The sequence below is a fragment of the Fictibacillus nanhaiensis genome (assembly GCF_042686385.1).
Lineage (GTDB): Bacteria > Bacillota > Bacilli > Bacillales > Fictibacillaceae > Fictibacillus > Fictibacillus nanhaiensis.
Map to the genome: position 1 here is coordinate 1 of NZ_JBHUPF010000016.1, position 57,399 is coordinate 57,399.

At 41.3% G+C, this 57,399-nt stretch carries 58 protein-coding genes, 1 tRNA gene and 1 rRNA gene; 1 reads left to right on the forward strand and 59 read right to left on the reverse strand.

Features of this window, described 5'->3' with window-relative positions:
• Window positions 1-514: 514 nt before the first annotated feature.
• From lysS to metG, 47 genes are all read right to left on the reverse strand, one after another.
• Complete coding sequence (gene lysS / locus ACFS5O_RS20035; RefSeq protein WP_205724270.1) at window positions 515-2,008, reverse strand: lysine--tRNA ligase; 1,494 nt, start codon at window positions 2,006-2,008, stop codon at window positions 515-517.
• Window positions 2,009-2,025: 17 nt separating this feature from the next.
• On the reverse strand, window positions 2,026-2,439 hold the full coding sequence (locus ACFS5O_RS20040; RefSeq protein WP_205724269.1) for a GreA/GreB family elongation factor: 414 nt from the start codon (window positions 2,437-2,439) through the stop codon (window positions 2,026-2,028).
• A 108-nt stretch (window positions 2,440-2,547) separates the two neighbouring features.
• Window positions 2,548-3,534: a tRNA dihydrouridine synthase DusB gene (gene dusB / locus ACFS5O_RS20045; RefSeq protein ID WP_269148772.1), complete on the reverse strand. Its 987-nt coding sequence runs from the start codon at window positions 3,532-3,534 to the stop codon at window positions 2,548-2,550.
• A 47-nt stretch (window positions 3,535-3,581) separates the two neighbouring features.
• The gene (locus tag ACFS5O_RS20050) at window positions 3,582-3,779 is read right to left on the reverse strand and encodes a helix-turn-helix domain-containing protein (RefSeq protein WP_153236672.1); all 198 of its coding nucleotides are present in this window, start codon (window positions 3,777-3,779) and stop codon (window positions 3,582-3,584) included.
• Window positions 3,731-4,264: a 2-amino-4-hydroxy-6-hydroxymethyldihydropteridine diphosphokinase gene (gene folK, locus ACFS5O_RS20055; RefSeq protein WP_205724268.1), complete on the reverse strand. Its 534-nt coding sequence runs from the start codon at window positions 4,262-4,264 to the stop codon at window positions 3,731-3,733. The genes ACFS5O_RS20050 and folK overlap by 49 nt, the downstream gene beginning before the upstream one ends.
• A complete protein-coding gene (folB, locus tag ACFS5O_RS20060; protein WP_205724267.1) occupies window positions 4,265-4,627 on the reverse strand; it encodes a dihydroneopterin aldolase in 363 nt (120 codons plus the stop codon).
• Window positions 4,620-5,465, reverse strand: a complete 846-nt coding sequence (folP, locus tag ACFS5O_RS20065) for a dihydropteroate synthase (RefSeq protein WP_379839736.1) — start codon at window positions 5,463-5,465, stop codon at window positions 4,620-4,622. The genes folB and folP overlap by 8 nt, the downstream gene beginning before the upstream one ends.
• A gap of 34 nt (window positions 5,466-5,499) precedes the next feature.
• The gene (pabC, locus tag ACFS5O_RS20070) at window positions 5,500-6,348 is read right to left on the reverse strand and encodes an aminodeoxychorismate lyase (protein ID WP_205724266.1); all 849 of its coding nucleotides are present in this window, start codon (window positions 6,346-6,348) and stop codon (window positions 5,500-5,502) included.
• Window positions 6,333-6,929 carry an aminodeoxychorismate/anthranilate synthase component II gene (gene pabA, locus ACFS5O_RS20075; RefSeq protein ID WP_205724265.1) on the reverse strand — a complete coding sequence of 199 codons (597 nt, stop codon included), beginning with the start codon at window positions 6,927-6,929 and terminating at the stop codon, window positions 6,333-6,335. The genes pabC and pabA overlap by 16 nt, the downstream gene beginning before the upstream one ends.
• A gap of 28 nt (window positions 6,930-6,957) precedes the next feature.
• On the reverse strand, window positions 6,958-8,382 hold the full coding sequence (locus ACFS5O_RS20080; protein ID WP_205724273.1) for an anthranilate synthase component I family protein: 1,425 nt from the start codon (window positions 8,380-8,382) through the stop codon (window positions 6,958-6,960).
• 338 nt (window positions 8,383-8,720) lie between these two features.
• Window positions 8,721-9,647, reverse strand: coding sequence for a cysteine synthase A (cysK, locus tag ACFS5O_RS20085; protein WP_205724264.1), 927 nt, complete (start codon window positions 9,645-9,647; stop codon window positions 8,721-8,723).
• A 157-nt stretch (window positions 9,648-9,804) separates the two neighbouring features.
• Window positions 9,805-10,689, reverse strand: a complete 885-nt coding sequence (gene hslO, locus ACFS5O_RS20090) for an Hsp33 family molecular chaperone HslO (protein WP_066390564.1) — start codon at window positions 10,687-10,689, stop codon at window positions 9,805-9,807.
• A gap of 13 nt (window positions 10,690-10,702) precedes the next feature.
• Window positions 10,703-11,473, reverse strand: coding sequence for a type III pantothenate kinase (locus tag ACFS5O_RS20095; protein ID WP_153236666.1), 771 nt, complete (start codon window positions 11,471-11,473; stop codon window positions 10,703-10,705).
• Window positions 11,474-12,053: 580 nt separating this feature from the next.
• A complete protein-coding gene (gene ftsH / locus ACFS5O_RS20100) occupies window positions 12,054-13,958 on the reverse strand; it encodes an ATP-dependent zinc metalloprotease FtsH (protein ID WP_205724263.1) in 1,905 nt (634 codons plus the stop codon).
• 42 nt (window positions 13,959-14,000) lie between these two features.
• Window positions 14,001-14,546 (reverse strand): hypoxanthine phosphoribosyltransferase, encoded by a 546-nt coding sequence (hpt, locus tag ACFS5O_RS20105; protein WP_066390553.1) that lies wholly within the window; start codon window positions 14,544-14,546, stop codon window positions 14,001-14,003.
• Window positions 14,547-14,560: 14 nt separating this feature from the next.
• Window positions 14,561-16,018 (reverse strand): tRNA lysidine(34) synthetase TilS, encoded by a 1,458-nt coding sequence (tilS, locus tag ACFS5O_RS20110; RefSeq protein WP_318300056.1) that lies wholly within the window; start codon window positions 16,016-16,018, stop codon window positions 14,561-14,563.
• A 112-nt stretch (window positions 16,019-16,130) separates the two neighbouring features.
• A complete protein-coding gene (locus tag ACFS5O_RS20115; RefSeq protein WP_205724262.1) occupies window positions 16,131-17,102 on the reverse strand; it encodes a serine/threonine protein kinase in 972 nt (323 codons plus the stop codon).
• Window positions 17,065-17,817: a vWA domain-containing protein gene (locus ACFS5O_RS20120; RefSeq protein WP_066390542.1), complete on the reverse strand. Its 753-nt coding sequence runs from the start codon at window positions 17,815-17,817 to the stop codon at window positions 17,065-17,067. Before ACFS5O_RS20120 ends, ACFS5O_RS20115 begins: the two co-directional genes overlap by 38 nt.
• 298 nt (window positions 17,818-18,115) lie before the next feature.
• Window positions 18,116-20,611: a stage II sporulation protein E gene (gene spoIIE, locus ACFS5O_RS20125; RefSeq protein WP_205724261.1), complete on the reverse strand. Its 2,496-nt coding sequence runs from the start codon at window positions 20,609-20,611 to the stop codon at window positions 18,116-18,118.
• 323 nt (window positions 20,612-20,934) lie between these two features.
• Window positions 20,935-21,011, reverse strand: a tRNA-Met gene (locus ACFS5O_RS20130).
• 406 nt (window positions 21,012-21,417) lie between these two features.
• Entirely contained in the window at window positions 21,418-21,861 is a 444-nt protein-coding gene (locus ACFS5O_RS20135) for a S1 domain-containing RNA-binding protein (protein WP_066390538.1), read from the reverse strand.
• Window positions 21,862-21,952: 91 nt separating this feature from the next.
• A complete protein-coding gene (locus ACFS5O_RS20140) occupies window positions 21,953-22,312 on the reverse strand; it encodes an FtsB family cell division protein (protein ID WP_205724260.1) in 360 nt (119 codons plus the stop codon).
• A 20-nt stretch (window positions 22,313-22,332) separates the two neighbouring features.
• The gene (gene yabQ, locus ACFS5O_RS20145) at window positions 22,333-22,932 is read right to left on the reverse strand and encodes a spore cortex biosynthesis protein YabQ (protein ID WP_205724259.1); all 600 of its coding nucleotides are present in this window, start codon (window positions 22,930-22,932) and stop codon (window positions 22,333-22,335) included.
• Window positions 22,929-23,237 (reverse strand): sporulation protein YabP, encoded by a 309-nt coding sequence (gene yabP, locus ACFS5O_RS20150; protein WP_066390532.1) that lies wholly within the window; start codon window positions 23,235-23,237, stop codon window positions 22,929-22,931. The genes yabQ and yabP overlap by 4 nt, the downstream gene beginning before the upstream one ends.
• Window positions 23,238-23,707: 470 nt before the next feature.
• Window positions 23,708-23,974: an RNA-binding S4 domain-containing protein gene (locus ACFS5O_RS20155; RefSeq protein ID WP_066390530.1), complete on the reverse strand. Its 267-nt coding sequence runs from the start codon at window positions 23,972-23,974 to the stop codon at window positions 23,708-23,710.
• Window positions 23,975-23,976: 2 nt separating this feature from the next.
• Window positions 23,977-24,249: an HU family DNA-binding protein gene (locus tag ACFS5O_RS20160; RefSeq protein WP_066238167.1), complete on the reverse strand. Its 273-nt coding sequence runs from the start codon at window positions 24,247-24,249 to the stop codon at window positions 23,977-23,979.
• A 127-nt stretch (window positions 24,250-24,376) separates the two neighbouring features.
• Window positions 24,377-25,819 (reverse strand): bifunctional methyltransferase/pyrophosphohydrolase YabN, encoded by a 1,443-nt coding sequence (yabN, locus tag ACFS5O_RS20165; RefSeq protein ID WP_205724258.1) that lies wholly within the window; start codon window positions 25,817-25,819, stop codon window positions 24,377-24,379.
• Entirely contained in the window at window positions 25,819-27,405 is a 1,587-nt protein-coding gene (locus ACFS5O_RS20170) for a putative polysaccharide biosynthesis protein (RefSeq protein ID WP_205724257.1), read from the reverse strand. Before ACFS5O_RS20170 ends, yabN begins: the two co-directional genes overlap by 1 nt.
• Window positions 27,406-27,627: 222 nt before the next feature.
• On the reverse strand, window positions 27,628-28,164 hold the full coding sequence (spoVT, locus tag ACFS5O_RS20175; RefSeq protein WP_137792166.1) for a stage V sporulation protein T: 537 nt from the start codon (window positions 28,162-28,164) through the stop codon (window positions 27,628-27,630).
• 141 nt (window positions 28,165-28,305) lie between these two features.
• On the reverse strand, window positions 28,306-31,845 hold the full coding sequence (gene mfd / locus ACFS5O_RS20180; protein ID WP_205724256.1) for a transcription-repair coupling factor: 3,540 nt from the start codon (window positions 31,843-31,845) through the stop codon (window positions 28,306-28,308).
• A gap of 321 nt (window positions 31,846-32,166) precedes the next feature.
• Window positions 32,167-32,397: an anti-sigma-F factor Fin gene (gene fin, locus ACFS5O_RS20185; protein ID WP_205724255.1), complete on the reverse strand. Its 231-nt coding sequence runs from the start codon at window positions 32,395-32,397 to the stop codon at window positions 32,167-32,169.
• Window positions 32,398-32,461: 64 nt separating this feature from the next.
• The gene (gene pth, locus ACFS5O_RS20190) at window positions 32,462-33,022 is read right to left on the reverse strand and encodes an aminoacyl-tRNA hydrolase (RefSeq protein ID WP_205724254.1); all 561 of its coding nucleotides are present in this window, start codon (window positions 33,020-33,022) and stop codon (window positions 32,462-32,464) included.
• 100 nt (window positions 33,023-33,122) lie between these two features.
• Window positions 33,123-33,785 carry a 50S ribosomal protein L25/general stress protein Ctc gene (locus ACFS5O_RS20195; RefSeq protein WP_205724253.1) on the reverse strand — a complete coding sequence of 221 codons (663 nt, stop codon included), beginning with the start codon at window positions 33,783-33,785 and terminating at the stop codon, window positions 33,123-33,125.
• A 336-nt stretch (window positions 33,786-34,121) separates the two neighbouring features.
• Window positions 34,122-35,072, reverse strand: a complete 951-nt coding sequence (locus ACFS5O_RS20200) for a ribose-phosphate diphosphokinase (RefSeq protein WP_066390512.1) — start codon at window positions 35,070-35,072, stop codon at window positions 34,122-34,124.
• 30 nt (window positions 35,073-35,102) lie between these two features.
• Window positions 35,103-36,488: a bifunctional UDP-N-acetylglucosamine diphosphorylase/glucosamine-1-phosphate N-acetyltransferase GlmU gene (gene glmU / locus ACFS5O_RS20205; protein ID WP_205724252.1), complete on the reverse strand. Its 1,386-nt coding sequence runs from the start codon at window positions 36,486-36,488 to the stop codon at window positions 35,103-35,105.
• Between the two features lie 248 nt (window positions 36,489-36,736).
• A complete protein-coding gene (gene spoVG, locus ACFS5O_RS20210; protein WP_066238133.1) occupies window positions 36,737-37,027 on the reverse strand; it encodes a septation regulator SpoVG in 291 nt (96 codons plus the stop codon).
• A 230-nt stretch (window positions 37,028-37,257) separates the two neighbouring features.
• On the reverse strand, window positions 37,258-37,635 hold the full coding sequence (locus ACFS5O_RS20215) for a RidA family protein (protein WP_205724251.1): 378 nt from the start codon (window positions 37,633-37,635) through the stop codon (window positions 37,258-37,260).
• On the reverse strand, window positions 37,632-38,462 hold the full coding sequence (gene purR, locus ACFS5O_RS20220; protein ID WP_205724250.1) for a pur operon repressor: 831 nt from the start codon (window positions 38,460-38,462) through the stop codon (window positions 37,632-37,634). Before purR ends, ACFS5O_RS20215 begins: the two co-directional genes overlap by 4 nt.
• A 60-nt stretch (window positions 38,463-38,522) precedes the next feature.
• Window positions 38,523-39,386, reverse strand: a complete 864-nt coding sequence (ispE, locus tag ACFS5O_RS20225; protein ID WP_205724249.1) for a 4-(cytidine 5'-diphospho)-2-C-methyl-D-erythritol kinase — start codon at window positions 39,384-39,386, stop codon at window positions 38,523-38,525.
• 143 nt (window positions 39,387-39,529) lie between these two features.
• A complete protein-coding gene (locus tag ACFS5O_RS20230; protein ID WP_197134475.1) occupies window positions 39,530-39,712 on the reverse strand; it encodes a small, acid-soluble spore protein, alpha/beta type in 183 nt (60 codons plus the stop codon).
• Window positions 39,713-39,845: 133 nt separating this feature from the next.
• Window positions 39,846-40,106, reverse strand: a complete 261-nt coding sequence (gene veg, locus ACFS5O_RS20235) for a biofilm formation stimulator Veg (RefSeq protein ID WP_066238125.1) — start codon at window positions 40,104-40,106, stop codon at window positions 39,846-39,848.
• Window positions 40,107-40,432: 326 nt separating this feature from the next.
• Window positions 40,433-41,299 (reverse strand): sporulation peptidase YabG, encoded by an 867-nt coding sequence (gene yabG, locus ACFS5O_RS20240; protein WP_066390493.1) that lies wholly within the window; start codon window positions 41,297-41,299, stop codon window positions 40,433-40,435.
• Window positions 41,300-41,386: 87 nt separating this feature from the next.
• A complete protein-coding gene (rsmA, locus tag ACFS5O_RS20245; RefSeq protein ID WP_205724248.1) occupies window positions 41,387-42,262 on the reverse strand; it encodes a 16S rRNA (adenine(1518)-N(6)/adenine(1519)-N(6))-dimethyltransferase RsmA in 876 nt (291 codons plus the stop codon).
• Window positions 42,263-42,268: 6 nt separating this feature from the next.
• Complete coding sequence (gene rnmV / locus ACFS5O_RS20250) at window positions 42,269-42,832, reverse strand: ribonuclease M5 (RefSeq protein WP_205724247.1); 564 nt, start codon at window positions 42,830-42,832, stop codon at window positions 42,269-42,271.
• Between the two features lie 190 nt (window positions 42,833-43,022).
• Window positions 43,023-44,240: a resuscitation-promoting factor gene (locus ACFS5O_RS20255; RefSeq protein ID WP_205724246.1), complete on the reverse strand. Its 1,218-nt coding sequence runs from the start codon at window positions 44,238-44,240 to the stop codon at window positions 43,023-43,025.
• A gap of 215 nt (window positions 44,241-44,455) precedes the next feature.
• A complete protein-coding gene (locus tag ACFS5O_RS20260; protein ID WP_205724245.1) occupies window positions 44,456-45,223 on the reverse strand; it encodes a TatD family hydrolase in 768 nt (255 codons plus the stop codon).
• 185 nt (window positions 45,224-45,408) lie between these two features.
• A complete protein-coding gene (gene metG, locus ACFS5O_RS20265; protein ID WP_205724244.1) occupies window positions 45,409-47,370 on the reverse strand; it encodes a methionine--tRNA ligase in 1,962 nt (653 codons plus the stop codon).
• A 719-nt stretch (window positions 47,371-48,089) separates the two neighbouring features.
• Between metG and abrB the strand changes: the two genes are divergently transcribed.
• Window positions 48,090-48,374: a transition state genes transcriptional regulator AbrB gene (abrB, locus tag ACFS5O_RS20270; RefSeq protein WP_066238107.1), complete on the forward strand. Its 285-nt coding sequence runs from the start codon at window positions 48,090-48,092 to the stop codon at window positions 48,372-48,374.
• A gap of 319 nt (window positions 48,375-48,693) precedes the next feature.
• On the opposite strand, the gene rsmI is transcribed toward abrB, so the two are convergent.
• The 12 genes from rsmI to rrf form a co-directional block, all read right to left on the reverse strand.
• Entirely contained in the window at window positions 48,694-49,578 is an 885-nt protein-coding gene (gene rsmI / locus ACFS5O_RS20275) for a 16S rRNA (cytidine(1402)-2'-O)-methyltransferase (RefSeq protein ID WP_205724243.1), read from the reverse strand.
• A complete protein-coding gene (locus ACFS5O_RS20280; protein ID WP_205724271.1) occupies window positions 49,550-49,840 on the reverse strand; it encodes a GIY-YIG nuclease family protein in 291 nt (96 codons plus the stop codon). Before ACFS5O_RS20280 ends, rsmI begins: the two co-directional genes overlap by 29 nt.
• Window positions 49,830-50,579, reverse strand: coding sequence for a tRNA1(Val) (adenine(37)-N6)-methyltransferase (locus ACFS5O_RS20285; protein ID WP_205724242.1), 750 nt, complete (start codon window positions 50,577-50,579; stop codon window positions 49,830-49,832). Before ACFS5O_RS20285 ends, ACFS5O_RS20280 begins: the two co-directional genes overlap by 11 nt.
• 376 nt (window positions 50,580-50,955) lie before the next feature.
• Window positions 50,956-51,309 (reverse strand): DNA replication initiation control protein YabA, encoded by a 354-nt coding sequence (yabA, locus tag ACFS5O_RS20290; protein WP_144704788.1) that lies wholly within the window; start codon window positions 51,307-51,309, stop codon window positions 50,956-50,958.
• A 15-nt stretch (window positions 51,310-51,324) separates the two neighbouring features.
• On the reverse strand, window positions 51,325-52,155 hold the full coding sequence (locus tag ACFS5O_RS20295; RefSeq protein WP_205724241.1) for a PSP1 domain-containing protein: 831 nt from the start codon (window positions 52,153-52,155) through the stop codon (window positions 51,325-51,327).
• A 4-nt stretch (window positions 52,156-52,159) separates the two neighbouring features.
• Window positions 52,160-53,149 (reverse strand): DNA polymerase III subunit delta', encoded by a 990-nt coding sequence (gene holB / locus ACFS5O_RS20300; RefSeq protein WP_205724240.1) that lies wholly within the window; start codon window positions 53,147-53,149, stop codon window positions 52,160-52,162.
• A gap of 14 nt (window positions 53,150-53,163) precedes the next feature.
• Entirely contained in the window at window positions 53,164-53,604 is a 441-nt protein-coding gene (locus ACFS5O_RS20305) for a YaaR family protein (protein WP_205724239.1), read from the reverse strand.
• Window positions 53,605-53,623: 19 nt separating this feature from the next.
• The gene (locus ACFS5O_RS20310) at window positions 53,624-53,953 is read right to left on the reverse strand and encodes a cyclic-di-AMP receptor (protein ID WP_066390471.1); all 330 of its coding nucleotides are present in this window, start codon (window positions 53,951-53,953) and stop codon (window positions 53,624-53,626) included.
• A 15-nt stretch (window positions 53,954-53,968) separates the two neighbouring features.
• Window positions 53,969-54,613, reverse strand: a complete 645-nt coding sequence (gene tmk / locus ACFS5O_RS20315) for a dTMP kinase (RefSeq protein WP_205724238.1) — start codon at window positions 54,611-54,613, stop codon at window positions 53,969-53,971.
• Between the two features lie 12 nt (window positions 54,614-54,625).
• Window positions 54,626-56,050, reverse strand: a complete 1,425-nt coding sequence (locus ACFS5O_RS20320; protein ID WP_205724237.1) for an aminotransferase class I/II-fold pyridoxal phosphate-dependent enzyme — start codon at window positions 56,048-56,050, stop codon at window positions 54,626-54,628.
• Between the two features lie 119 nt (window positions 56,051-56,169).
• Window positions 56,170-56,364 carry a sigma factor G inhibitor Gin gene (locus ACFS5O_RS20325; RefSeq protein ID WP_066390463.1) on the reverse strand — a complete coding sequence of 65 codons (195 nt, stop codon included), beginning with the start codon at window positions 56,362-56,364 and terminating at the stop codon, window positions 56,170-56,172.
• Between the two features lie 915 nt (window positions 56,365-57,279).
• Window positions 57,280-57,395 (reverse strand): 5S ribosomal RNA (rrf, locus tag ACFS5O_RS20330).
• Window positions 57,396-57,399 lie beyond the last annotated feature (4 nt).

Consider the following 57,399-nt stretch of genomic DNA (forward strand, 5'->3'; position numbering starts at 1 on the left):
CCAGCGTTCATCCTGAGCCAGGATCAAACTCTCCATAAAAGTGTTTGTCTTGCTCGTTTTTAAAACTGACGGAATTAATTCTTAATTCCTTACCTATTTCTTTTGTTCAGTTTTCAAAGAACTTTTTGTTTCGTTTTTGTTAGCCGCTCGTTTTGGCGACTTTATTAGATTACCATGTCGCAACCCTTGTTGTCAACAGCTTTTTTCAAAAACTTTTAATCGTTTATGTGAAGCTCATCAACACGTCAGTATTCCTTGCGACGAAGAATAATATACCATCATTTTCGCTCTTGTACAATAGTTTTTACGAAAAAAAGATAACTTTTATATACGCTTTTATACAGTGTTTAAAGCTTATACAAGATACAGCGATCGCACGTCATGTTTTATACAAGATATAGTGAAATGATAATCAATAAATAACACCTTCATTATGATACTCTTTTTATTGATTCCTATACTTACATCCCCATAAAATCAAAAAGCCAGCACGAAGCTGGCTTTTTATTCTAAATTATTTTTCAGAATGACGCATTTGCGGGAATAACAGAACGTCACGGATAGATGGCGAGTTTGTTAACAGCATCACTAGACGATCGATTCCGATTCCTAGTCCACCTGTAGGAGGCATACCATATTCAAGTGCCTCTACAAAGTCTTCATCCATCATATGTGCTTCATCATTACCTTCAGCACGTTCTTTCAGTTGCTCTTCAAAACGTTCGCGCTGATCGATTGGGTCATTCAGCTCAGAGAATGCATTGGCATGCTCACGACCGACAATAAATAGCTCAAAACGATCAGTAAAACGAGGGTCCTCAGGATTTTTCTTCGCTAAAGGTGAGATTGCAACTGGGTGACCGTACACAAATGTAGGCTGAATCAGTTTTTCTTCTACAAAGTGTTCAAAGAATTCATTTACAACATGACCATATGACATGTTGTCTTTTACTGGTACATTGTGTTCTTTAGCTAGAGCACGAGCCTCTTCATCTGTCATTTCAGGCCAGAAGTCTACGCCAGCTGCTTCTTTAATCGCATCGACCATGTGTACTCTTTTCCAACGCGGCTTAAGATCTACTTCATAGTCTCCGTACGTAACAGTAGTTGTGCCTAATACATCTTCTGCGATGTGAGCGACCAGATTTTCCGTTAACTCCATGATATCAAGGTAATCTGCGTATGCTTCATATAGCTCGATCATCGTGAATTCCGGGTTATGACGAGTTGATACTCCTTCATTACGGAATACGCGGCCGATCTCGTATACCTTCTCAAGTCCACCTACGATAAGACGCTTAAGGTGAAGCTCGATTGCGATTCGCATATAAAGCTCCATATCTAGTGCATTATGGTGCGTGATGAACGGACGAGCAGATGCTCCACCAGGAATGGAGTGCATGGTAGGCGTTTCTACTTCTAAATAACCATTGTCATCTAAATAGCGGCGCATGGAACGGATGATCTTAGAACGAGAGATAAACGTATCTTTAACTTCAGGGTTCATGATCAGATCCACATAACGTTGACGGTAACGCTGTTCAACGTCTTTTAGTCCGTGAAATTTATCAGGTAATGGACGCAGTGATTTTGTTAGAAGTTGAAAATCTTTCGCTTTAATAGAAAGTTCTCCTACTTTCGTTTTAAAGACAAGTCCTGTTACCCCTACCCAGTCACCGATATCAATGGTATTGAATAGTTCGTATTGCTCATCACCAACAGCATCTAATCTTACATAGATTTGGATCTTACCCGTTAAGTCTTGAATATGAGCAAATCCAGCTTTCCCTTTTCCGCGTTTTGTCATGATACGACCCGCAAGAGTTACTGAGATCTCTTCATTATCAAGTTCTTCTTTTTCTTTTTCTCCGTATTCAGAAACAAGATCCGCTGCTGTATGGGTACGGTCAAACTTAGTACCAAAAGGATCTACTCCTTTTTCCGTTAATGCAGTTAACTTTTCTCTTCTAACACGAAGCAAGTCATTTAATTCTACTTCTTGGCTCATGGGAACACTCCTAGCTTTTAGCAGTTTTGTATATCAAGTATGGTATAAGTTAAATCTTCGCCGAAAGGAACACGAACAGTAAAAGTCGAGTGAACCGTTTTTCCAATCGCAGCTTTTGCGATGGGAGATTCTACCGAGATCATGTTTTCGCGAGGATCAGCTTCAAATGGATGGACGATCGTATACGTATACCGCTCTCTATGGACGGTATCTTCAATCGTAACGGTAGAACCGGGTTCTACATAGTAACCCGCTTCTCTGACCATCGGCCATATGATGGATTGAGCTAAAATATCTTTTATCTCAAATACCCGCTTATGAATGAATTCCTTTTCTGATGTGTTTCGGCATTGCTTTTTACGTTTTAATAGGTATTGTAGTTCTTTTTCTAAGTTCCTGGTGCCTTCTTGGGTGAGTTTGAGCATAGCCATAAGCTATTCCTCCTCCATTATAATAAAGAAAAACACCGGATGCTGAATCTGTTGTCTTTAAGCAAACAACAGCCAGTCATCTGATGATCTGGCTGTATGTTGCTAGTGTCAGCTGATTTTTTGTACTTCTTCTAATTGATCCACATAATCAAACAATAGTTTATTCATACCTTCACGAGTAGTCATCTGGTTGATCGCGTTTCGAACAGAACCGGTTTGAGGCAAGCCTTTAAGATACCAAGCGGCATGCTTCCTCATCTCTCTTGCTGCAACATCTTCACCTTTTAGGTCGATCAAACGATCCATATGCAGCATGCAGATGTTCATCTTTTCTCGTGCAGTAGGTTCTGGCGCGATGATCCCGCTCTCTAGATATTGAACAGTGCGATAAAGCATCCAAGGGTTGCCGAGTGCTGCTCTTCCGATCATAACCCCGTCTACTCCGTATTGGTCCATGCGGTCTTTCGCTTCTTGAGGAGAAGAGACATCACCATTACCGATAACCGGAATCGATACGTTCTTCTTCACTTCGCCGATGATGTCCCAATCCGCTACTCCTTCATACATCTGAACACGCGTACGGCCGTGAACAGCAACAGCGGCCCCGCCTGCACGTTCAACAGCTTGCGCGTTCTTCACAGCATAGATATGATCTTCATCCCAGCCGATACGCATTTTAACAGTTACCGGTTTTTGGACCGCATCAACCGTAGCTGCTACCATCTCGTAGATCTTGTCTGGATCGAGCAGCCACTTTGCTCCTGCATCACATTTTGTGATCTTAGGAACCGGGCAACCCATATTGATATCAATAATGTCTGCGTTCGTATTCTTATCAACGTATTTAGCAGCAGCCACTAATGATTCACGCTCGCCCCCAAAAATTTGAAGACTGAGTGGTTTTTCGCGTTCATCTACATAAAGCATCTTTAAAGATCTTTCGTTCTCATGCAGAATCCCTTTGTCACTTACCATCTCTGCACAGACGAGCCCGGCTCCGAACTCTTTTGCGATCAATCGGAAAGCAGGATTACACACACCAGCCATCGGCGCTAGAACTACCGGATTCTTTAATGTAATATCACCGATTTTCAAGTTAACAATCACCTCGTTCCTCTTACTGGCCTTATATATCGATTCTCTTATTGTAATTCTTCTACGTTAATGCTGAATTGATCTGCAATCTTGTGAAGCAGATCTCCTTTAGGCTTTCGGCTGCCCCTTTCCACCTCGCCAAGAACCGAAACTGAGATTCCGATGTCTTTAGCAAGTTGTTCTTGGGTATAACCTTTTAACTTTCTGAACGCACGGATGCGTCTTCCCAGTCGGTCTTCTTCCATATGCGTACACCTTCTTTATCTCTTTGTTCGCAAAGGACTTGATGTAACGAAATTACTTCATCCGGGTAGATATCATCTGGAGCAATTTCACATAGAGGTATGAGAACAAACGCCCTTTCAAGCATACGTGGGTGCGGAATCGTTAACTCTTCCGTCTGTATACTTACACTATTATACAATAAAATGTCAAGGTCTATTGTTCGCGGTCCCCATTTTTGAACCCTTTTCCGGTCTAGTTTCAACTCTACGTCTTGCAGTTTACTCAAAAGTGCCTGTGGAGAAAGAGAGGTTTTGAGTTTTAATGCTAAATTTAAGAATAATGGCTGATCCTTCACACCTACAGGATCTGTCTCATAGATCGATGAAACCGATTCGATACTGATGTCAGCAAACTCTTCTACTAAAAATATCGCTTGCTTGAGTAGTCCTTCTCGATCACCCATGTTCGAACCGACAGATAGATATGCAATATTGTTACCAGCCATCTATACCCGTCCCCTTGTGATCTCTACAGCTACCGATTCATAATGCCCAGGAATAGGAGGATCTGGTTTGATCACTTTGACCATCACTTCATCAACCAAAGTATACTTTCCAAGTATGGAAGCAGAAATGGCTTCAGCCAAGGTTTCTAAAAGCTTAACAGGTTCACCTTCTACGATCTCTTTAACCGTTCCGTAAACTTCTCCGTAATTGACCGTATGATCTAACTCATCAGTAAGTCCTGCTTGGGAAAGGTCCATGAATAATACTACGTCTACATTAAAACGCTGTCCAAGCTTTTGCTCTTCTTTAAACACACCGTGATAGCCATAGAACTTCATACCGTTCACATACATTTTATCCATGAGACACTGCTCCTTTTTTGAGCATGATGTCCATCATCTTTGTCATTCTGCTCATTTCTTTTACATCATGAACACGAACGATCGAACAACCGCGTTCAATTCCGAGGCAGACAGTCGCACCCGTTCCTTCTACCCGCTCTTCAACTGGCAGATCAAGTGCCTTACCGATCATCGATTTACGCGAAGTTCCTAATAAAACAGGATAGCCCATCTGCACAATTTCATTCAGTCGCCGAATCGTTTCAAGGTTTTGTTCGAACGATTTAACAAAACCAACACCTGGATCTAAAATGATGTTGTCAGGATTAACACCTGCCTTAACGGTAATCGCGATACTATGCTCAAGATCAGCGATCAGATCGGGCATGAATTCTTGGTAGTTCCTATCAAACCGGTTATGCATGAGAATGACCGGCACATTCGTCTCGGCCATCACCCTTGGCATGTCTGGATCAAATTTTGCTCCCCACACATCGTTGATGATATGAGCACCTGCTTTTATCGCATGATAGGCAGTCTCTGCTTTATACGTATCAATCGATAAAGGCACGTTTACTTCTTTTCTTAATGCCTCTATTACAGGAATGACACGTTCCAGCTCTTGTTCGAGCGGCACTTTCTCTGCACCAGGTCTCGTAGACTCTCCACCGATGTCGATGAGATCAGCACCGTCTTCCACCATCTGTTTCGCATGAGAGATTGCCTGTTCGATCCTGTTGTGATGCCCACCATCCGAAAACGAATCTGGCGTCACATTAAGAATGCCCATTACATATGTTTTTTTAGAAAAATCAAGTACGTACTCACCGCAGTTCACTTTTTGCTGCTTTAGCATCATTTCGTGCATGGAGAATCTATCCTTTCAAAAAACATCAAATACTTCGAAACTGTTTCTTCGTATGGTTCTTGTAGAGCTCTCTAAACTTCTGATACACCCCACCTTCAGCCCCAAGAAACGTTGTGTCTTGAAAATGACTGACTGGAACGAGCTCTTGTATCGAGTTCGTCAGAAAAACTTCATCCGCTTCCGTTAAAGTCTCTATATTATAATTCCCCGTTTTTAGAGGAATGTTCAATTGTTCTGATGCATGCATGACCCATTTTCTTGTGATCCCCTCTAAAATCCCTGTGGACGTGTGAGGGGTGTAGAGCTTGTTATCTCTGTACCAAAAGAGGTTCGACACGGTTCCTTCACTGATATAACCATCTTGGGTCAGGAAAACACCTTCTTGATTTATAGAAGCAAGTTCTCTCTTGCCTAAGATGCTATTTAAATAGTGATGAGATTTAAGCCGCTTCTCACCTTCTGGCGTATTGCGTCTCGTTTTGAGTAGAACCAACTCTTTTTCTGAAACCGAACTTGTTTCAACGAGGGGCTTTGTGTACAAAATAACAACAGGTTCCACATAGGGCTCCGTCTGCAATCCGATATCACCTACGCCAGCAGATACATTAAGTCTAAAATAAGCGTCACTCATGTTATTTTTAGCAAGAAGTGTCCTCACATTCTCAATAATCGTGTCTGCATCAAGATCAAGACCGATATTCAACTCGTCTAACGCTTCATGCAGCCGGTTCAAGTGTTCCTGAATTAAAAAAGGAAAACCATCATACGTTCTAAATGTTTCAAACGCCCCTAATCCATACATGAAGCCATGATCATAAGGCGAGATCATAGCATCATCTTTGGAAACTACTTTTCCGTTTAAATAGATGTACATGTAACTTCCTTGCCTTTATAAAAATCAATAAAATTTCTTAGCAATTTCTTTCCGTCTTCCGTTAGTATGGACTCCGGATGATATTGAACGCCTTCGATTGGAAGCTCTTTATGTCGAATTCCCATGATCTCCCCTTCACTTGTCCAAGAAGAAATCTCAAAACAATCAGGCAGGGTTTCTCTTTTTACGATCAATGAATGATAGCGCGTTGCCGGAAACTCTTGCGGAAGTCCGTTATAAACCGTCTTTCCATCATGAAGAACAGGTGACACTTTACCATGCATCAATCGTTCTGCACGCACCACGTCTCCGCCGAACACTTGCGCGATCGACTGATGACCTAAACAGACTCCGAAAATCGGTATCTTTCCTGCAAAATGCGAGATCGCTTCTAGCGAGATACCTGCTTCATTCGGAGAACACGGTCCTGGTGAAATCATTAAGAAATCGGGATTTAGTTGTTCAATCTCTTGAATCGTTATCTCATCGTTACGTTTTACGACTAGCTCCTCACCCATCTCACCTAAATACTGAACGAGGTTGTACGTAAAAGAATCGTAGTTATCAATCATTAAAATCATCTCGTCTCATCTCCTCTCATGTGCTGCCTTACACCAAAATTGACCCGAGCTCACTCTGCTCTTTGGCACGCCACAGCGCCTCTGCTTTTTTTAGACTTTCTTTGTACTCACTTTCAGGTATGGAGTCAATAACGATACCTGCACCCGCTTGAACGTGTGCAGTTTCATTTTGACATACCATCGTCCGAATTGCGATATTCATTTCTGTATCGCCGTTAAAACCAATCCAGCCGATACTTCCTGTGTACACACCTCTACGAACAGGTTCTAGCTCTTCGATGATCTCCATCGTTCTCACTTTAGGAGCGCCCGTGATCGTACCACCTGGGAATGTCGCTTTGATGCAATCGAACGCATCAAATTCTGAACGTAATATGCCCACTACATTCGAGACGATATGCATCACGTGGGAATACCTTTCGATCACCATGAACTCATCCACATTCACACTTCCATATACCGAAACTTTACCAAGATCGTTTCGTTCAAGATCGACGAGCATCACATGTTCCGCTCGTTCTTTCTCATTTTGAATCAGCGTATTTGCAAGCTCGATATCTTCTTCCTCTGTTCTGCCTCGCGGTCGTGTTCCCGCGATCGGACGCGTGCTGATCAGGTCGCCTTTCTTCTTCACCAAAAGTTCAGGTGAAGCACTAACAAGCTGAAAGTCTGGCGTTTCTAAGTAACTCATATATGGAGATGGGTTGATTCTTCTTAATTCTTCATAAACGTTTAATGGAGTTGTTCGTAGCGCCTTTGACTGACGAACAGAGAGATTCACTTGAAACACATCACCATCAGAAATATAACTTTGAATCTTTTTAACCGCCTCTACAAAAACATCCTCTGTCATAGAAACGTGTTTAAAATCTTCTATGGAATAGTTCTGATTCTCTTGGTCCACTTCTGTAGAAGCAGTTAGTGGTGCTTCCCACATTTCTTTGAAAGCACGCAGCTTGTCTTTGCTATACGAGTCATCCCTATTTTCAGTCAACGTTATGATCCATAACATACTCGTTTCATGTTCATAAACAAAGACATCTTTAAACAGCAAAAAGTATAAGTCCGGAAGACCTAGATCATCTTCTGAAGTAACTGGCAGCTTTTCAAACTCGCGCGTTAAATCATAGCTTAAGTACCCGATCGCTCCACCCGTAAAGTCCGGCAATCCTTCAATCCGCTCCACTTCAAAATCTTTGAACCAGTTCTGAAACTGCTCATATATAGGTCCTTTTAAAACAGTCGAGCCTTCATCTGTTTTTATTGTTAAAACATCTTGTTTTCCAGTGACTTCGGCAAACGGAGAAAGTCCGATGATGCTATACTTTCCTGTTCTTCCGCTCTCCAACAAAACGTGGCGAGGTTCAGTTGCCGCTAATGATTTATACTTATAAAACCACTCTTCTTTCGATAGAGGTATACATGAATGCATGACATGCCATTTTTTGTTCATCCCCATACGGTCACTCTCCCAAAAATCTTCTGTTTACATTGTACATGAGGTGTTTCACTTTGGCACATCTTTCTCCCAATTTCCTGCATTTACATGGGTTTTATCTCCTTTTTTAGAGTTGATTCTCTGTTGCTGATCTCCGTTTCAGGTGCTCGCTTTCCACGGGGCAGGCGGTGAGCCACATTCGAACGTTTCACTCTTAAGTGTCTCACCTGACCGCTTGTCCCGCAGGAGTCTCGCACCTTTCACTCCAATCAACTAGTCAACGGTGTTTTTATGAGTACATACATAGCATTTAGAGAAAAGAAAAAGCCCCCAATAGGGAGCCCGCAAAATGATTAGTCTTCAAATTGATACAACGGTGTACTCAAATAGCGTTCACCGTTACTTGGAATAATCGCTAGCACCTTTTTGCCTTTGCCTAGCTTCTTAGCGACTTTTAATGCTGCTGAGATCGCTGCACCTGATGAGATTCCGCCTAAAAGTCCTTCCTCACGTGCTGCTTTTCTTGCCCATTCGAAAGCTTCATCGTTTAAGATGGTCAACACTTCATCGTAGATGTCTGTTTTTAAGATATCGGGAACAAAACCTGCTCCGATTCCTTGTATCTTGTGCGGTCCTGGTTTTCCACCAGATAATACAGGAGAATCAGTCGGTTCAACCGCGTAAATCTTGATCTCTGGATATTTTTCTTTTAAGACCTGACCTGCACCTGTAATGGTTCCGCCCGTGCCGATTCCAGAAACAAATGCATCAAGTCCATCTGGGAATTGTGAGACAATCTCCTGACCTGTCGTGTTTCGATGGATGGCAGAGTTCGCTTCGTTTTTAAACTGTTGTGGCATGAAGTAGCCTTTTTCTTTTGCTAGCTCTTCAGCTTTTCTAATCGCTCCGCCCATTCCCTCTGGTCCAGGAGTGAGTACAAGATCAGCTCCATAAGCTCTCAGTAGATTTCTTCTTTCTAAACTCATCGTTTCAGGCATGACAAGGACTGTTTTGTATCCTTTTGCTGCAGCCACCATCGCTAAACCTATTCCTGTGTTACCACTAGTCGGTTCAACGATCGTATCTTCTGCTTTTAATTTTCCGCTTTTCTCTGCATCTTCAATCATCGCTAATGCGATGCGATCTTTTACACTGCTTCCCGGGTTCATGAACTCTAACTTCAGGTAAACATCTGCCATATCTTCTGATGTGATGCGATTTAGTTTCACTACAGGGGTTTGACCGATCAGATCTGTGATCGATTGTGCCACTCTTGCCATTTGCCATCACTCCTAAAACCGAGTATTTTTATTGGATTAATTGTAGCAACACTGGAAATACTCTGTCAATTTTATTGCATACGAAAGTCAACTATTACCATGGTACGCAGATACTTTTATTTCATGTATAAAACAAAACCCGGAGAAAAGTCCGGGTTTACGCTTTTGCTTGATCAAGCAAGGTTTGAAGTTCTTCTTTTGTAAAGATATAAGTGGCGTTGCAGAATTGACAGTTCGTTTCAGCTTGGCCATCTTCTTCTATAATATCTGAGATTTCTTGTTCTCCTAGACTTACGATCGCCTGTCCAAAACGCTCATGTGAGCACGTGCACTGAAAACGTACAGGAGATTTCTCAAGGATTTGGACTTGGTCTTCCCCTAAAAGCTCAAATAAGATTTCTTCTGGTGTCATTCCTTTTTCGATCAATCGAGAAATCGGAGGAATCGCGTTTATTCTTTCTTCAAGTAAATCAACGATTGCATCCGAAGCATTCGGCATCACTTGTACGATAAAACCGCCTGACGCTTTGATCGAATTATCCGGATTCACTAGAACGCCAACACCTACTGCAGAAGGCACCTGTTCAGAAGAAGCAAAGTAATACGTGAAGTCCTCTCCTAATTCCCCTGAAACCATCGGTACTTGTCCTGTGAATTTTTCACGCATTCCGATATCTTTTAAAACGGATAAGTATCCATCTTTACCTACCGCTCTTGCTACATCCAGTTTTCCTTTGCTGTTCAGCTCAAAATGAGTATGTGGGTTCGTTACATAACCACGTGTCTCACCTTTTGTGTTGCTATCTACGATGATCACTCCGATTGGACCGCCGCCTTCAATCTTCACCGTTATACTGTTGTTTTCACCTTTTAGCATCATACCCATCATGGTTGATGCAGTCATCGCTCTTCCTAATGCAGCTGAAGCAGTTGGCCATGTGTCATGTCTTCTCTGTCCTTCACTTACCATCTCAGTAGAAGAGATCGCATAAGCGCGGATCTGCCCATCACAAGCAAGGGCCTTTATTAAATAATCATTCATTAAAACTCATCCTTTAATCATTCTTATTTTTATCGTATATCAACAATAGACCTTTTAATGTTAAAAACGGATCAACATGATCGATTACGTTGCTTTCCGCAGCAATTAAATTCGCAAGTCCGCCGGTCGCAATCACTTTCGGTTCAACCTCAGACTGTTCTTTCATCCTTTTTACAATACCCTCTACTTGTCCTACATATCCATAGAGAATACCCGCTTGCATGGCATTAACCGTATTCTTCCCGATCACACCCTCAGGCTTAGCGATCTCAATACGCGGTAATTTGGCCGCTTTCGTATAAAGAGCCTCTGTAGAGATATTGATACCCGGCGCGATGGCCCCACCCATATACTGTTTGTTTTCATTGATGTAACAATACGTAGTGGCTGTACCAAAATCAACGATGATCAATGGTGCATCATATTCATGAATTGCAGCAACCGCATTTACAATTCGGTCTGCTCCGACTTCTCTTGGGTTTTCGTATTTAATATTTAGACCTGTTTTGATCCCTGGCCCCACTACTATCGGGCGTTGGTTAAAATATTTCACACACATGCGCTCTAAGGCAAACATGATTGGTGGAACAACCGAAGATATGATGATACCTTCAATCTGCTCTTTATGAATATTAACGTGGCGGAACAGATCGAGTATCAGCATGCCATACTCATCTTCTGTTTTTTCACGTGATGTATGAATTCTCCAATGATGTTTCAGTTCATCATTCTCGTAGAGTCCTAAAACAATATTCGTATTTCCGACATCAAACACAAAAATCATGGAATTTGTCCCCGCTTCTTATCTTAAGTTTCTATAATAGTTATAACATAAAACGTATAGGAGTAAAGCAAGGCGGCTTACTGGGAATTTTTCGCTTATTCTAGTGGTCAGTGAAAGTGGTTGATTTCCGTTACAGATACTCGCATTCCGCGGGGCAGGCGGTGAGCCACATTCGTACGTTTCACGTATAAGTGTCTCACCCGCCCACCTGTCCCGCAGGAGTCTCGCACCTTTCACTCCAATCAACTTGTCGGTGAAGAAAAATGAACAAAAAGAATACTAAAAGATAAGGGTAAATTCTATTGCTCTTTCAGGAGAGTTTCACAACTTTCATTCAAAAAGAAGTGTTACACAGAGGATACCTACAAAACCTTCATCCAATAGCTAATTGGAGCGGAAGGGCGAGACTCCTGCAGGATGAGTGGGACAGGTGAGACCATTCAATGACGCAAAGCGGCGAATGGGCTCACCGCACACCCTGCGGAAAGCGAGTCCTGCAGCGGAAATTAGCCTCTCTCCCAAAAAAATAGCAAAGCACATCAAAAAAGGACACCTCATCTCTGAGGTGTCCTTTTAAAAATTAATCTTGTTTTGGCTCTTCATCTTTTTTGTTAAGTGTTACTTTAACATCATCAGATGGATTAGAAATCGTTTTTCTGTCAGGTAGTTTACCTGTTTTAACGAGTTCTTTGATTTGTTCTTCGTCAAGCGTTTCTACAGATAACAACGTTTGTGCGATGATCTCTAACTTAGAATTGTGCTCCGTAAGAATCTGGCGACAACGCTCGTAAGATTCTTTTATGATACGTTGAACTTCTAAATCGATCTCATGCGCGATTGCATCACTATAGTTTTGCTCGTTATTGAAGTCTCTTCCTAAGAAGACTTGACCGCCTTGTGATGAACCGAATTGCATCGGTCCTAGACGTTCACTCATACCAAACTCTGTAACCATGCGGCGAGCGATTCCAGTCGCACGCTGGAAGTCATTATGAGCTCCCGTACTAACTTCTTGGAATGTGATCTCTTCAGCCACGCGGCCTCCAAGAAGTCCAACGATCTTATCTTCTAGTTCAGGTTTTGTCATAAAGTAACGATCTTCTTTCGGAAGCATTACTGTGTAACCACCTGCTTGACCACGAGGGACAACGGTAACTTTATGAACAGTGTCAGCTCCTTCTAGAACTAGACCGATAACGGTGTGACCTGCTTCATGGTAAGCCACAATGTTCTTTTCTTTTTCAGAAATGACACGGCTCTTTTTCGCAGGTCCTGCAATGACACGGTCGATCGCTTCATCAACGTCATCCATATCGATCTTTTTCTTATCTGAACGGGCAGCAACTAACGCCGCTTCATTCAATAAGTTCTCAAGATCCGCACCAGAGAAACCTGGAGTACGCATCGCGATCGTTTTCAAGTTAACGTCTTCTGCAAGCGGCTTGTTGCGCGCATGCACTTGAAGTACTTCTTCACGTCCTTTTACATCTGGGCGGTTAACCGGAATTTGACGGTCAAAACGTCCCGGACGAAGAAGAGCTGGATCTAGAATATCTGCACGGTTGGTAGCCGCGATAATGATAATCCCTTCATTAGCACCGAAACCATCCATCTCAACTAGCAATTGGTTAAGTGTTTGCTCACGCTCGTCATGACCTCCGCCAAGACCAGCTCCACGCTGACGACCTACTGCATCAATCTCATCGATGAAAATGATACAAGGTGCGTTTTTCTTAGCATTTTCAAACAAGTCACGAACACGTGATGCACCGACACCGACGAACATCTCAACGAAATCAGAACCTGAGATCGAGAAGAACGGAACGCCAGCTTCTCCTGCTACTGCACGCGCAAGAAGTGTTTTACCAGTACCCGGAGGTCCTACTAAAAGAACACCTTTTGGAATACGTGCACCTAGAGCAGAAAACTTACGTGGATCTTTTAAGAATTCAACTACTTCAACAAGCTCTTGTTTCTCTTCATCAGCACCAGCTACGTCCTTAAACGTAACCTTTTTCTTTTCTTCGTTGTAAAGTTTGGCTTTACTCTTACCAAAGTTCATTACTCGGCTTCCGCCGCCTTGCGCTTGGTTAAGCAAGAAGAAGAATAAGATAAAGATAATGACAAACGGAATTATTGAGGTGAAGAACGTCACCCAGCCACTCGTCTGCTCTTGCTGTTTAAATTCAACGTTTGAAGATTTAGCCAGTTTTTCAATCTCAGCCAATGTGTTGCCAGTTAGGGGAGCATTCGTTTGGAATACTTCTCCTTCTTTAGCTCCTTCAAGCTGTCCACGGACAACGTATACGCCACCTTCAGGCTGGTAAACGATGCTTTCCACTTTGCCTGATTCGATGTACTTAGTCAGCTGGTCATAACGAATTTCTTTGACTTCGTTGTTGTTGCCGTTAAAAAAGCTGACAACTCCAACCACAACTAAAAAGATTAATAAATAAAATATAGTATTACGGAAGATGCGATTCATTCCTTACCTCCTTAGGCGAACAATCAAATCTTATGCGGTTTTCTATTCTTTCTTTTCGTAGATCTCTGGCTTTAAAACGCCAATGTAAGGCAAGTTACGGTATCTCTCGATGTAGTCCAATCCATAACCAACAACAAAAGCATCTGGAACGATGAAGCCGGCAAGATCTGGTGCGATATCAACCTTACGTCCTGTAGGCTTATCCAGCAAAGTGACGATCTTAACCGATTTTGCTTTACGTGCCTTAAACAGTTGAACGAGATAGCTGAGCGTTAAACCACTGTCAATAATATCTTCTACAATGATAACGTCTCGACCTTCTAAGGAAGTATCTAAATCTTTAACAATTTTAACTTGACCAGAAGAAACGGTAGATGCACCATAGCTGGACACTGCCATTAAATCGATCTCAAGATGGATATCCATACGTTTGATCAAGTCTGCCATAAAAGGTAGAGCACCTTTTAAAACCCCGACCACCAATGGAAAGCGTTCCTTATATTCCACAGATAGCTCTTTTCCAAGTTCTTTGATCTTGTTTTGAATAGCTTCTTCGGAAATAAGTGTTTCTAAAATTTCATCATGCATGTTCAACAAGCCTCCTAGACGTCATGGCGATTTTTATGAAAGCGTAGGATAACCCAAAGTTCTGATGGATGTATTTGATGACATCTAACGTGTTTTAGCCCTGGAAGCCAAATAATCTTACCGTTTGAATCAACAACAACCGGCCAAACGTTTCTTTCTTCCTGCGGCACTTTAGCATCAATAAATATATCTTTTAATTTCCGAGAACCGACGCCGGCAATCGCCATCCGGTCACCTGGTTTTCGGGTACGAACTCGTAACGGGAGATCAACTTCTTTCATTGAAAACACAAAAACATCTTTTCCTCTTTGTAAAGCGGGTTCACAATCTGTTATTTCAGCAGTTATACGTCCATTCGGCAATTCTACATAACCAGGCAGCTCTAACGAAAAGTCATAAGACCCTTCCTCATTTTTGACGATATGCTCAAAACTTAACAAACATCTGTCATAAGTTCGGCTAACTACTAAACCTGACGGAAAATGCAACATTCCGGATGGATGCTCACTTCCGAGCAAACTAAGAAAGTTTTCCTTATGTACAGAGGAAAGAGATGAAGGATTAATTTTATACAGATAGTTCAATATTAGTGTAATCCCTCTTTTTTGTAAAGGAATAGGCATCTTGTTAAAAGCGGATACAGATAACTCTATTTTCCCCTCTGTTCGCCTGATTAAAACCTTTTCTAACTCTATTTCAGCCAGTTTCAATATATACGTTTCATCTTCTGAAATAGTTTCACTTAAATACTGAAATCTTTCATGTACGTTAGGGTTTTCTTGTTTTAAAAAAGGCAGAATTTTTTTTCTGAAGCGATTTCGAACATATTTATCACTTTCATTGCTTGAATCATAAACGGGAAACAGGTTTTCTACTTTACAATAATGCTCGATTTGGTCTTTTGTTATTCCTAAAAAAGGACGAATTATTTTTCCGGTAGCAAAAGGTCGTTTAACCGGAATGCCAGCAGAACTAAACCCTTCGCTGCCCCTCGTCATTCTCATGAGCATCGTTTCCACTTGATCGTCACCATGATGCGCCAACGCGAGCCTCTCTGCACGATGTTTTTTCATGACTTTTTCAAAGAAATTGTATCGGCAGATTCTAGCAGCGGTTTGTAGAGACAAGTTATGTTCTCCTTGATAGCTGGCAACATCTGCACTATCCCCTTCAAAAGTAATGTCCCGCTCGTCACAAAAGTTCTTAACAAATGCAAGTTCTGATGCCGACTCTTCGCCCCTTAAGCGATGGTCGAATGAGGCTGCAACAATCTTAATTTTGTAATAAGAAGACCTTCTCCACAAAAAATGCAGCAACGCTAAAGAATCTGGTCCTCCGGAAACACCGATTACTACAGTTTGGCCCGCTGAGAGAAGCTTGTGTCTTTTAATAAAATTCTCCACTTCCTGCAACGCAAACCGCTCCTTCATTTTTCGTTTAATAGTAGGCTTGTTTTCGTTGGACTTGTTCACGCCCCCGGAAAGCGAGCAACCTGTAACAGAAAGCAACTACTTTCAAGAACAACGAAGTTTTACGAAAATGCCTTTTAAAATCATAACAAAGAATTGCAGGAACGAACACTATTTACATCGTTTGACCGAGCATGTAAAAAAAGTACACAACGAAAACAAACGTGAAGACTAAAAATGTTTCTACGATAAAGCTGCTTTTCTTTTTCTTTTGCGCTTGTCTTGATGCTGGTTTTTGCGTTGAATTCCTCTGTGTTTGAGGTGATTTTGCTTTATCGTTGGCGTTCAACAAAAGGACAAGCTCGTTTCTCATCTCTTCTGCATTTCGATATTTGCCGTTCCATGCTTTTTGTAAGATAGGAGCGTACGGCTTAAGCATCGGACTGCCCGCTATTTTAGATTGAAACTGTTTATCAGGATCTCCATTTTTCGTGAAACGAGATGGATAAGCAAGATTCACCATCACCATTCCCGCTGAAAACAGATCATACGATGGCTCGGCCTTTCTCGTTCCCTTCCCCCAATAGCCTCGGTCATAGAATTCGGTGTATTCTTTAATCGATCTGTCCATCACAGTCGTTCCTCCAACGTCTATCCAACGTATTCGATACGGAGGACCAGTTACGAGCAGATTATCTGGCTTTAAATCACCGAACGCCCAGCCCGCCTGATGAAGCGTATGCAGGTCCGTAAGAAGTTGTACAAGCAGGATTCCAGCCCATTCTGGAGATTTAGTCTTCATAAAGTCAAAGAGCGTCTCTCCTTTTAAATATTCCATCGCATAAAAGGGATATGTGGCAGTCTGCGTCACCCAATCATCCACATCGATTAAAGAAGGTCCAAGGATTTTCCCCTGGACCTTAGAAAAACGCTTCAGCACATTGACTTCAGATGTGATCGACATCTGATCATGTCCGATCTTAAGTGCGACCACTCCTCGATCCGAATCAGCCAGATAGACAGCACCCGTTGCTCCATATCCTAGACGGCGACGAATCCGATATCTGGAATGATTCCACTTACCGCGTATTTCATTGCCAACTACTAAGTTACATACCGGACTCGTTCGAATATCCTGGGGCATCATCGGACAAGAATCTCCTTTTTGACGATCGTTTACGACCAAAAGCCGCAATAGCTTCTTTTATTGCAGGACCTGTTGGTGTGATCCCGCCAAGTGATATCTTTGAAAAGGTTTTACCGATCGATTCTAGTTTAGAAGACCAGCTTAAAAGTTCTTCTGCCTCTGTTCTCTTGCCCGGAAAAACATAGAGTGCAAACTCGTTATCTCCAATTCTTGAATTCAACGAGATAGAGAGATCAAGCAGAGACTCTTGAACCGTCAGCATCTTGTCTTCCATGGATCCTGAAGCGTCAATCAAGACTAAGATCTCGAGGTTCATGGTCTCTCCCATCTCATCGACAACTTCAATCACTTCTCCTCGTTTGTCGGGCGGAAGATCTTCCATCGAAGACTGACTTCCGAGTATCTGTTGCAGCTCAGCATTCACAACGCCTTTTATCGTTTGAGCCATCGCTTTTTGAGTGACCATCTTCACCGTTTGTGCGAGTTGTTTCGTATAAACAACCTGACTTATACCACCGCCGGCCATCGCGATCTCTTCCACTTCTTTTAGACCTTGTCTATGATACTCAGGTGCATTCTCATTCAGTACGCCAATGACATTTACAGCTATTCCTTGTTCGTTAGCAAGTGCCGCCATCGCAATCGGATCTTCACCTTGGTTCGAGCACCCATCTGTAATCAGTAAAATTTGACGCAGCGTTCCTTTGTTTCGCATAACGCTAACCCCTCTCAAGTACGAATTTTAACTATTACCATCTTCGTCAAGAAAGCGGTGGTTTATACGCAGAAAAGACCGCAATACATGATCGCTAAATGAAGTCGGAGCGGGAATACTGTCCACTTATACATAAATACTGTCCAGTTTTCACTATTTACTGTCCACTTTTTAAATTTTACTGTCCACTTCTGCCAAAATACTGTCCACTTACAAAAGCGAGCGCGCATCACGAAAAGACTACAAATAAAAAGACCGCTCTTTTTTCAAAAAAAGAACGGCCTCTTATTCTTATAAACTATTGAGCTTTCTTTCGGTTGATCGCGACTTTCGGATATTGAGGAACAGTTGCCCACTTAGGAATATTTTTCTCAATCTTAGTAACAGCGACCGTCATATCATCCTCGATCCCGTTATTTCCTGAACGAATCACTTCTTCCATGATCAGATCAGCTATCTCTTGTGGATCCTCTGTATCGATCTCTCTGATCTTACGCTTTAGCCACGCATCGATATTTTCGATATGACGTGGAGCTTCATAGATCCCATCACTCATCATGATGAGAATATCTCCTGCTTTCAGCTGTTCATCCACTACGTCCACATCAAAGTCCCGAATGATTCCCATCGGAAGATTGCTTGCTTCTACCGTTTTGATCTGGTCTCCTCGTTTAATAAAACTCGGGGTTGAACCAATCTTTAAGAACTTAGCAGATGCATCTTGCAGATCGATCATCGCAAGGTCTAGCGTAGAAAAAATTTCATCTGTTGTACGTAACGAGAGCACAGAGTTGACTGACTTAATGGCCACTTCTTCTTCAATACCAGACTGAAGAATTTTTTGCAGTAGCTGAAGCGTTTCATTGCTTTCGATGAACGCTCGTTCTCCGTTACCCATTCCATCTGCGATCGCAACAGCAAACTTCCCAGCACCAATCTCTATCGTTGAATGGCTATCCCCCGAAAGCCATGCTCCTCCTTTAGCTGCTGAGGCAATACCTGTTTCAACCACATATTCTCGTGCTGAATGAAAAGAGAGATGACAGAACCCACTCGGATAGTTCTCACAATCTTCATGTGTCACGAGAATCGTCTCTTCCAATATGTCGGATAAGATCGGCGCGATCAGCTTCTCAGCGATTCCTGAACCGTTGCAAGAAGGAATGGTCATTTCAATATCTACGTTGGACGTTTCTAAACTATAAATATCTACGTGGCCAACATCAATTCCTGCTTGAGCAAGAGAGTCTTTGATCTGCTCTTCTTGAATTTGGTGGTTCTCTTGTTCCCGTTGTATCTCTTTTGCAAAATCGCCCATCACTTGTGAAACACCCATCAATTGGTCAGCTACTAAACGACGGCTTTCTTGCACTTGTATCTTTAATTTTTGAGAAGCTCGATATTGCGTTAGTTCTTTATTCATAAGATCTGTTATCTTTTCAGGCTTGATGCAATGCTTTTCCCATTCTCGTTTTAATTTTCGATCCTTAATATCACTATAATCTTCTTGCTCGACCATCAGCCTAGTCATCAGGTCGTAAGTTGTTGTGAAGTTCTGCGCCCAACACTGTTCTTTCTTAAAACAAGTCTGGCACGTTTTTTCTGTAATGTTGCTCAAGAAAAGATCCACTTCACGTGTGCTCTCTTCCTCATTTAAAGAGGAACCTACCGATTGAAACGAATGTGATAACGCTTGGAAGAGACTTGAGAATCGTTCAACGCGACTCGCGGTCACGTCGCGGATCTTCTTTAAATATTGCTGCTGATGCATCGAATGCTCTCTTGTGCCTGGTACATATTTTGAAATGTTGCTGATTGCCATTTTTGGCGTTAGAAGAAAAAGTAGAACAGCAAACCCTGATTCCATCAAGGTAGATGTGATTTCGGATCTGCCCTCACCATATAAACCGATCATGACGGTTCCGATGATAAGCCCAAGACTTACACCGAATCGTTTACCCTCTTTTAAAAGGCCACCGAGTAGTCCTGAGAAAGCTAATAAGCTCATTTGAGAAAGGCTTGCTACTTGCGCGAGGCTGAGGATCAGACCTGTCACAACACCCACTGTAGAACCAATCGCAGCTCCTCCCACAAAAGCAAACAACAAGACTAAGTAACGTGAAACAACATGTTCTACCGCTACATCATTGATCTGCCAGCCGATCGTACCGGTCATGACAGAAGCTAGAAGGATCATCAAGCAAACAATCTCTTCGTTTTTTAACGATTGTGGTATTTTTTTATTCGTTAAAAGCGGTATGCTTTGAAGAAAGATTAACGTAAGAACTAAGCTTAGTCCTCCTTCCACTAACGCAAGCATCGTATCTACCCGCTCTAAGCCTCCTTCGCCGAACATAGAGAACACGGTTCGCGTGATTAAGGAGGAACCGAAAACCAAGAGCGGAAGACTTTGCATGCGATTCTTTATGAACAGATCCGCTCCTTTTTGAAGACTGGCATAAACGAGTAAGGCACTGATAAAAAATAAAGCGTTCATTGGTTGATGCGACATCGCTCCTGCCAAGATCGCAAAAACAGCAATGCCTGTCCGCTCTTTTCTCAAAACGAATACACTGGCTACAAAAGGTAAAGCAAAGGGAGACATCTCAGCCAGAATCATAGCTCGTCCTAACAAAAAACCAATTCCAAACAACAGCATTCTCCAGTTAAAAATGCTCTGGTTCAAAATCTGAAGCCATCTCTTACTCGTCTTCGTTACTGCCTGCTGACTCTTTTCTACCCAGACCATTCCTCTGATCGGTTCGAGTACCTCTTGTTCTACCTTCTGCCACATCCCATACACCACCCGTTTCCAATTTGTGTAACCATTATAAACAGGTTTAGAACAAAGATTTTGTCAAAAGAGCAGTTTAAGATTTAAAAACTTATCGACGGACTTCTCCACTAATTCACGAAAGAAGAGCAAAAGCGGACAACATTCTTACAAAAAGAGAAAAGGAAGTTTCATTTTTAAAGTTATTAAGGAGAATTATGAAGAAAAATATAAAGGGATTGATGTTTAAAAATAGTTTGATGGAATGACAGAAAAAGAAATAAAAAAGAGCAACCGCTGACGGATGCTCTTGTACGTTTGTATGTAGATGTCCAAATTAAAAATGGTAGCGGCGGAGGGAGTCGAACCCACGACCTCACGGGTATGAACCGTACGCTCTAGCCAGCTGAGCTACACCGCCATTTGTAAAAGACACAAGTAGTATATTACATCTATCCTGCCACTCTGTCAACGGTTCTTTAAAAATTTGTCGAAAAAGATTTTTGTATTACTCTTGAAAGGAGTTGATTTCCGCTCCAGGTTGCTCGCTTTCCACGGGGCGTGCGGTGAGCCTCCTGCCGCTTTGCGCCATTAGGAGTCTCCACCTGACCGCTCGTCCCGCAGGAGTCTCGCACCTTACACTCCAGTCAATTTTCAAAGATGACAAGATATTTTTAGCAACAGATTTCCGAAAAAACTTTTGTTCTTTAGCAATGCAAAATAAAAGACAGTAATTTGATTGAATGATAAAAACAAAAAAGCACCCTATTCTTTTAAGAATAGAGTGCTAGCCATATATAGATGAATGAGCATTAAAAATGCAACAATTATCCTCTTCGGCCGCCGCGGCCACCTCTTTTTGATTCAGTACTACGCTTTAAAGTAGTGAGTCGATCTTCACTATCTTTAAGGAATTTGTTCATCTTATCCTCAAAAGATAATGCCGTTGAATGGTTGTTACCGCCTCGGTTAGGACCTTTGCGCGATTTGTTAAATCCGCCTCTTGCAGGAGCTGGTCTACTAGCAGATGCAACATTTTCTTTTGCTTTCTTGATAGATAAACCGATCTTCCCGTCCTTTTCGACGCTCATAACCTTAACTTCGACTTGATCACCAACTTTAAGAAATTCGTTGATGTCCTTTACGTAATTATCCGCAACTTCGCTAATATGCACGAGTCCTGTTGTACCCCCTGGCAGCTCTACAAACGCTCCAAAATGAGTAATCCCAGTAACTTTACCTTGCAACTTGCTGCCTACTTCAATTGACATGCAAAAAATGCTCCTCCTTAAAAAATCTCCTAAGATATCATTACTTATTATACAATCGAAAAAATCTGCGTGTCAATCTACGCTTAATGCTTTATTCTGGAAGTTTAAAGATTGTTTCACCAGGTTTTGACATAAAAAAGTCACGTCTGGCGATTTCTCCAATGTATTCTTCGTCTTTTAGTTTATTCACTTCATCTTTAAGTTGTGCCTTTTCTTCTAGAAGAGCTTTATATTCGTCGCTTAATTCTTTTTGTTCCGTCTGTTTTTCATTTAAAAGGGAGAGCTGTTCTGCAATACCCGTAATAATTAAAAAAGCAAAAAAGGAAAATACGATAAAAGCCCCCGTCAAGCGCCTGTATAAACCACGCTTACGTTTAGCGATCACTTGCTCATGACGCTCTTTATTCTGGATGTATTGTGAGTGAATCTCTGTTATTTTTTTCTGGCGCATTTGTTCGCTGTTCCCCTCCTTTACTTCTTTTTTCCCTTCCAATTGCTGACTTTATTCTTCGCAGAAATGAAAAACCCTGCTAATTTTGAATATTTCTCTTTTAAATTATACCATTTTTGCTTAGGTATGAAACGCCATATGAGTCTTCCAACCCATTTAAAAGGAGAAAAAAGAATCATGAATAGTACCATAATAATTTTCCGCAAGATGTTAAGTACATATAAAAGAATAGCGGATATGAGCATAACTAACCATTTTATCGGCATAACGATTAAAGAGTTAAGTAAACGGTATAAGAAACGGAAAAGTGAGGTGACCGCTGATACCATCCACTCAAGTATCTTTTTATAGATTCGTTCAAAGAGTGCTCGGTACGCCGCATATCCGCAAATGAGAGCAATAAAAATATAAAAACGAATCTCTGCGTGATTCACGTGTAGAAGAACATAAAAGACCAGCAAAGCCTGTACCAACCAAAACATCAGATCGTTTAAGAAATGGAGCCAATGCCACTTTCGCTTCTCATGAATGAATCGGCTGTACGTATCGACAGCCATTCCGATCCATATACCCATGAGGACCATAGAGAGCATCGTTTCAAACTGTACGGTTAAGGTCATTTGAACAGTTTGCCGAAGAAGCCTTTAGTCTTTTCACCGGTCTGCTGGTCGAGGTAAACGAGATCGAATACTTTTCCTTCAATATTCACAACACCTGATTCCACATCAAGATTTTTCATCTTCAAGTTGGTCCCGCGGATCGCTAAAAAGCCCATCGTTGTCTCAAGCAAGAACTCTTCATTATCAAAACTTTCTACTTGCTTCACACCCGTGATCTCTAAATTCTTTCTTCCTATCATTCTTACATCGTGGTTTGGTGTGCTCACTTTTTGATTATATCCATTCAGATCATATCGTTGGTCCATACATTCCCCTCCTCTATTCCATACAAATGTATGAAACATTAAAAGAGAATAGAACAAGCTGTACGAATTGCTGAATGTTTTGGAGCAACCCAAGGTGTTTTTCTAAAAGGTTGTTACCTTTGGGTCTTGTTTCATTCACTTCATTGCAAGTTGATTGGAGTGTAAGGTGCGAGACTCTCGGCTAGGACTGGCCGGCAGTCCTTAAAGTGGAAGTGGCTCGTACAGCCCCGACAAGCAAAAGATGAATGGGTTTGAATGCGCACTTTGCCTTCTTAGCCATTTAACTTTTGACCTCGAGGGGCTAGCCACTGCAACTAGACAGGTGAGACACTTATACCTGAAATGTACGAATGTGGCTCACCGCCTGCCCCGCGGAAAGCGAGCACCCTGAAACGGAAATCAACCACCTACAGGAGCAACAAAGATTGCGAAAACAGCAAAAAGAAAAGAACCTGAAAAAATCAGGTTCTTTACTCAGTCGTTTCGATGCGGTTTTCTTCGAGGACGGTGTACATGTTATCCGCGTCCTCTTTTTTGGTCGTATCTTTAAGCTCATTGATCTTAACCTTAACAAGCTTTTGACCAAAACGTATCGCAAGCTCGTCCCCCACTTTTACATCAGAGGAAGCCTTCGCCTGCAATCCGTTAATGGAGATACGCCCTTGATCTGAAATCTCTTTCGCCACGGTTCTCCGTTTGATCAGGCGCGAGACTTTCAGAAATTTATCTAAGCGCATGCTTACTTAACAGCTTCTTTCAGCTTGTTTCCTGCTTTAAATGCCGGAACAGTTGCTGCTGGAATTTGAATTTCTTTACCTGTTTGAGGGTTGCGGCCAGTACGGCTAGAACGCTCGCGAGTTTCGAAAGTTCCGAATCCAACAAATTGTACTTTGTCTCCGTCTTTTAGAGCAGAAGTGATTTCATCGATTACGCCATTAACGACTGTTTCTACGTCTTTCTTAGTAAGTCCTGACTTTTCTGAGATATTTGTTACCAATTCATTTTTGTTCATTTTAATTACCTCCTAAAGTTTCTATCAAAGATTTCGCTAGAAACCCCCTATAATTAAGGGTTTCATGATATTTCTCGAGAAAATATTCTCTATTTTTCACTATAATCCTTCTTTGTTGAAAAAAAAATTATTTTGCCTCGTTCCAAAGACGGTCCATTTCTTCTAGAGTGACGTCCTCAAACGAAAGGTTTTGCTTCTTCAGTTCCTGCTCGATGTAGTTGAATCGCTTCTTAAATTTACGGTTTGTTTCATTGAGAGCTTCTTCAGGGTCTATCTTGTAAAAACGGGCTAGATTCACAACAGAGAACAACAGATCACCTAATTCTCTTTGCTGTTCATCGCCTTCCGCTTCTTGAAACTCTTTTAGTTCTTCTAAGATCTTATCGACCACCGGTTCAACTTCTTTCCAGTCGAAGCCAACTTTTGCCGCCTTTTTTTGATAAAGAAACGCTTTTTGGATAGCTGGAATTCCCTTTGGCACACCATCTAGTAATGAATCACGATCTTCTTTTCCTGCTTCTTGTGATTTGATCGCATCCCAGTTCGCTACAACCTGATCTGCATCCTCTGCAGAAACATCACTAAAAACGTGTGGATGACGACGAATCATCTTTCCGGTTAACGTTTCAATCACGTCTTCTAAAACAAAGAAGCCTTCATCCTCGCCAATTTGTGCGTGAAGTAGAACTTGAAGCAGCACATCTCCTAATTCTTCAGCTAGAGCATCATCGTCTTCTTCATCAATCGCTTCTAACACTTCGTAAGCTTCTTCGATCAAATACTTCTTTAACGTTACATGTGTTTGCTTCTGATCCCACGGGCAGCCTCCTGGACCGCGTAATCGAGCAATAACGTTTTTTAAGAAAGCAAAGTCTCTGTATAGCAGCTCCTCTTCTTTTACGGGGGGAACATACACAGCGGTTAAGTTATTCAATGTTACAGACTGATCTAGCTCGTATAGTGGTACTACTTTAATAGATTCCTCAGCACTTCCTGCTGCTGTTACGATCGTTACTTCATAATCGTCTGGATACTTATCCATCAAAGTCAGCTTTACTTCTGAAGCGATAAAGTTGTCGTATACTTGCACGATAACAAGGTGATGTCTGATCTGAACCTCATCTTTTTTCAAAGAAGTTCCATCTAGGATCTGGCAGCCTTCAATCGGATCAATCTTGAGTGCTGTATACATTTCATCAAGGAAACTCTTTCCGCCTGCTACCGAAACCTCGATACCTTTACTCTCACTCTTATGAAGAAGAATCTGCACCACTTGCTCCGCAACTAACGGGTGACCTGGCACAGCATAAAGGACATGACCTTCTACCTCAGCTTGTTTAAATAGGGTTTCGGCAATTTCTTCGTACACTGGCTCAAACTGATCATGTTTTTCATAGACTTCATCAAACGCGACGAATTGCTTTCCTTGTTTCATTAATTCTTCAATCGCGGGGTGATGAATCGTACGTACGTAAACTTTTTCAGCTGACTCTAACACGCGATAGATGCCCAGTGTCATCTGGTCTAAATCTCCTGCACCTAACCCTATAATTGTTATCTTCTTCGTCATCATGGTCTCCTTTTTTTAAGACGTTTAAACACCTTCTGAATAAAACCAATAGAATGAAAGACGGAGTTCCATTCATTTTGAGAAAATATTTTAAATACTAAGATACAGAGAATATAGATCACTGCACCAATACATGAAGCACTGATACTGATCAGCATAGCTTCAAAGCGAGTATCTGCCGTGAATAAATAGTTTTTCGTCATATAGATCCATGTCCATACACCAGCACCCATCAAAATCAGAGAGATGATTAGTGTAAGGAGTGTTGTTTTTCTGCTTCCGGTTAGAAACTTCGTAATGGTCTGAAGCTTCATTAGTTGTGCGATCGCCGCAGCCATTGTGGCCAGAACGGTAGATCCGGCTGCTCCTTCCATCCCGAAAGAAGGAATGAGCACCAAGTTGCCAAGAATTTTTATCAATACCGCGATAAGAACGGTATATGCCGCAAACCGACCATGACCGATTCCTTGTAGAAGTCCTGTGGTCGTATAGATGATGGATACGAAAATAATTGAAATACAGAGGATAGCAAGAGCAAGCGATCCATCATCATTTTTAAACAGCATAACATTGAGGTGTTTCATAATAAAGATAAGCCCGATTGCCGCTGCCCCGCCAAAAACGATAGAAATTTTCACGGAGAGCTTAGCAAGCATTCGAATCTCTTTTTGTTTCTTTTCTGCAACAAGTGATGCCATCTCCGGCACAACAGCAAGTGCTACAGATGCGGCTAGCACTGTTCCTAACTGAAGTAGGGGTTGACCACGGTCAAACACACCTTTCAATAGTTTCGCATCATAAGCCTCCATGCCGCTTTCTATCCAAACATTAACGAAAAGAAACGCATCAACCAGCTGCATCAACGCTAAAATCAGTGCGCTTAATGACAGGTAGATGCTCGTTTTTAACAGCTCTGCAGCATATAAAAACCTAAATTTTGCTTGAGAGCTATATCGGTTCGCTACCCCTTTTTTCCAAAAGTAAAGAAGAAACAAACCTGATGCGATTGTACCCGCAACCGATCCTGAGAGTGCTGCTGCTCCTGTTTCATAGCTGGAATATCCTTTTGAGACAAAATAATAGGATAAAAGTAAGATGCCTGAAACTCGTATCGTCTGTTCGATCAACTGCGAAACAGCAGTCAGTTGCATGTCACCGAAACCCTGATAGGTTCCCCTAAAAAAGGCAGAAAGCGGAATAAACAGAAAAAGAACAGATATGACTTTAATCGGCAGTTCTAGATGCCTGTCTCCCATCCATTCAGCGATAAATGGCGCCGCTAAAAATAAGAATAGGAAGGATACTAAACCTAACATAACGGAAGTCCATGCCGCAGTTTTAATTAAATGATCGTCATTGTTTTTCTCAGACACGATCATTTTTGACAGAGCCATCGGAAAACCTGTAAAAGCAATAGCAACGGCTATCGCATAAAACGGATAGGCTTGCTGAAACACATAAAAACCAAAATCACCCGTCATGTTCTGATAGGGAATTCGGTATACTACGCTGAGTAATTTTACGATAATGGCTGCTGCAGTCAGCAGCATAGCCCCTTCCCACACGGAATAGTTCTTTGTTTTCATAAAATAACCTCAATATTTATAACATATATATTTCCCGGGACGACAGAAGTCGACACTTCTTGTCCTCATTGAACATAATTCAAGATATTATACCATAGTCACTCTATATCGCCCGGCGATATACGATTCGTAACTGGTTATTGTCCCGGAAAGCGCTCCTCTAAAACGATCAACGCCATCAAAATTCGGACAAAAAAAAGAAAGAGCATGGATCGCCCTTTCTTATTGTTCCATCTGTCTTGCTAAGAATCCCGCTGCAGTTTCAGCAAGTTTTTGCTCAAGTTCAGTAAGCTTCTTACCTTCTTTACCAATCATAACGACTGCTCCGATCGGATCTCCACCTGCGATGATCGGCGCGATCACGTGAGAAGTGTTTTCTTTGATCCCATCGATCAGCTCCGCTTCCGTTCCGTTCGGTTCTACTAACGTCTTTCTGTCACTCATGGAAGCTTCTACTACTTTACCGATGCTTTTATTGTGATAATCTTTCTTGGATCCGCCAGCTACCGCAATGTATGTATCACGGTCAGCAATTAACACAACATGACCTGTACTGTCTGCAAGGCTTTCTGCATATTCCTTTGCAAAATCACCAAGCTCGTTGATTGGAGAATATTTCTTTAAAATGACCTCTCCATCACGGTCTACAAAGATCTCAAGCGGGTCTCCCTCACGAATCCGAAGTGTTCTGCGGATTTCTTTTGGAATAACTACGCGCCCGAGGTCATCAATACGTCGAACAATACCAGTTGCTTTCATATAAATAATGCCCTCTCTTTCGGATGTTGATGAATCATTGATGTAACAAAATGGTTCCTTCACAGAAAGAATGTTCCATTTCCTAGGTTTATTATTTGTTACATCTCCTGTTCTATTCACGAAAGAGAGGGTTATTAAAATTTATGGTGTATTTGTTGTCTTTTCTTTCCTAGCATGCTTCATTTCTTTTAGGAAAAGATCAATCTGTTTCAACAAATCCAGATCTTTAACTCGTTTACGATTAATAACCACTTTCATCAGATTACCCTGCATGCCCAGATTCACATGACGGCCAATCTTATTGGCGATCTCGAACATCTTTCCTCCATCAAGCGATGAAGTCGTCTTCTCGTTTAGAATCATGTTCACCGTATCCTGCTTCTGTTCGATCAACTTAACGCCTTCTCGTTTCGCGCGGAGTTTAATGCCTGCTACTAAAAGTAAACATTCCACTTCTACTGGGTAGTCACCGAAGCGATCAACAAATTCCTCTTGTAAGTCGGATATGTCTTTTAAAGCTTTTGCCGCACGTACGTGTTTGTACATCTCGATCTTTTGCTTTTCGTCACCGATATAATTGGTCGGAATATAAGCGTCTACCTCTATGTTAAGGTCAACGTCTTCTTCCACTTCTTTCGGTTTGTTACCTTTTCTTTCTTGTATCGCTTCTTCAAGCATCTGCGAGTATAGATCAAACCCGACAGAGTCGATAAATCCATGTTGCTGAGCACCTAAGAGATTACCCGCACCACGAATAGAAAGATCTCGCATCGCGATCTTAAAGCCTGATCCTAACTCCGTAAATTCTTTTATCGCCTGAAGACGTTTCTCCGCAACTTCTGTTAAAACTTTATCTCGTTGATACGTGAAATACGCATAAGCGACACGGTTTGAACGACCAACACGTCCTCTTAACTGGTAAAGCTGGGAGAGTCCCATCTTATCCGCATCGTACACGATTAATGTGTTTACATTAGGAATGTCTACACCCGTCTCGATGATCGTCGTAGATACTAATACATCATAGTTTCCTTCTAAAAACTCCAGCATGACACTTTCAAGCTCATTCTCAGACATCTGACCGTGAGCATAGGCGACACGACAATCCGGAACAAGCATCGAGATTTGCTCTGCCATTCGTTCGATCGAATCGACTCGGTTGTATAAGAAATACACTTGCCCGCCGCGACCCATCTCTCGTTCGATCGCTTCTCGAACGAGAGAACCATTATAGTCCATTACATACGTCTGTACCGGGAAACGATTCTCAGGCGGTGTTTCAATTACAGATAGATCACGAACACCGAGCATCGACATATGAAGTGTACGCGGAATAGGTGTTGCCGTTAACGTAAGTACATCCACATTAGATTTTAGCGTTTTGATTTTTTCTTTATGAGTAACACCAAAACGCTGTTCTTCATCGATGATGAGCAAGCCTAGGTCTTTATATTGAACATCTTTAGAAAGTAGACGATGTGTTCCGATCGCGATATCGACCGTGCCAGCTTTTAAGCCTTTCAGTACTTCATTTTGCTCTTTTTTAGATCGAAAACGACTTATGCTTCCGATCGTGATCGGAAATTCGGAAAAACGCTCACGAAACGTTTCAAAATGCTGCTGAGCTAAGATTGTAGTAGGAACAAGGAACGCTACTTGCTTACCATCCATGATGGCTTTAAACGCAGCACGGATCGCCACTTCCGTTTTACCGTAACCAACATCTCCACATAGAAGACGATCCATCGGACGGACGCTCTCCATGTCTTTTTTGATCTCTTCAATGGCACGAAGCTGATCATCTGTTTCTTGATAAGGAAAGCTTCCCTCAAACTCACTCTGTTCTGCACCATCTTCAGCAAAAGCATATCCTCTGCTCGCTTCACGCTCTGCATAAAGCTTGATGAGATCATCTGCAATATCTTGAACAGAAGATTTGACCCGGCTCTTCACTTTCTTCCAATCACTGCCGCCTAGAGAATAGATCTTAGGTTCTTTGCCTTCAGATCCTACATATTTTTGAACTTGGTCGATCTGTTCAACTGGAACATACAGCTTGTCGTTTCCGGAATATTTAATATGCAGGTAATCTTTATGAACGCCTTTGATCTCAAGCGTTTCAATCCCTAAGTACTTACCGATCCCGTGATTCACGTGAACGACATAATCGCCTACTTTTAGTTCGGAATAGCTCTTGATGCGCTCTGCGTTCGTCATCTTCTGTTTTCGTGCAGGACGTTTTGCTTTTTTCGTAAACACTTCTTCTTCTGTGATAACAACAAGCTTTTGCTTCACAGATTCAAATCCGCTTCCAAGATCTCCAAGTAAGATCTGGCTCGTTTTCGGCTGAATGTTCTGATCCGCCGCAATGATACCTGCATCCATCTCATAATCTGCAAGTACACGTTCTAATCGGTTCGCTCGCTCTTTGTTCATCGCTACAAAAACGATCGCAAATCCAAGCTTCTTCCAGCGGTCCATCTCACCTTTTAAAACATTCATCTGACCGTGGAAATTCTGCATGCTCTTACATTCTACGTTCAAAATATTTTGAGGCTGTGTATGAGGAACATGTCTTAAGAACAAGGATAAATAGATAATAGGGAACGCTTTTTTATCACCAAGCAAACCACTCGTATCAGGCGAAATCGTAAGGTCCTGTACCAGCTCTCCATGCTCAAGTAGTGCCGTCTGCCATTCCGCCTCTTCTTTATCAAGCTGCTGACTCGTTTCTTGAATGCGGCCGATCTCATCCATAACCACTAGACTGTTAGGTGATATGTATTGCAAAAGGCTCGCCGGTTCATCGTAAAAGAGAGATGCGTATTTATACATGCTTTGAAACTGTTGCTTTTCACGTAATCGGCCCGTTTCATAGCTGATATTTTCAACGAGTGTTTCTTTCAATGCATCATCTTTAAGATTTTTTAAAGTTGATGCCAACTTCGCATCTATTCGGTCTGCAGCATTGTTATAATGTTCATCAAAAAGAATAAGTTCTTCGGCTGGTGCAATAGAAATAGCCTTTACTTTATCCTGTGAACGCTGTGTTTCCGCTTCAAAGTATCGAATAGAATCGATCTCTGTGTCAAAAAGCTCGATTCGAACAGGGTTCTTTTCAGTAAGCGGATAAATATCTATAATGCCACCGCGCACACTGAATTCTCCTGGTGTTTGAACCATCGATGAACGTTCATAACCCATCGCAACTAATTTTTTCAAGATTTCATCCGAATCGATATCTTCTCCTACTTGAAAAGCAAGGCCTGCTTTTTTCCACACATCAACGGGTGGCAAATATCGTCTTAGCCCTGCAACCGGCGTGATGATGACACCTTTAAAAGATCGACTCAGCTGATTTAAAGCCTCAATTCTTTGGCTTTTTAATTCAGGACTCGATATAGCCATCTCAGATGAAATGAGATCATTGACAGGATATAAATAAACTTCATCTTCAGATAAAAGAGAAGTTAGATCCTCATAAAGTTTTTGTGCTTGAAAAAGATTATGAGTGACAACGAGTTGAGGTTTACCTGTATTCTCGTGAAGACTACTGATCAGCATCGTTCGAGCAGAGCCTGAAAGACCAGCGACGAGTTGTTCTTTCAGTCCTCCGTTGATGCCATCCATTATGGATTTAAAGTCTTCTCCCTGACTAAAATATTTCTTCAATCCAAGCATTTCTTACTCCCCCTCTCACAAGAGCTAGTCATGGTTCTATAAACAGTGATCTTTAAAATTTTGGCTTTCGGATGTTTCTGTAGAAACCCCTTCATTGATAAGTTGATTGTAGAGTAAGATGCGAGACTCCTGCGGGACAAGCGGTCAGGTGAGACCCTTAAAGGCGCAACGCGGCAAGGGGCTCACCGCCTGCCCCGCGGAAAGCGAGCATCTGAAACGGAAATCAACTACTTTCAAAAACATCAAAGGAATACAAAAACAGCTATTTTAAACAGAAAAAGGCTTTGGCCCGCTTAGATAGGCTGTGGCCAAAGCATTACCTTATTGAATAAAGGATTTCAGCGTATGATACTCAGGATTACGTTCTAGCGTATCCTGACAATCCTCACATGTCGTTGTAACTTCTATATCTCCATTCTCTTTATAGGAGAGTAATTCCTGCCGTTCTTCGTTACTTAATGTTTCAAATCCAAGATGTGCTGCATTCACAGTATGGTGATCAATCGTACCCACATGTGTTTTACAATGCCTGCACCGGTAATGAATAGCCATGCACAGTCCCCTTTCGGTTAGCATTATACTAACCATTATGAGCGGAACATGTGTAATCTATTCTTTAGCCGTTAAACTTATTCATAACTTTATCAAATGATGTGTCTAGAAAAGCTTCACATGCTTTCACAGATCGATCAATACCATGTTCGATATCTACGGATTCCTCTTTTGAAAAACGATTTAATACGAAGTCTGGAACGGGCTGTTGGTTCGTAGGGCGTCCGATTCCAAATCGAATTCTTTTAAATTCTTGCGTGCCAAGGTGAGCAATCATAGATTTAATACCGTTGTGCCCGCCTGCGCTTCCCTTTGTACGAAGTCTTAGTTTTCCTGGAACCGTGTCGAGATCATCGTACACGACGACCATATCTTCTAATGGAATCTGAAAATAATCCATGAAGGGACCTATACATTCTCCAGATAAATTCATATACGTTAGCGGCTTTAATAAGAATACTTTTTCTCCTCCAACCACACCTGTTCCGTAAATTCCTTTGAACTTGGTTTGTTGCAGGGGGATATTTAAGGAGTCTGATAATGTATCTATTACTTCAAAACCTATATTATGCCGGGTGCCATCAAAACGAGATCCGGGGTTCCCGAGCCCAATAAACAATTTCACTTTATGTTCACCTTACCTTCAATTGTCTTATAAACATTATACACAATTGGGATAACAGAATAAAAACGCAGCGGCCGCTGCGTTTTTATCTTCAATCATTCTATTCGTCTTTCTTTTCTTCTTCTTGACTGTCATCAGCAACAGATTCAGAGGATTCTGGAGCATCTCCTTCTGCATCCGCTTCTTCTGTTTCTTCATCCGTTTCTTCATCTTGAAGTTTTGGAGGTGTTACACTCGCAACCACTTCGTCTTCTTCATGAAGAATTTCGTATTTTTTACCTGTTGGCAAGTCCTTCACAGATAAAGAGTCACCTATATTTAAATCTTCAACAGAAGCTTCAAGTTGTTCTGGGAAGTCAGCAGGTAATGCTTTAACGTTTACTGTTGCAAGTACACGTTGCAATACGCCGCCTTCTTTAACACCAGCAGATTCACCCGTTAGTACAACCGGTACCTCTGCTTCTGTTTCTTTATTTAAGTCAATTGCTAGAAAATCTACGTGCGTAACAGAATTTTTTAGAGGATGAACTTGCATATCCTGTACCATGACAGAATAATCTTTTCCATCTACTTTTAATTTGAGTACGCCATTCTTGCCTACTTCTCTGTAAGCTTTAATAAATTCAGGCTCATCAACGGATAAAGAAACAGCTTTTGTTCCATAACCATAAAGGTTCGCCGGGAACTGTCCTTTACTTCTTAATTCCGTTAAGATCGAACGTTTGTCTGTATTTCTTTTTTCGACTGTTAGATTCGTTGCCATAATGAGATCCACCTTTCCTATTTCGAGTCTCTTTAAAGCATTACCCGAACTGAAAGATTTTAAAACGTGAAGTTAGAAATCGATTAAGCAAGCACTTCTTAAGCGAAAGTGATTAATGTTTTACTTGTTGCTCTTCAAAGTGGTTGATTTCCGTTTCAGGATGCTCGCTTTCCGGGGGGCGTGCGGTGAGCCTCTTAGCGCTCTGCGCTATTAAGAGTCTCACCTGTCCCGCTGATCCCCCAGGAGTCTCGCACCTTCCACTTCAATCAACTTTTCAAAGATGAGAATAAAAAAATCTCAAATGCAACAATCTCTATAGAAGAGCTTTATAAGATCTTAATCAAACAATTTAGATACAGAAAGTTGCTCGTGAACGCGAATGATTGCTTCTCCTAATAAAGGAGCTACAGAAAGCTGTGTTACTTTGTCAATCTTCTTCTCTTCAGGAAGAACGATCGTGTTTGTAACAACTAGCTCTTTAATAGAAGAGTTCTGGATACGATCCATCGCAGGTCCTGAAAGAACAGGGTGCGTACAGCATGCATAAACTTCTTTCGCGCCGTTTTCTACTAGTGCATTAGCTGCTAGTGTGATCGTTCCAGCCGTATCAATAATATCATCGATTAAGATCGCTGTTTTTCCTTCGATGTTACCAACGATGTTCATAACTTCAGATACGTTCGGGCGAGGGCGACGCTTATCAATGATAGCGATAGGTGCTTTTAAGCGATCAGCCATCTTTCTTGCTCTAGTAACTCCGCCATGATCTGGCGATACGATTACGATATCATCTAATTCTTTGTTTGCAAAATAATTTGCTAAGATCGGCACACCAAGTAATTGATCAACTGGGATGTCGAAGAAGCCTTGAATTTGAGTCGCATGAAGATCGATTGCAATAACACGAGTTGCACCAGCAGTTTCAAGCAGGTTAGCTACAAGTTTAGCCGTGATCGGCTCACGTGCGCGTGCTTTACGGTCTTGACGTGCATAGCCATAGTAAGGCATTACTACGTTAATCGTTTTTGCAGAAGCACGCTTTAAAGCATCAATCATGATTAAAAGTTCCATTAAGTGTTGGTTAACTGGATCACTTGTAGATTGAATAACGTAAACTTCACAGCCACGAATACTTTCTTCAATGTTAATCTGAATTTCCCCGTCACTAAACTTTGTTACTGAACTTTCCCCAAGCTCAATTCCAATGTGCTGAGCAATCTCCTTTGATAATTCCTTGTTAGAATTTAACGTGAAAACTTTCAATGTAGGATCTACATACGTACTCATTGATGGCTCCATCCTTCCCCACTCTTAAAATTATTGGTTTTGGTTTTGTTTTTCGTTTAACTTTTGAACGTAGTTTTCTTTAACAGTTTGACGCGATCTTGCGATGGATAATGACTCAGCAGGTACATCATCTGTTATTGTTGAACCAGCTGCAACATAGGCATTCTTGCCAACGGTTACCGGAGCAACTAAGTTAGAGTTACACCCAATAAACGCACCATCTTCTACCTTTGTTAAAAACTTGTTCTTACCATCGTAATTCACTGTAATAGACCCGCAGCCAAGGTTTACGTCTTTTCCGATCTCAGCATCACCGATATAGCTAAGATGAGACGCTTTACTACCTGAACTCATCACAGATTTTTTTATTTCTACAAAGTTTCCGATCTTTACGTTGTTCTCAAGAACGGACTTCGGACGGATGTGAGCAAATGGACCGATTGCCGTGAGATCTCCAACTTCACTGTCGTGAATAACAGATTGACGAATCGTATTTCCATTTCCGATAACACTATCTTTGATCTCAGATTGAGGTCCGATAATGTTCTCTTCCCCTATTTTTGTTTGCCCTAAGATGACAGTCCCAGGATAGATGACCGTATCGCTACCGATTTCTGCATCATCTGAAATATAGGTTTGATCAGGGTCGATCAACGTAACACCATTTCTCATATGGCGTTCATTGATTCGTTTCTTCATATAACGTTCAGCTTGCGATAAGGCTACTCGGTCATTTACACCTAATGTTTCATTGAAATCAGGTGTTTGATAAGCAGCTACTACTTCGCCTGCATTTTTTAAGATCTCTATAACATCAGGCAAATAATATTCGCCTTGTACGTTTTCGTTATTAACTTGTTTAAGCGCATCAAACAACGCCTTATTATCGAAGCAGTAAGTTCCTGTATTGATCTCAGTCACTTTACGCTCTTCTTCAGACGCATCTTTGTGCTCTACATTGCGCTCAACTGTTCCTTCACTGTTACGGATAATACGTCCGTATCCAGTTGGATCTTCAGCCTTAGCTGTAAGAATCGTAGCTTTTGCACCAAGAGACTCATGTTCTGCAATAAGCTTTTCCATTGTTTCCGATGTAATAAGAGGTGTATCACCACAAACAACAAGTGTGATTCCTTCTTTATTTGCTAGGGCGTTTTCAGCTTGCATAACAGCATGTGCTGTACCAAGCTGCTCTTCTTGAAGCACGTACTGAACGTCTGAGCCCAATTGATCTTGAACTTTTTCAGCACCATGGCCGACAACAGCCACCAACTGTTTCATTTGAAGAGAGTTGATCTGATCAACCACATGTTGAACCATCGGTTTCCCACAAACAGGATGCAACACTTTATATAACTTGGATTTCATCCTTGTTCCTTGACCCGCAGCAAGAATGACCGCATAGCGATTTGTCATTGTGAACCTCCATCCATTTTCCTAAATCTTAAATATTTCTTAACATACCATTACGAATATATCTTAAACACGTAGTCATTTCAAGAAGTGACGTGGGATTGTCAATGGTTTGATAAATTTTATTGAAAAATGAGGTGATTTTTTAATAGGTATGGGGTATATATAGGAAGGTTCTCTCTTATGAGGAAAAAAGAGCAAATAAAAAGAACCTAATCATTCTGACCAGGCTCTAAATTCTTATTGAGATATTAAGAAGCTCCTGCTTCTTCTAAAGCAGACTCCATCTCTCCCATACGGTGATATTCTGTTAACACCGCGTTTTGGATCTTCTCACGTGTACTAGACGTGATTGGATGCGCGATATCACGGAACTCTCCATCTGGTGTTCGTTTGCTTGGCATAGCTACGAACATTCCATTATTGCCATCAATTACCCTAATATCATGAATAACAAATTCATGATCGATTGTAATGGAGGCAATCGCTTTCATACGGCCTTCTGTATTTACACGGCGTAATCTTACGTCAGTCACTTCCATTCACAAACACCACCTTTTTCCAAAATAAGAACGTAATATTACAATTCTGCAGCTTTTTACAAAATCCTTCTTGGAATAATAAAAATTTTTAAAAAATTTGTGGCGCCTTTGTCTACCTTGCTTTCATTGACTGATTTAGCAGTGATTTGTTGTTTAGGCGTGTAGTTGATTTCCATTCCAGGTACTCGCATTCCGTAGAACAGGCGAAAAAAATAAGCCCTCATGAGGACTTATTTTGTAAGTGCTATAACTTCTATTTCTACTTTTGCGTCTTTTGGTAGCCTTGCAACTTCTACACAAGAGCGAGCTGGCTTATGTTCGTTGAAATATTCAGCGTACACTTCATTAATATCAGCAAACTCGTTCATGTCGCTAATAAAAATCGTTGCTTTCACGACTTGATCAAGAGAAGAACCCGCTTCTTTCAAAACTGCTTTCAGATTTTGAAAAACCTGATGAGTTTGTTCTTTTACATCCCCATCGATCATGATGCCTTCTTTCGTAAGAGGAATCTGACCTGAACTGAAGAACAACTTGTCGATTATGATCCCTTGGGAATAAGGGCCGATTGCTGCCGGTGCTTCTTCTGTATGAATTTTTTTCATCATGCTTGACCTCCGTTTAGAAAGTAATTACCTTTTTCCACTTCGATGCGATTTTCTTTTTCGTTCACTTGTGCAAGTCGTGCAATGGAAACATAATCATCTACAAGTCTTTCTGAAACTTCTTGAGCCTCAACGAGAACACCGATACCTTCAATGTGTGCTTGAAACTCTTCGATCAAGCTGATCATTCCCTTGATCGTTCCGCCCGCTTTCATGAAGTCATCGATGATGAGTACACGTGACCCCTGTTTGATGCTTCTTCGCGCAAGAGCCATCGTCTGAATTCGTTTGGTTGAACCCGAAACATAATTGATACTCACGGTAGACCCTTCTGTTACTCTGCTGTTGCTTCGTACAACGACGACAGGAACATTCAGGTGTGTAGCTACTGCGTAAGCTAGCGGGATACCCTTCGTTGCGATCGTCATGACTACATCTATTTTTCGTGATGAAAAGATTGATGCAAAAAGTCTGCCGATCTGGTTCACCAATCTTGGGTTGCCGATGATATCTGTAACGTACAAATACCCTCCAGGTAAGATACGGCTAGGGTCTTCGAGTAGCTCAACGAGTTCTTTTACCGTTTCTTCCGCTTCTGCTTGATCTATGCCTGGAATATATTTAACGCCGCCTGCTGCACCTGGAACCGTTTGAACATGGCCTAAACCGTGCTGTTCAAAATGTTCTTTAATAATAGCAAGATCTTCACTTATCGATGATTTAGCCGATTCGTACCGTTCTACAAAATAAGATAAAGGGATGAGTTGATGGGGATGGTGAAGAAGGTAACCTGTTAGATCTACCATTCTTCCGCTTCTTTTTAATTTCATATTATCCTCCAAAACCGAATGTTTGAAGATAATATACCATTTTTATACGGATTTTATCAATCATTCCCCTAATAAACGAACCGCATAAACTTCATGACAAAAGCCTCTCAAACCGTTATACACTCTTTGAAGTCGGGATTCATGCTGAAACAGACCGAAAACAGTTGGTCCGCTTCCACTCATTAGCACAGCATCTGCTCCAAGGCGCATCATCTGCTCTTTAATGTGTTTAACCTCGGGATACATCTTGAGCGTTACGGATTCTAATACATTTCCTAGAAGGCTGCAGATCTTATCGTAATCTTTTTCCTCGATGGCTTTGACCATCCCTTCTACATCCGGATGCTTGATACCTTGAAGTCTTAAGTTACGATACACTTCACCAGTCGAAACGCCGATCGGCGGCTTAGCTAATAGTACCCAACAAGGAGGTGGTGAGGAAATATGGTGGATCTTTTCACCTCTACCCGTCGCTAATGCTGTTCCTCCGTACACACAAAAAGAAACGTCTGAACCAATCTTCGCACCAAGCTCAGCCAATTCGTCCAATGACAGTTCAAGTCCCCAGAGTTCATTGAGTCCTTTTAGTGTAGCTGCCGCATCACTGCTACCACCAGCTAATCCAGCTGCAACAGGAATGTGTTTGGATATATGTATATAAACACCTTTTTTTATGTTAAATGTTTTCTTTAAAAGCAGTGCTGCCTGAAAGGCAAGATTTCGCTCATCAAGCGGAACAAAGCCGCCTGAGCTTTCGATTTTAATTTCGTCTGCCTCTAATAAAGTGAGTTCGATCCGGTCAGCTAGATCTACCGTAGTCATTACCATAGCCACTTCATGAAATCCGTCTTCTCTTTTACGCAATGCATCGAGAGACAGATTAATTTTTGCTGGAGCTTTAATGGATACTTTATTAATTGTCATCATTATCCCTGCCTACCATCTTGCACAATTTTGATATTTTTAATAGTAACACAGTATGAGGCGTGAAATATAGATAAAATCCAACCTTCACTGTAGAGGAAAACCGGAGACACGTTTGGTCTCCGGTTAGAATTACCGCATATTTATCTGTTTTCGTTGTTATAGCGTTGTTCAGCAATCTCTAAAGCGCGTTTAACCATGTTTCCTGCGTCTTTAGAGCGAATTCCGCCCCAGCCTTCGCGCTGGACAGTATCGTAAAAGCCAAGTTCTTTGGCGATCTCTGTTTTTAACCCTTCAGACATCATTCCATTTTTTCTTCGTCCCATAAGAAAAACCCCTTTCATATGCGATACATCATAGTATCTCCAAAAGGGGTTTTATCTTACGTGGTGTTGCTGATTATATGTATTTATTATGTCGACCACAACCAGCAAGTAAAAAAAATAGCAGTAAAGACTCTTACTGCCCGATTGCTGCTTGTGTATCTTCTAAGAATGTAAGTTCTACTGTTTCTGTGAGTACATCCGCGTAACTATAAGAAACACGTTCAAAAGCGTTGGTGTCCTGATCTAATTTGATAATAAAAACTGCCGGGTATGTTTCTTCCAGTGTTCCAAGTCGTTCGATCGTTTTACGTCGACCGCCGTTCGCACGTAAAGAAAGTCTTCTACCCACGTTGGACTCTAAAGAGCGTCTAATGTCCACTATTGTTTTACCCATTTTAGGCTCCACCTCACTTAGACAAATTGTAACACAAATCGTGTTTTTTTGTCAAATTAAAATTTTCATTATAGCAAGCAAAGCATTTTCATGTCAATGACCAAATATCCTTTTTTTGCTTTTTTTAGTATGCCAATTTTTCTGTACAATATGTATAAAATGAATATTTCTTACAAATAATTGTTTAATTCGGGCACTTTTGATATAAATTTCTTTTGTTTTTCTTTTTTGGCACGACAAAAAGCGCGTCCAATTTAAAGGTTCTTTCTTGCTTGTTTCAGAGGAAAACGCAACGCAAAAAAACTCCGAAATTCTTCGGAGTTTGATTATGGTTTTGATTTGATCGGCATCCCTGTTCTTAAGAAGCCCTTTGTCTCAACACCGCCTAACCCTTCTTTTCCAGTTAAGGTGTTGCGGAGAACGTCCATAACATTTACTCGGTCCATAAAAGATGTCAGGCTGATCTTAGAAACGATATAGACGGGATCGAGCGCATGAATATTTATACGAGCTGGGGAGCTGGCAAAATTAGAGCCTACTTTAATCAACGATTCAAAATGGGACTGACAGGCACCCGCAAATATCATCAAATGATCAAGGTGCGTATATTTTCTTCTCACTTCACGAACAGTTCTAACAAAATATTTCGTATGACGATACGCGTTCACATCTGACACATCGCCCTTAGACTTCATATACGCATCGTGTCCCGTTATCACAAGAATGTCCGGTCTTACCTCATCCACGAGGGCAGGGACTTTCTCAGGCATTTCCGATTCCTTCATATGAATGCCATACACAGGAACTCCTAGCTTCTTATAAAGCTCCAAACATTTATTTAAGTATAAAGGGTCTCCGTCAATATGAAGTACTCTACCTGGAAGCTCAAAGTAGGATTGATCATATTGATATCCGTTCGTTGATAAATATTCGCGCTTTTGCCGTAATAGATAATAATCCTGCCTGAATAGTTTTAAGGAAGACTCTTCTTTTTCTTTTTCAACTTGCCTATGTTCAGACATATGTTTGTCATCCACGACGAATAAGTCATCGACAGGAGCATCTGCCCAGAGTCTGAGCTCTTCTCCAGCAAGTTCGGCAATCGTCCGATCCTCGCTGAATCCTACAACTCGAAATAATAAATCTCGTTTGTAAGAGTTTCGGCTTACAATTGATCCAATCTCTAGTTTCATTTTACTCCCCCTATTCGGAGTAACAAGCTCCATAACTACCACTGTTCCTTTTATAAGGTTATGTGAGAGACAGGGGAAAAATGAGATTTATTTTACAAGAGTTAAAAGAGCATCAGCTAATTTGCCGAATTCCTCGATAGAAAGGGTTTCTCCGCGACGCTTAGGATCGATATTGATCGATTCTAGGATCTCTTGAAGCTCTTCTTTCTTGTCTTTTGGAACGAGCTGGCTTGTCAGGTTGTTCCATAACGTCTTTCTTCTTTGTGCAAATGATGATCTCACTACATGGAAGAAGAACTCTTCATCTTTAACAGATACGGCTGGTTCTTTTCGAAGTGTCAGCTTAATGACGGATGAATCGACATTTGGAGCTGGAACAAAAACAGTCTTAGGTACTTTAATCATCGTCTCAGCTGTTGCGTAATATTGGATCGCGATCGATAACGAGTTATAATCCTTCGTACCAGGGGAAGCTGCAAGACGGTCTGCAACCTCTTTTTGTATCATACAGACGATTCCTCGAATCGGTAGCTTGTCTTGAAGAAGTTTCATAATGATCGGTGTTGTGACGTAATACGGCAAGTTCGCAACAACCATGAGATCTTGTCCTTCTTCAAAGTGTTCTTTTATAACAGCATGGATGTCCGCTTTTAACACATCACTATGGATGACATCTACATGTGGATAAGGAGCTAGTGTTTCTTCTAATATAGGTAGAAGGCGTTGGTCGATCTCAAACGCCACTGCTTTTTTGGAAGATCTTGCGATAAACTCGGTTAATGCTCCGATTCCAGGACCAATTTCGATGACTCCTGAATCCTCCGTTAAATCGGCTGCATGGACGATATTGTTTAAAATATTACGATCGATCAAGAAGTTCTGACCTAGACTCTTCTTAAACGTAAAGCCATGCTTCTCTAGAATGGCTTTTGTCGATTGTGGAGTCGATATATCTTTTCTCATATGCTTTTATTCCTCCTCATTGCTATAAAGCGCCTTTAACGCCTGCTCAAATTCCTCTGGTGTGACTCTGAACATATTAAGACGTTTATGTAGTTGTTTCGCATTCATATAACCTAAGCGCAGCTCTCTCCCGATCACTTCACGTCTATGTTTCGAATCTGATCCGCCCGTTAATCCCGCAGCCATCAGATCGTCCCATGAGATCAACTCGTCTTCTGTTTCTAATAATTCTTCTCTAACGTGCTCAAGCGCATCGATTATGGATTCTCGTGAAGCGTGTTCCACACCGACCCCCTTGTCACCCTTTGCGATGGCATCGGCTTTTTCTAAGTAAGCGTGCTTACAGCCCGGCACATACTCCGAAATGATCTCACGAATTCTTTTGCCCGGAAAATCTGGATCGGTGAAAACGATAATCCCTCGGGTCTCGTGTGCTCTTTTGATTCGGTTTAACGTATCGTTGCTAATCTCCGAACCATTTGTTTCTATTGTATCTGCTAATACAGATCGTTTTATAGCAAGCGTATCGCTTTTTCCTTCTACTACAATAATTTCTTTAATTTTTTTCATGATTTCCTCCAAAACGGTGAAACCTTTTTAGGTATTGCAACGTCTAATATATTGAACGACAAAACATCTTTTACTAGTATACCCCAGGCGTCAAGAAAGTCTAGGTCTACAGAGTAACGAGAGTCGTTTTGTGAACTCGTTGTCCCCGCGCACAAAAAAAGCACAGGGATTTTTTCCCCATGCTCTTACATTAATTAATGATGCGAATTTTAACTGATTTTCTTCCCCAAGACTCTGCTTGTGATTGTGAAGAAAAGAATACGTCAATCTTATTACCCTTAATCGCTCCCCCAGTGTCTGAAGCAATGGCATATCCATATCCTTCAACATACACTTTTGAACCAAGCGGAATCACACTAGGATCGACTGCGATAACTTTCGCATTTGGGTTTGATTTTAAATTAAAACCAGTAGCTGTTATGCCGGAACAACCAGCACAATTAGCTGTATAAGCTGTACTCGTTACCGTTATTTCTCGACCGCCCGAACTGCTTGATGCAGATTGGCTACGAGATACAACTGGCTGTGGTTTTGGCTGTGGCTTTGCTTTAGTTCCAACAGCAACAATTTTATCCGAGCTATCGGATAACGTTTTTTCACTGATCAGTTTTCTGGAAATCTCTTTTCCGTTTTCCATAACAACTTCAAAGCGCTTTTCACGTTTACCTTTTTTTCCATCTTGCACGACACGCTCTTTACCTTTTGTTAACCCGCTATCTTTACGGTTAACAACAGCAAACGGTGTTTCTTCTTCCACTACATCGGTGACCTTTTCTACTCGGATGACTTCAACCTGCGTTTTGCCAGTGATTTTATCTGATTTAGCAGGTGATACTCGATCAATTTCTCCTAAAGATACCTTTTGTTGCTTCAAAAGGTCAGCGACGGTAGTCGAAGTGGTCCAAACTTGTTGCGCTTTTCCGCCTACAACAAGCTTAACCGGGAATGCTGATTCGATTTGGATCTTACCTTGATCCTTAATGTCAGCAGTCAGATTTGGCTTAATAGAATCATGCTCTTTTAACGTTAGCTGCTGTTCTTTAACGAATTGTTCAACAGTCTTCGCTGTCGTCCATATCGTTTGTTCCTTCCCGTTCACGGTAAGGTTGATTTCTTTTGCTTGTAAATAATCAATCTTCATGTTGTCAGTCACCTTGGCGTCAAGACCCGGTTTAACTGAATCATGCTGATTTATGTTTATGTTTTGTTCGCTTAATAGCTCTCTAACTGTGTTAGCATGCGTATTCACTTCTGTTTTCTTTCCGTCATGAATCAGCGTCACATTTGCTTTCGTAGTTTCATAACCTACGAACCCACAAGTTACGGCTAAAACGAAAAGAGCAACGATGGAAAGATAAACTTTCTTGTTCGTGAAACGTGAGAACAAAGCTAAAATTTTCCTATTCATTCAATTTCCTCCCCTACAAGGACTGCATTATAAATATCTTTTTTCTCTCTGTCAAATCACCCTCCTTTTCGCCATGAATTGACCCAAGGCCATTATGAGCGGAAAAGAAGAAAAAAAGAAAGGAAAACCGTTTGACAAATTTCCTTTCTCTTTTGTCAATTCTTGAAAGATTAACGCGATATTTCTCATGCTTTGATCGTTTACGACAACATTCCCTATCGGTTCATGTTAAAAATTCGGAACGCGTTGTCGGACGTTTTCTCTATGATGTCTTCAAGTGGAAGATCTTTTAATTCAGAAAGTGTTTCTGCAACATACTTTACATAAGATGGTTCGTTTCTTTTCCCTCTTAACGGATGAGGGCTTAAATACGGACAATCTGTTTCAATCAAGAGCCGGTCCATCGGAATTTCAGCAGCGACTTCCTTCACCTTTTTTGCATTCTTGAACGTTACTGGTCCACCAAAGCTTATGTAAAAATTCATATCCATGCATTGACGTGCCACTTCAATGCTACCGCTATAGCAGTGCATGATACCGCCAACTTCATGGGCTTCTTCCTCTTTCAATATGTCTACAACATCTTGCGTTGCTTCACGGTTATGAATAACAATCGGAAGCTTTACCTTTTTAGCGAGTCGAATCTGGCGTCGGAAAACTTCTTTCTGAACATCGGCTGGTGACTTGTCCCAATGATAATCGAGTCCCATCTCGCCAAGTGCAACAACTTTTGGGTGTGCTGCTAGTTCTTCGATCCAATCCAGATCTTCATCCGTCATGTCGATCGCATCTACTGGATGCCAACCAACACAAGCATAGATAAAATCGTATTGCTCTGCCAGCTCCATCGCACCTTTAATGGTTTCACGATCAAAACCGACTACAACAATATGTGTTACGCCTTCATCCAACGCTCGCTGAATGACTGCTTCGCGATCTTCTTCAAACTGTGTTGCATTTAAATGAGCATGTGTGTCAAACATAGTGTACATCCTTTCAACTTTACAAATCTTATCACATTTTCCATTCATTCGGGTAACAGTAGCATTACAAGTTAGTTACAACGTAGGTTAAAAGTCCTATCTTTGACAGTGGAATTTCAGGAAATCACTGCCCAAATGAACTAAAAATGACAAAAAAGCGGGGAATTGCTCCCCGCTTTTTGTGTTTATTTTACTTTTGAACCGTTTGGAAGTGACGGATCAACCGTTGCTAAAGTTAACTGACCATCCGAAGATCCAGCTAGAATCATTCCTTGTGAAAGCTCGCCCCGTAATTTAACGGGTTTCAAGTTTGTTACGCAGATCACTTTTTGACCAACAAGGTCTTCTGGCTTGTAATACTGCGCAATGCCAGACACGACTTGACGTTTTTCATAGCCTAAGTCTAATTGAAGCTTCAGTAATTTATCTGCTTTCTTTACCGGTTCTGCTTCGAGAACCGTTGCCACACGAAGATCCACTTTCATGAAGTCATCGATTGAGATTTCTGGTTTCTCGTCACTAGCTGGCAGTTCTTCTTTCTTTGGTTCTTCTGCTACAGGAGCTGAAGAGCCACCCATTGAATTCTTGATGAATTCCACTTCTACTTCGGTTTCTAAACGAGGGAAGATCGGGTCACCCTTTTCAACCTTCGTCTTTGCAGGAATCGCACCGAACTCTTTTAGGGAATCCCACTCAGTAAGACTCTTGTCAGCAAGACCTAACTGGCTCCAGATTTTCGCTGGTGTTTCTGTCATGAATGGCTGGATCAACACAGAAACAATACGAATTGACTCTGCTAAATGATACATAACACTTCCGAGCTCGGCTTTTTTAGCCTCATCTTTCGCCAATACCCACGGCTGAGTTTCATCAATATATTTGTTCGTACGGCTGACTAACTGCCAGATCGTTGAAAGTGCGATGGAGAACTCTAGTTTTTCCATGGCTTCTTCTGTTTTTCTAACTGTCTCTAGCGCAAACTCTTGAAGTGTTCCGTCAAACTCAGTCACTTTTCCTTCATATGAAGGGATCTCACCATTGAAATATTTACCGATCATTGCAATTGTACGGTTGAGCAAGTTACCAAGGTCGTTTGCTAGATCAGCATTTACTCGATCTACGAAGCTCTCTGGCGTGAACACACCATCTGAACCAAAAGGAACTTCACGAAGCAAGTAGTATCGAAGTGGATCTAATCCATAACGGTCGATAAGAACATTAGGGTCCACTACATTTCCTTTGGACTTAGACATCTTGCCATCTTTCATCAAGAGCCATCCGTGTGCGATAACTTGTTTCGGTAGAGGTAGATCTAACGCCATCAACATGATCGGCCAATAGATCGTGTGGAAACGAACGATCTCTTTACTCATCAAGTGAACATCAGCCGGCCAATATTGTTTGAATTTCTCTTCGTTCTCACTTCCATATCCTAGTGCCGTAATATAGTTAGACAATGCATCGATCCATACGTAGATCACATGCTTTGGATTACCTGGCACTTTTACTCCCCAATCGAAAGAAGTACGTGATACAGCAAGATCTTCTAGACCAGGCTTGATAAAGTTATTGATCATCTCACGCTTTCGTGACTCTGGGAAGATGAATGAAGGATTTTCTTCATAATAAGCTAATAAGCGATCTGCATATTTACTCATGCGGAAGAAGTAACTTTCTTCTTTAACTTTCTTCACTTCACGGCCACAATCTGGACACTTTCCATCTTCAAGCTGACGCTCTGTAAAGAAGGATTCACAATCCGTACAATACCAACCTTCATATTCACTTAAATAGATATCATCTTGATCAAGAAGCTGTTGAAAAATCTTTTCGACAGATTTCTTATGTCTTTCCTCTGTTGTACGGATGTAATCATCATAAGAGATGTCCATCTTTTTCCACAGTGCTTTAATATCATCCACAATACCGTCTACGTATTTGAGAGGATGAAGGCCTTGTTCGTTTGCTTTCTTTTGGATCTTTTCACCATGCTCATCCGTTCCTGTTAGATACATAACATCAAAACCTTTAAGACGCTTGTAACGAGCCATCGCATCTCCAGCTGTTGTTGTGTATGCATGTCCAATATGAAGTTTGCCACTTGGGTAATAAATTGGTGTTGTAATATAGAATGTTGGTTTCGCCATTCTAGCCGCCTCCTCAAAATAATAACCTTATAGTAAAGAAAACTTGGCTGACGCTAAATCTATCGCGTCAGCCCTCGTTGCGCTTATACTATTTAAATATACTTGTTTCACCCTATCGAAATACCGTGCTAACAAGTTACACTTTCTAATAGTGGAAAAAAAGCCCCTCCATTTAGGGACTATTGTTCTTTAGAATTAGGAAGAAAATTACTGTAACGGAAAATGTATCTTTTTACAATATTATAAGAAACTGTTTGCATTAGGACATAAAAGTAAAAAAGTAAGCGAAAGATTTCTATGTAAATACTTTCATTATTCTCTTTTCTTCCTTCAAAATATACCTAATGCATGGAAAGCGTGTCAAGGCATACTAGTTAATGGACGAAAAGGAAAAATGGATAGTATTTTTTCGTTGTTAGTTTTGTCGAAATTTGACGTATTATTTTAGCAATATTTCCAGTTAAAAATTTTCATCTTTTACACATTCTTGAATTTTTTATGACAATATATGAATTTATCTTCCAATTCAGTGTTTCGGAAGTATTATAATATGGGTATAGTCTAGTAAAATCAATGGTAAAAGACGATAAAATGTTTAAGTCAAAACTATTGACGACAATTGGAAATCTTGGTAAGATGTTCTCGTAGGATTTTGTCGAATTCTGACGATTTAAATAGATAGGGAAATCTTTTATATATTTGAGAGGAGAGATTTTATTATGAAATCTACAGGAATTGTACGTAAGGTGGACGAACTAGGACGTGTCGTTATTCCAATCGAATTACGCCGTACTTTAGGAATTGCAGAGAAAGATGCTTTAGAAATTTATGTTGATGATGACCGTATCATCCTTAAGAAATACAAGCCAAACATGACTTGTGCAGTAACTGGTGAAGTTTCTGATGATAACTACACAGTTGCAGGCGGGAAGATCATCCTTAGCCGTGAAGGTGCTAAAGAAGTAATGGAAGAACTTCAAAAGCAACTTCAAACTTCAAAATAAGCCTAAAAAACAAGAGCCTTCGCTTTAGAAGGCTCTTTTCCTTTGTTTAAGTTTCATCTTCGTTGCTCTTAAGAGAGGTTGATTTCCGTTTCAGGTGCTTCGCTTTCCGGGGGGCGTGCGGTGAGCCCCTCGCCGCTACGCGCCATTGAGTGTCTCACCTGGCCCACTCGTCCCCCAGGAGTCTCGCACCTTTCACTTCAATCAACTTAATCAATGAAGATAATGAACAAACAAATCGAAACTATAAAAAGATAAGGAGTTTTAAAGCTGTGAGTGATGACTGTAAGATCAGCTTCTTCTCATCCTCTACCCCTATAGCCTACAACCCGTGATATTCTTGGTAGACTTCACGCTTTGGAACGTTTCGGTCTACTGCTGCTAATTTTATGGCTTCTTTTGGTTTTTCGCCTTTTTCGACATAGTGTTCGACATGATCTTTGACAGATAACGATTCCCACCATTGTTCTTCTTCTTCTGCCTCGAATTCTTTATTTCCACTGCCTTCAACAACTAAGCAGAACTCGCCTCGGATTTCTGTGTCTCCTTGGCTGAAGAACTCCGATACTTCTTGTAAGGTTCCACGAGTGATCTCCTCGTATTTTTTTGTGAGTTCACGAACGACAGCGATGTTTCGATTTTCTAGTACACTGCTCATGGCTTGAAGTGTTTCTTTTAGTCGGTGTGGTGCTTCATAGAAAAGAAGCGTAGATGGAAATCGTTTTAGATTTTCAAGTTCCAGCTTTTTTTCTTTTTTTCCACGTGGTAAAAAACCGTAGAACGTAAACAATTCGGTATTGAGTCCTGATGCCACAAGCGCTGGTAAGGCAGCGTTTGCGCCTGGCAACGGAATAACGGGTATCTTTTCTTCAACGCACTGAACGACTAACTCATAACCTGGATCAGAAACACCTGGCATTCCTGCATCAGTAACAAGCGCAACCTGTTTTCCTTGTTTTAATTCTTCTAACAGCTTCTTACCGCTCTGCTGTTTATTATGGTCATGATAGCTTGTTAAGGGTGTGCTGATTTCAAAGTGGTTGCATAGTTTTTTTGTTTGTCTTGTATCTTCTGCTGCGATCACATCGGATTCTTTTAGTATACGAATTGCGCGATATGTCATATCTTCCAAGTTTCCGATCGGTGTTGGAACTAAGTACAGCATGCCGCTTTCTATATCACTGCTGTAACTCTTTTGCTGCCACATACAAAACACTTCCCTCTTTTATCATTCTTTCTTTTTGAGCACGCTTAAGCTTTTTCACTGCAAACTCCATACGCATCGCTTCTTGTTTGGTAGGAAAAGCTGCTTGAAAGACAAGCTTTAATGGTCCTCTACCCCTCGTATACTTCGCGCCTTTTCCTTCTTCATGCTTTTTAAGGCGTTTTTCTAAATCATTCGTATACCCCGTATAATAACTTCCGTCCTTACATTCGAGAATATATAGAAAGTGCGTATTATTTTCCATCTTCGCCATAGAACATCCTCTTTAACTGTTCCGTGTATTGACCGTCTTCCCCATACACCGTTATGGGAGGCAGTATGTGCAGATCGGGTTTCCCGTTCTTCATTCCTTCTATTAAAAGCATGTTGGCTTCACTGCCAGCTTTCGGATAGATCAGCTGCAGTTTTTTTGGTTCAAGCTTATACTCTCTCATATAGGCTAATATCTCCATAAGACGATTCGGCCGATGAACCATGGCTACTTTCCCACCTTGTTTCACGAGCTGACTGCTCACTCGAATCACATCTTCTAGCGAACAGTGAATCTCGTGACGCGCGATAGCAAGGTGTTCGTTCTGGTTAAAATCTTCTTCATGTACAGATGCAAAATAAGGTGGATTACAAGTAAGGGCATCAAATGAACCATGGCCATATGTAGTGGGGGCGTCTTTAATGTCTGCTAAATCCATCTGGACCTGTTCTTCTAGATGATTTAACGCTACACTCCTCGAGGCCATACTGTGCAATCTTTCTTGAAATTCAACTCCTGTTATCTTTGCCTGTGACCGCTTGCTTAACAAAAGCGCAACAGCACCATTGCCGCTGCACAGATCGATGATCTTACCTTTTTGAATCGGTACCCACGCGAAACGACTTAATAACACAGCATCTAGTGAAAAAGAAAAAACAGAGGGACTTTGTATGATTTTCAAATCTTCATGTACTAAATAATCAATCCGTTCATCTTGTATTAGATCACTCACAGCTCTTCCCTCTCTTTCTTCTATATAAATAAGTTAAGTTTTTATTGGCTTTTGACTGATTATTCATTGGATGTTCCACTTCACAGGATATGGGACAGTTTCGGGTCCCGAAACTGATCATGTTTATATACTTAGGAGGCATTCCGCTCGTCCAATTCAGAAATTTTCGGACCTAATCCAGAAGTTTCGACCGTTTATCCACGAGTTTTGGCTCTCAATCCAAAAGTTTTTGCTGTTTATCCACGAGTCTACATTCGTCGACAAATTCCGCCAGCTACTACCCCTCACATATCCTAGCTAACGCTTACCCTGCAATTAACCTTAGTTACCACAAACACTGCCATATAAAAAGAAGCCTTCCCATTTGGAAAGGCGTTTATTTCTTATTTAAAAATGAAAGACAAAACAAACAATCTCCCTCTGAACGTACACTTCCATAATGAAGGTTGCAGATGTGGAATCCTTCTTGGTAGAGACGTGCAAGGTTGTCGTAACCTTCACCGATATCGGTAGGTTCTTTCTTGGCTTTAGAGGCTACAGACTTTTTAACAGAACTCCGCTTTTGATCGGCATTCAGCTTGTTTCGCAGATTTTCATTTTCCATCACGAGATGGTGGTTTTCTTCAATGAGTGCAGCCAAATGAGTCTTGAAATCTTCCAGTTGCTTTGACAGCACCGTGATTTGCTCTTCCATCTGTACTACGCGGGAAAATATTGTTTTCTTTTCCACGAATTCCACCTCTTTTTACTCTGTGGCCTGACTGAATAATTCCTCTCTCTTACCAGCAAGCTCGTCCAAAGTGAACTCTGTCGTTCTTTCCATAGATGGAATGTTCACTTGAATGATTTTCTCTAGCAAGTTCAAGCCGACAACGCGACCAACACCATGAGGGGTCATAATCTCTTCACCAACATCAGGCATTTCTTCTTTAGCTTCTTCATAATAGTCGTTCTCATACTTCAAACAACACATCAAACGGCCGCAAAGCCCTGAAATTTTAGCAGGATTTAAAGAAAGGTTCTGATCTTTCGCCATCTTGATCGAGACGGGCTCAAAATCTCCGAGGAATGTTGAACAGCAAAGCATTCGTCCACACGGACCAATTCCGCCCAGCATCTTCGCCTCGTCCCTAACACCGATCTGCCTGAGTTCAATTCTAGTACGGAAGATAGAAGCTAGGTCTTTGACCAACTCCCGGAAATCGATTCTTCCGTCTGCTGTGAAATAGAAGATAATCTTATTTCGATCAAACGTATATTCGACATCGACAAGCTTCATGTCCAGCTTATGTTCGATGATTTTTTCCTCACAACTTTGGAACGCTTCCTTAGCGGCTGCTTTATTTTCTTCTACAGACAAAATGTCTTTCTGTGTCGCGAGCCGAACGACCTTTTTTAAAGGAAGAACAACATCATTCTCCCCGACTAGTTTCTTATCGATAACTACCTTGCCATATTCTATTCCACGCGCCGTTTCCACAATGACGAACGCGTCTTTTTTCACTTCAAGGTCGCCGGGGTCGAAATAATATACTTTACCCGCTTTTTTAAAGCGGATTCCCACTACCTCATACAAGGTTTTATCCCTCCCGTAATCGTAAAACCAACTGCTCCATCACCATCAAGGGGCTGACGTTGCTCCTGAGTCTAGCTTGAGCAGTCAGTATCGCTTGCAGGGCTTCACCCGTCTTTTTTTGCGAAGTGTGAAGAGCCTGCTGCTCTAATGCTTGAAGCTGATCGAAAAACACAACGTTTTCCGAGTTTGATAAATGTATAGATAAAAGATCTCGATACCAGATCAAAAGTAAGTTTAAAGCTAAACGTAACTGATCTTTTTCTTTAAAAAAACTTAAATACTGATCTTGCAGTACAACAAGACAGTAATCAGGCCGGAGCCTCAAGTCCTCCGTTAATTGTATCACTTTGGCTCTTGCTTGTGCAAACCACTCTTCCCTACAAATTTCGAGTGCTTCTGCATAATCTGACGTCAACGAGGACGCTAACATTGCTACTGGCTTTGGTATATCGTCTTGTAGTAATTTTTCTAAAATCCCTTGCGGGGGAAGGGGTGAAAAGGTTAATGTCTGTGCTCTTGAACGGATCGTATCGAGCAAACGATGAACCTGTTCTGTCAAAAGGAGAGCGATCGTATCGTTTCCTGGCTCTTCTAAAAACTTTAAAAGACTGTTTGCCGCCTGAACGGTCATCTTATCGGCATGCTCAATAATGTATACCTTTTTGGACGACTCCATCCCACTATAAGCAAACTCTTTTTGAAGCCCTCTTATCTGATCGATCTTAATGTTTTGGCCATCTGGTATGATGATATGTACATCGGGATGGTTGCCAGATGTAATCCTCTTGCAGTTCGAACAGCTTTCACAAGGGTTTCCATCCTCACTGTTTCTGCAAAGGAACGTTTTAGCAAGAACCGTCGCAGTCGCCATCTTTCCAGTTCCATGAGCCCCTTCAAAAATATATGCATGAGCAAGGCGCTGTTTTCGTATACTGTTTTTTAATAATCTCACAACACGAGGCTGTGTTTTGCTGCACTCTTCCCAGCTCACCATATCTTACTCACCTACTACGTATATAAATTAACTAACAAACCTTTAATTTCTCCGATTCTATCTAGCAAAGTGATCGAATCCTTCTCTTGGCTAAGAACAGCCTCAGTCAGCTCGATCAGATGTTCATCTACTTCTTTTACGAGTTTAAGTGTGCGCGATCTACCTTGCTCGTTCCAGCTTTTATTCTGCTTAAGCTGCATACCGAAATCAACAGCTTCTTTTACGAAGCGTTGAACCAAGTTTTTATACAACTGCAGATCTCGTACCGTTTGTGATTGAAGCAGTCTCTTGCCTTGGTTTTCTATATCACCTAGCAGTCTTGTTAACTGTTCGGAATGTAATTTCTCATTTTGTTTGGACACAGCTTCACCAAAGGAAATAGACGTTTTTTTACCCATCTTTCCATCGTTCTGCTTAGTATCCAGAATGGGTCTTATCTCTTGGCCAATTTTCATAATAACCCCTCAATTTTATTTAAAATTGCTGAAAGCTTTCAACCGGCAGAACAAATACAGTCGCGCCGCCTACTTCAACTTCAACCGGGTATGGCACATAAGCATCTGCATTGCCTCCCATCGGGGAAACGGGCGCCACCATCTGATTACGGCTCTTGCAGTTCTCCCGAATAATCTCCATAACATCATCGATTTGAGCATCTTCCACACCAATCATAAACGTTGTGTTCCCTGCTTTCAAAAATCCTCCTGTTGTCGCGAGTTTTGTAGCACGGTAGTTTTTATCAACAAGCGCATCTTGCAATCGGTTGCTGTCTTTATCTTGAACAACGGCTATAATCATTTTCATGGCAAATGCCCCTCTCTACTTTTTCTTATGATTCGATAAAAGTTGATCTAAATCCTTTACGATTTCTTCAAACACAGCATCAGGGCTCTGTTCACCATTGATTCGAACGATTCGATCAGCTTGTCTTGAAAAGATTTGAGCAAACCCTTCTCTCACACGTTCATGATAAGAAAGGTCTTTCTGTTCGATTCGATCTAGATTCTCTGTTCCGTAGCGAGCCTTCATTCGTTCTTTTCCAACTTGCGGCGAAACATCTACAAAATAACTGCGGTCAGGTACAAGTCCACTGGTTGCAATATTGTTCACTTTTAGCACGCGTTCTTCACCTACTCCAAGACCAAACCCTTGGTAGGCAAGCGATGCATCAACAAATCGATCACAGAGTACGACTTTTCCTTCTTCTAATGCAGGAAGGATCTTTTCATGTACATGCTGTGCACGCGAAGCGGCATAGAGTAGAACTTCTGTCAGATCATGCATTTCTTTATGCTCTGGATCTAACACAAGCGCTCGTATCTTATCGCTGATATTTGTACCACCTGGTTCACGCGTTTGGATAAAGTTCACGTCGTGCTTTCGTAAATACTCAGCAACCCTCGCAATTTGTGTTGTTTTTCCTGACCCGTCCGGCCCTTCTAGTGTAATAAATAAACCTTTCACAATTCCTGCCCCTTACCTTTGATCAAAAACATATATCATATGGTTTTCGGTAATTCCTTGGAACCGAGCACCCTTCTGTTTCAATGTAGAATACTCATCTATATGTTTCGAAGTAATTTGTTCTCCTTTTGCGACGAGCGGAATTCCTGGAGGATAAGGAATCACAGCTTCTGCTGCGATCTGTCCATCAGATTCCATCATCGACAGAGGTTTTGACTGTAAACCCCTCATTTCTCTATACGATAGTGATAAACGACTCACTTGTAAAACATCTGTTAAGGATTGTTCTGTTTGTTTTCTGCTATTATATTGAGAAAGTTGATCGGATACTTTTTTCAATACCCTTTGTAAGTCGGTAGAATCGTTTAGCGGACCAAGCGGCAAAACGAACAAAACATTCCTATCATCTGATAACTCTGTAAACAATCCTTCTTTTTCAAATAGAACCTGAAGCTCATACCCTGATAATTCCCTATCAGACTGAACCGTAATCTTTAATGGATCAATCTGATACCGATCTGAAGCTTTCATTACTTTTAGATGCGGAAGTGAATCCATATACTTTCTCATACCTTCAGCTTGAGACAAGATACGATTGATGTCATCATTGCTCAAATTTTCAAGATAAAGCCGGCTAAGATCAAGTGAAGCCATGATCAGATAGGAAGGAGAGCTAGACTGTACCAACTGTAGAGCATGCTTTAAACGGTGGATATTTACTCGTTCGCTATTCACATGTAGGTATGCACCCATCGTTAGAGCCGGTAGAGTCTTATGCGCAGATTGCACAACCATGTCTGCCCCTTTATGTATCGAACTGATCGGCATATCCTTTAATCCGAAATGTGCTCCGTGTGCTTCATCGACTAAGACAACACCACCCAGACTATGAATCAAATCAGCAATGTCTTGAATATCTTGCTGCATGCCATAATACGTAGGGTTCGTTAGAATAATCCCTTTCATATGAGGATAACGCTCAACCGCTTCTTTCACCGTTTGAAGAGGTACACCTAATGGATATCCACCCTCTTCATCCATTTCGGTATGAAGAAAAACTGGAGTAACACCAGCCAACTCTAAACCATTTAACACAGACTTATGACAATTCCGTTGGACGAGTACGATATCTTCAGGGTTAAACGACGCAAGGATCATGGCGTGATTCCCACACGTGCTTCCATTTACTAAAAAAAAGCTTTGCTTCACTTTGTAATAGTTAGCCAAAAGATGCTGTGCTTCTAAGATCACACCCTCTGGATGGTGCAGGTCATCAAGTCCTGAGAGCTCAGTTACATCGAACGGTAAAACGGATCGGAAATGAGCTACTGCCCTCTCTTCAAAGATGTGTCCGTTCTTATGGCCCGGCACATGAAATGACCATTTATTTGTATGACTATGATTGATTAACGCCTCGTATAGCGGTGCATGTTTCATTACAAAATCCCTTTGTTTTTAAACGTTTTTAAGCTTATTTGATATTCTTATTCTATCATAGATTGGCTTTCTACGAATTTACAGCAACAAAAAAACAGGCTGTTTGATAGCCTGTTATCTTAGGAAGACGCGTTTACTAATTTTAATTTTCTTAGTTGGGATAGATAATGTTTATAATATTCATCATTGGTTTTCGCAGTTAGGATCTTATGTTCACACTCTTGGCAAATAAACTGATGAAGAATGTGTAATCCTCGATCTTTCTTCTCTTCACATACCATACAAATTTCCCCGTACTGTCGTGTCGCTTTCATTCTTCCACCTCCATAATTGCCATTGTTGCCAGATTAATTTAATCATATACGTTAATTCAGATTATTTTGGATACTCTATAAAATGTATGAATCTCTAGGCTTCGTTGTGTCTGTCTTCATTCGATTCATAAAAATAAACCAAGTTCGCGTCTTCATGGTCCTTAATCCCCGCTGTAGCGCGGTTTAAAACCAATTGATGTGCTAGATAGGCATATAAGTTGCTTTTTTGAAGGTTTTGAGGAGGTTGGTTGGTATTTGTAAAGTTAAAGTGTGGAGTAGTAGTACTAAATGAGGGGATTAACTTTGTCGAAAATCGGATAAAAATTTTTATCTGCGGAATTGTGATGAAGTTTTACGGATATATTCAGGATTACCTCGTATAAAAAGAAGATTACCTCGTAAATGTGTGGGGTTGGGTTGGTGGGGATTGATTAGTGGTTTTTGAGGGGTGATCAGAGGTATATTTGTGGGGTTTTGGTTTGGGTGTTGGTTGGTGGAGCTGTAGAGGTTCTTTTGGGATAGGTTTTGCTGTTTTTGCTGAAGAATATTGGGTGTTGGAAGATGGTTGTGGCCATCTTCTTCCTATTTTGAGGGTTTGAGATCGTTTAAAGTTTTAAGCTGGAGTATCGTGAATACCATGCTGGGTATCTTCCAGCCTTAATTAAGTCTAAAATAGAAAAATTAAGTCGAAATGAGAGCCAATTAAGTCGGAATGAGCCTCAATTAAGTCTAAATTCAAAAATAAAGGCCGTTCGCTAAATCTCGACAATCGTTCTCAGCTTGATCAAAGCTCTATACCCTCCAACTTTCACACCCCAGTCACCCATAATCAAAAGTTCGGTATCCACCAAACCACCTTATTTCTTTTTTAAAAACACAAAAAAAAAAGATGGATTTTCATCCATCTTCCTCATTGCCTAGCGACGTCCTACTCTAACAGGGGGAAACCCCCAACTACCATCGGCGCTAAAGAGCTTAACTTCCGTGTTCGGTATGGGAACGGGTGTGACCTCTTTGCCATCATCACTAGACCTA

What these genes read in the sequence shown, in the direction of transcription:
- ACFS5O_RS20230 (WP_197134475.1), bottom strand. Translation starts at nt 39,712, where the DNA reads ATGGGACGAAGAAAAAATGGAATGATGTCTGAAGGGTTAAAAACAGAG.
- ACFS5O_RS20115 (WP_205724262.1), bottom strand. Translation starts at nt 17,102, where the DNA reads ATGATGCCCCAGGATATTCGAACGAGTCCGGTATGTAACTTAGTAGTT.
- ACFS5O_RS20160 (WP_066238167.1), bottom strand. Translation starts at nt 24,249, where the DNA reads ATGAACAAAAATGAATTGGTAACAAATATCTCAGAAAAGTCAGGACTT.
- cysK (WP_205724264.1), bottom strand. Translation starts at nt 9,647, where the DNA reads ATGGCAAGAGTGGCACAATCGATCACAGATCTGATCGGTCAAACCCCT.
- veg (WP_066238125.1), bottom strand. Translation starts at nt 40,106, where the DNA reads ATGGGTAAAACAATAGTGGACATTAGACGCTCTTTAGAGTCCAACGTG.
- hslO (WP_066390564.1), bottom strand. Translation starts at nt 10,689, where the DNA reads ATGAATGATTATTTAATAAAGGCCCTTGCTTGTGATGGGCAGATCCGC.
- folB (WP_205724267.1), bottom strand. Translation starts at nt 4,627, where the DNA reads ATGGATAAAATGTATGTGAACGGTATGAAGTTCTATGGCTATCACGGT.
- ACFS5O_RS20095 (WP_153236666.1), bottom strand. Translation starts at nt 11,473, where the DNA reads ATGATTTTTGTGTTTGATGTCGGAAATACGAATATTGTTTTAGGACTC.
- lysS (WP_205724270.1), bottom strand. Translation starts at nt 2,008, where the DNA reads ATGAGCCAAGAAGTAGAATTAAATGACTTGCTTCGTGTTAGAAGAGAA.
- hpt (WP_066390553.1), bottom strand. Translation starts at nt 14,546, where the DNA reads ATGCATGATGAAATTTTAGAAACACTTATTTCCGAAGAAGCTATTCAA.
- ispE (WP_205724249.1), bottom strand. Translation starts at nt 39,386, where the DNA reads ATGACAATTAATAAAGTATCCATTAAAGCTCCAGCAAAAATTAATCTG.
- metG (WP_205724244.1), bottom strand. Translation starts at nt 47,370, where the DNA reads ATGGCGAAACCAACATTCTATATTACAACACCAATTTATTACCCAAGT.
- abrB (WP_066238107.1), top strand. Translation starts at nt 48,090, where the DNA reads ATGAAATCTACAGGAATTGTACGTAAGGTGGACGAACTAGGACGTGTC.
- purR (WP_205724250.1), bottom strand. Translation starts at nt 38,462, where the DNA reads ATGAAATTAAAAAGAAGCGGAAGAATGGTAGATCTAACAGGTTACCTT.
- ACFS5O_RS20305 (WP_205724239.1), bottom strand. Translation starts at nt 53,604, where the DNA reads ATGAAAATTGGCCAAGAGATAAGACCCATTCTGGATACTAAGCAGAAC.
- ACFS5O_RS20255 (WP_205724246.1), bottom strand. Translation starts at nt 44,240, where the DNA reads ATGAATAGGAAAATTTTAGCTTTGTTCTCACGTTTCACGAACAAGAAA.
- yabG (WP_066390493.1), bottom strand. Translation starts at nt 41,299, where the DNA reads ATGAAACTAGAGATTGGATCAATTGTAAGCCGAAACTCTTACAAACGA.
- rnmV (WP_205724247.1), bottom strand. Translation starts at nt 42,832, where the DNA reads ATGAAAAAAATTAAAGAAATTATTGTAGTAGAAGGAAAAAGCGATACG.
- folP (WP_379839736.1), bottom strand. Translation starts at nt 5,465, where the DNA reads ATGATGCTAAAGCAGCAAAAAGTGAACTGCGGTGAGTACGTACTTGAT.
- rsmI (WP_205724243.1), bottom strand. Translation starts at nt 49,578, where the DNA reads ATGTGGCAGCAAAAGAGTTACAGCAGTGATATAGAAAGCGGCATGCTG.
- ACFS5O_RS20040 (WP_205724269.1), bottom strand. Translation starts at nt 2,439, where the DNA reads ATGGCTATGCTCAAACTCACCCAAGAAGGCACCAGGAACTTAGAAAAA.
- ACFS5O_RS20080 (WP_205724273.1), bottom strand. Translation starts at nt 8,382, where the DNA reads ATGAACAAAAAATGGCATGTCATGCATTCATGTATACCTCTATCGAAA.
- ACFS5O_RS20260 (WP_205724245.1), bottom strand. Translation starts at nt 45,223, where the DNA reads ATGTTTGACACACATGCTCATTTAAATGCAACACAGTTTGAAGAAGAT.
- yabQ (WP_205724259.1), bottom strand. Translation starts at nt 22,932, where the DNA reads ATGACCTTAACCGTACAGTTTGAAACGATGCTCTCTATGGTCCTCATG.
- ACFS5O_RS20310 (WP_066390471.1), bottom strand. Translation starts at nt 53,953, where the DNA reads ATGAAAATGATTATAGCCGTTGTTCAAGATAAAGACAGCAACCGATTG.
- pabC (WP_205724266.1), bottom strand. Translation starts at nt 6,348, where the DNA reads ATGTACATCTATTTAAACGGAAAAGTAGTTTCCAAAGATGATGCTATG.
- rsmA (WP_205724248.1), bottom strand. Translation starts at nt 42,262, where the DNA reads ATGAGAAAAGATATATCGACTCCACAATCGACAAAAGCCATTCTAGAG.
- spoVG (WP_066238133.1), bottom strand. Translation starts at nt 37,027, where the DNA reads ATGGAAGTGACTGACGTAAGATTACGCCGTGTAAATACAGAAGGCCGT.
- mfd (WP_205724256.1), bottom strand. Translation starts at nt 31,845, where the DNA reads ATGCTTGGATTGAAGAAATATTTTAGTCAGGGAGAAGACTTTAAATCC.
- ACFS5O_RS20140 (WP_205724260.1), bottom strand. Translation starts at nt 22,312, where the DNA reads ATGCGCCAGAAAAAAATAACAGAGATTCACTCACAATACATCCAGAAT.
- yabP (WP_066390532.1), bottom strand. Translation starts at nt 23,237, where the DNA reads ATGGACCAACGATATGATCTGAATGGATATAATCAAAAAGTGAGCACA.
- spoVT (WP_137792166.1), bottom strand. Translation starts at nt 28,164, where the DNA reads ATGAAAGCAACTGGTATTGTTCGACGTATTGATGACCTCGGGCGCGTA.
- ACFS5O_RS20280 (WP_205724271.1), bottom strand. Translation starts at nt 49,840, where the DNA reads ATGGAAAATAATACGCACTTTCTATATATTCTCGAATGTAAGGACGGA.
- ACFS5O_RS20195 (WP_205724253.1), bottom strand. Translation starts at nt 33,785, where the DNA reads ATGGCAACGAATCTAACAGTCGAAAAAAGAAATACAGACAAACGTTCG.
- ftsH (WP_205724263.1), bottom strand. Translation starts at nt 13,958, where the DNA reads ATGAATCGCATCTTCCGTAATACTATATTTTATTTATTAATCTTTTTA.
- ACFS5O_RS20170 (WP_205724257.1), bottom strand. Translation starts at nt 27,405, where the DNA reads ATGAAAACAAAGAACTATTCCGTGTGGGAAGGGGCTATGCTGCTGACT.
- fin (WP_205724255.1), bottom strand. Translation starts at nt 32,397, where the DNA reads ATGGCTATTCATTACCGGTGCAGGCATTGTAAAACACATGTGGGTACG.
- glmU (WP_205724252.1), bottom strand. Translation starts at nt 36,488, where the DNA reads ATGACAAATCGCTATGCGGTCATTCTTGCTGCGGGTCAAGGAACAAGG.
- folK (WP_205724268.1), bottom strand. Translation starts at nt 4,264, where the DNA reads ATGGCTGGTAACAATATTGCATATCTATCTGTCGGTTCGAACATGGGT.
- ACFS5O_RS20320 (WP_205724237.1), bottom strand. Translation starts at nt 56,050, where the DNA reads ATGAAACATGCACCGCTATACGAGGCGTTAATCAATCATAGTCATACA.
- holB (WP_205724240.1), bottom strand. Translation starts at nt 53,149, where the DNA reads ATGGTGAGCTGGGAAGAGTGCAGCAAAACACAGCCTCGTGTTGTGAGA.
- ACFS5O_RS20120 (WP_066390542.1), bottom strand. Translation starts at nt 17,817, where the DNA reads ATGCGAAACAAAGGAACGCTGCGTCAAATTTTACTGATTACAGATGGG.
- yabN (WP_205724258.1), bottom strand. Translation starts at nt 25,819, where the DNA reads ATGACGAAGAAGATAACAATTATAGGGTTAGGTGCAGGAGATTTAGAC.
- spoIIE (WP_205724261.1), bottom strand. Translation starts at nt 20,611, where the DNA reads ATGTGGCAGAAGGTAGAACAAGAGGTACTCGAACCGATCAGAGGAATG.
- ACFS5O_RS20215 (WP_205724251.1), bottom strand. Translation starts at nt 37,635, where the DNA reads ATGATGAAAAAAATTCATACAGAAGAAGCACCGGCAGCAATCGGCCCT.
- ACFS5O_RS20135 (WP_066390538.1), bottom strand. Translation starts at nt 21,861, where the DNA reads ATGTCAATTGAAGTAGGCAGCAAGTTGCAAGGTAAAGTTACTGGGATT.
- pabA (WP_205724265.1), bottom strand. Translation starts at nt 6,929, where the DNA reads ATGATTTTAATGATTGATAACTACGATTCTTTTACGTACAACCTCGTT.
- ACFS5O_RS20325 (WP_066390463.1), bottom strand. Translation starts at nt 56,364, where the DNA reads ATGAAAGCGACACGACAGTACGGGGAAATTTGTATGGTATGTGAAGAG.
- ACFS5O_RS20155 (WP_066390530.1), bottom strand. Translation starts at nt 23,974, where the DNA reads ATGCGCTTAGATAAATTTCTGAAAGTCTCGCGCCTGATCAAACGGAGA.
- ACFS5O_RS20050 (WP_153236672.1), bottom strand. Translation starts at nt 3,779, where the DNA reads ATGGAAGAAGACCGACTGGGAAGACGCATCCGTGCGTTCAGAAAGTTA.
- ACFS5O_RS20200 (WP_066390512.1), bottom strand. Translation starts at nt 35,072, where the DNA reads ATGAGTACGTATGTAGATCCTACATTGAAAGTTTTCACGTTAAATTCT.